General features: G+C 63.8%; 54 protein-coding genes and 1 pseudogene (1 of these 55 running past the window's edge). 22 read left to right on the top strand and 33 right to left on the bottom strand.

The window, feature by feature from the left end; all coding sequences use genetic code 11:
- From V1277_RS18720 to V1277_RS18705, 4 genes are all read right to left on the bottom strand, one after another.
- Nucleotides 1-975: the beginning of an NAD-glutamate dehydrogenase gene (locus tag V1277_RS18720; RefSeq protein WP_334417587.1), read on the bottom strand. 3855 nt of this gene lie to the left of the window's left edge; the window shows 975 of its 4830 coding nt (coding positions 1-975); the start codon lies at nucleotides 973-975; the stop codon falls past the left edge of the window.
- 500 nt (nucleotides 976-1475) lie between these two features.
- Nucleotides 1476-3164 (bottom strand): caspase family protein, encoded by a 1689-nt coding sequence (locus tag V1277_RS18715; protein ID WP_334417586.1) that lies wholly within the window; start codon nucleotides 3162-3164, stop codon nucleotides 1476-1478.
- A complete protein-coding gene (locus tag V1277_RS18710; protein ID WP_334417585.1) occupies nucleotides 3161-3682 on the bottom strand; it encodes a DUF3592 domain-containing protein in 522 nt (173 codons plus the stop codon). The genes V1277_RS18715 and V1277_RS18710 overlap by 4 nt, the downstream gene beginning before the upstream one ends.
- Before the next feature lie 161 nt (nucleotides 3683-3843).
- Nucleotides 3844-5811 carry a C40 family peptidase gene (locus tag V1277_RS18705; protein ID WP_334417584.1) on the bottom strand — a complete coding sequence of 656 codons (1968 nt, stop codon included), beginning with the start codon at nucleotides 5809-5811 and terminating at the stop codon, nucleotides 3844-3846.
- Between the two features lie 478 nt (nucleotides 5812-6289).
- Here V1277_RS18705 and V1277_RS18700 point away from each other — a divergent pair, with 478 nt between their 5' ends.
- The 7 genes from V1277_RS18700 (at nucleotide 6290) to V1277_RS18670 (ending at nucleotide 14307) form a co-directional block, all read left to right on the top strand.
- Entirely contained in the window at nucleotides 6290-7861 is a 1572-nt protein-coding gene (locus V1277_RS18700; RefSeq protein ID WP_334417583.1) for a winged helix-turn-helix domain-containing tetratricopeptide repeat protein, read from the top strand.
- 280 nt (nucleotides 7862-8141) lie between these two features.
- A complete protein-coding gene (locus tag V1277_RS18695) occupies nucleotides 8142-8891 on the top strand; it encodes an SDR family oxidoreductase (protein ID WP_334420405.1) in 750 nt (249 codons plus the stop codon).
- A 191-nt stretch (nucleotides 8892-9082) separates the two neighbouring features.
- Nucleotides 9083-10036 carry a helix-turn-helix transcriptional regulator gene (locus V1277_RS18690; protein ID WP_334417582.1) on the top strand — a complete coding sequence of 318 codons (954 nt, stop codon included), beginning with the start codon at nucleotides 9083-9085 and terminating at the stop codon, nucleotides 10034-10036.
- Between the two features lie 260 nt (nucleotides 10037-10296).
- A complete protein-coding gene (locus tag V1277_RS18685) occupies nucleotides 10297-11127 on the top strand; it encodes an alpha/beta fold hydrolase (protein ID WP_334417581.1) in 831 nt (276 codons plus the stop codon).
- 55 nt (nucleotides 11128-11182) lie between these two features.
- A complete protein-coding gene (locus V1277_RS18680) occupies nucleotides 11183-12388 on the top strand; it encodes an NAD(P)/FAD-dependent oxidoreductase (RefSeq protein ID WP_334417580.1) in 1206 nt (401 codons plus the stop codon).
- Nucleotides 12389-12497: 109 nt separating this feature from the next.
- Nucleotides 12498-13415 carry an MBL fold metallo-hydrolase gene (locus tag V1277_RS18675; protein WP_334417579.1) on the top strand — a complete coding sequence of 306 codons (918 nt, stop codon included), beginning with the start codon at nucleotides 12498-12500 and terminating at the stop codon, nucleotides 13413-13415.
- A 163-nt stretch (nucleotides 13416-13578) separates the two neighbouring features.
- Nucleotides 13579-14307 (top strand): SDR family NAD(P)-dependent oxidoreductase, encoded by a 729-nt coding sequence (locus V1277_RS18670; protein ID WP_334417578.1) that lies wholly within the window; start codon nucleotides 13579-13581, stop codon nucleotides 14305-14307.
- Between the two features lie 193 nt (nucleotides 14308-14500).
- On the opposite strand, the gene V1277_RS18665 is transcribed toward V1277_RS18670, so the two are convergent.
- On the bottom strand, nucleotides 14501-15217 hold the full coding sequence (locus V1277_RS18665) for a hypothetical protein (RefSeq protein WP_334417577.1): 717 nt from the start codon (nucleotides 15215-15217) through the stop codon (nucleotides 14501-14503).
- Nucleotides 15218-15360: 143 nt separating this feature from the next.
- On the opposite strand from V1277_RS18665, the gene V1277_RS18660 reads away from it, so the two are divergent.
- Nucleotides 15361-15948 carry a TetR/AcrR family transcriptional regulator gene (locus V1277_RS18660; protein ID WP_334417576.1) on the top strand — a complete coding sequence of 196 codons (588 nt, stop codon included), beginning with the start codon at nucleotides 15361-15363 and terminating at the stop codon, nucleotides 15946-15948.
- Between the two features lie 163 nt (nucleotides 15949-16111).
- On the opposite strand, the gene V1277_RS18655 is transcribed toward V1277_RS18660, so the two are convergent.
- The gene (locus tag V1277_RS18655) at nucleotides 16112-17902 is read right to left on the bottom strand and encodes a peptide ABC transporter substrate-binding protein (protein ID WP_334417575.1); all 1791 of its coding nucleotides are present in this window, start codon (nucleotides 17900-17902) and stop codon (nucleotides 16112-16114) included.
- A 247-nt stretch (nucleotides 17903-18149) separates the two neighbouring features.
- Between V1277_RS18655 and V1277_RS18650 the strand changes: the two genes are divergently transcribed.
- On the top strand, nucleotides 18150-19316 hold the full coding sequence (locus tag V1277_RS18650; RefSeq protein WP_334417574.1) for a Kelch repeat-containing protein: 1167 nt from the start codon (nucleotides 18150-18152) through the stop codon (nucleotides 19314-19316).
- Here the strand turns inward: V1277_RS18650 and V1277_RS18645 are convergent.
- From V1277_RS18645 to V1277_RS18635, 3 genes are all read right to left on the bottom strand, one after another.
- Nucleotides 19300-19653, bottom strand: coding sequence for a hypothetical protein (locus tag V1277_RS18645; protein WP_334417573.1), 354 nt, complete (start codon nucleotides 19651-19653; stop codon nucleotides 19300-19302). The genes V1277_RS18650 and V1277_RS18645 overlap by 17 nt on opposite strands.
- 90 nt (nucleotides 19654-19743) lie before the next feature.
- Nucleotides 19744-20694 carry an oxygenase MpaB family protein gene (locus V1277_RS18640; RefSeq protein WP_334417572.1) on the bottom strand — a complete coding sequence of 317 codons (951 nt, stop codon included), beginning with the start codon at nucleotides 20692-20694 and terminating at the stop codon, nucleotides 19744-19746.
- Between the two features lie 57 nt (nucleotides 20695-20751).
- Nucleotides 20752-21936, bottom strand: a complete 1185-nt coding sequence (locus tag V1277_RS18635) for an MFS transporter (protein WP_334417571.1) — start codon at nucleotides 21934-21936, stop codon at nucleotides 20752-20754.
- Between the two features lie 122 nt (nucleotides 21937-22058).
- On the opposite strand from V1277_RS18635, the gene V1277_RS18630 reads away from it, so the two are divergent.
- Together V1277_RS18630 and V1277_RS18625 are read left to right on the top strand one after the other, a co-directional pair.
- The gene (locus V1277_RS18630; RefSeq protein WP_334417570.1) at nucleotides 22059-22436 is read left to right on the top strand and encodes a hypothetical protein; all 378 of its coding nucleotides are present in this window, start codon (nucleotides 22059-22061) and stop codon (nucleotides 22434-22436) included.
- A complete protein-coding gene (locus V1277_RS18625) occupies nucleotides 22405-23094 on the top strand; it encodes a lytic transglycosylase domain-containing protein (RefSeq protein WP_334417569.1) in 690 nt (229 codons plus the stop codon). Before V1277_RS18630 ends, V1277_RS18625 begins: the two co-directional genes overlap by 32 nt.
- Nucleotides 23095-23164: 70 nt before the next feature.
- Here V1277_RS18625 and V1277_RS18620 read toward each other — a convergent pair whose 3' ends face one another.
- The 4 genes from V1277_RS18620 to V1277_RS18605 form a co-directional block, all read right to left on the bottom strand.
- A complete protein-coding gene (locus V1277_RS18620) occupies nucleotides 23165-23464 on the bottom strand; it encodes a hypothetical protein (protein WP_334417568.1) in 300 nt (99 codons plus the stop codon).
- 143 nt (nucleotides 23465-23607) lie between these two features.
- A complete protein-coding gene (locus V1277_RS18615; protein ID WP_334420404.1) occupies nucleotides 23608-24435 on the bottom strand; it encodes an extracellular solute-binding protein in 828 nt (275 codons plus the stop codon).
- A gap of 97 nt (nucleotides 24436-24532) precedes the next feature.
- Nucleotides 24533-25255, bottom strand: a complete 723-nt coding sequence (locus V1277_RS18610) for an ABC transporter ATP-binding protein (protein WP_442894586.1) — start codon at nucleotides 25253-25255, stop codon at nucleotides 24533-24535.
- Nucleotides 25256-25257: 2 nt separating this feature from the next.
- On the bottom strand, nucleotides 25258-25950 hold the full coding sequence (locus tag V1277_RS18605; protein WP_334417566.1) for an ABC transporter permease: 693 nt from the start codon (nucleotides 25948-25950) through the stop codon (nucleotides 25258-25260).
- A 92-nt stretch (nucleotides 25951-26042) separates the two neighbouring features.
- On the opposite strand from V1277_RS18605, the gene V1277_RS18600 reads away from it, so the two are divergent.
- Nucleotides 26043-26927, top strand: coding sequence for a helix-turn-helix transcriptional regulator (locus V1277_RS18600; RefSeq protein WP_334417565.1), 885 nt, complete (start codon nucleotides 26043-26045; stop codon nucleotides 26925-26927).
- A 118-nt stretch (nucleotides 26928-27045) separates the two neighbouring features.
- Nucleotides 27046-27507: a VOC family protein gene (locus tag V1277_RS18595; protein ID WP_334417564.1), complete on the top strand. Its 462-nt coding sequence runs from the start codon at nucleotides 27046-27048 to the stop codon at nucleotides 27505-27507.
- A gap of 143 nt (nucleotides 27508-27650) precedes the next feature.
- Here V1277_RS18595 and V1277_RS18590 read toward each other — a convergent pair whose 3' ends face one another.
- A complete protein-coding gene (locus V1277_RS18590) occupies nucleotides 27651-28919 on the bottom strand; it encodes a threonine ammonia-lyase (RefSeq protein WP_334417563.1) in 1269 nt (422 codons plus the stop codon).
- Nucleotides 28920-29078: 159 nt separating this feature from the next.
- On the opposite strand from V1277_RS18590, the pseudogene V1277_RS18585 reads away from it, so the two are divergent.
- A pseudogene (locus V1277_RS18585) lies at nucleotides 29079-29757 on the top strand (response regulator).
- The gene (locus V1277_RS18580; protein WP_334417562.1) at nucleotides 29754-31700 is read left to right on the top strand and encodes a sensor histidine kinase; all 1947 of its coding nucleotides are present in this window, start codon (nucleotides 29754-29756) and stop codon (nucleotides 31698-31700) included. Before V1277_RS18585 ends, V1277_RS18580 begins: the two are co-directional and overlap by 4 nt.
- A gap of 97 nt (nucleotides 31701-31797) precedes the next feature.
- On the opposite strand, the gene V1277_RS18575 is transcribed toward V1277_RS18580, so the two are convergent.
- Entirely contained in the window at nucleotides 31798-32103 is a 306-nt protein-coding gene (locus tag V1277_RS18575) for a hypothetical protein (RefSeq protein ID WP_065731710.1), read from the bottom strand.
- Between the two features lie 243 nt (nucleotides 32104-32346).
- Between V1277_RS18575 and V1277_RS18570 the strand changes: the two genes are divergently transcribed.
- Nucleotides 32347-32580 (top strand): cysteine rich repeat-containing protein, encoded by a 234-nt coding sequence (locus V1277_RS18570; RefSeq protein WP_334417561.1) that lies wholly within the window; start codon nucleotides 32347-32349, stop codon nucleotides 32578-32580.
- A 133-nt stretch (nucleotides 32581-32713) separates the two neighbouring features.
- Here the strand turns inward: V1277_RS18570 and V1277_RS18565 are convergent, their stop codons facing one another.
- The 3 genes from V1277_RS18565 to V1277_RS18555 all read right to left on the bottom strand — a co-directional run bounded on the left by V1277_RS18565 (nucleotide 32714) and on the right by V1277_RS18555 (nucleotide 34595).
- Nucleotides 32714-33412: a hypothetical protein gene (locus V1277_RS18565; RefSeq protein ID WP_334417560.1), complete on the bottom strand. Its 699-nt coding sequence runs from the start codon at nucleotides 33410-33412 to the stop codon at nucleotides 32714-32716.
- A 105-nt stretch (nucleotides 33413-33517) separates the two neighbouring features.
- On the bottom strand, nucleotides 33518-34219 hold the full coding sequence (locus V1277_RS18560) for a hypothetical protein (RefSeq protein ID WP_334417559.1): 702 nt from the start codon (nucleotides 34217-34219) through the stop codon (nucleotides 33518-33520).
- Between the two features lie 130 nt (nucleotides 34220-34349).
- Nucleotides 34350-34595, bottom strand: coding sequence for a hypothetical protein (locus V1277_RS18555; protein WP_213246544.1), 246 nt, complete (start codon nucleotides 34593-34595; stop codon nucleotides 34350-34352).
- A 147-nt stretch (nucleotides 34596-34742) separates the two neighbouring features.
- On the opposite strand from V1277_RS18555, the gene V1277_RS18550 reads away from it, so the two are divergent.
- Nucleotides 34743-35393 carry a hypothetical protein gene (locus tag V1277_RS18550; protein ID WP_334417558.1) on the top strand — a complete coding sequence of 217 codons (651 nt, stop codon included), beginning with the start codon at nucleotides 34743-34745 and terminating at the stop codon, nucleotides 35391-35393.
- Here V1277_RS18550 and V1277_RS18545 read toward each other — a convergent pair.
- Nucleotides 35390-36298: a DMT family transporter gene (locus tag V1277_RS18545; RefSeq protein WP_334417557.1), complete on the bottom strand. Its 909-nt coding sequence runs from the start codon at nucleotides 36296-36298 to the stop codon at nucleotides 35390-35392. The genes V1277_RS18550 and V1277_RS18545 overlap by 4 nt on opposite strands.
- A gap of 95 nt (nucleotides 36299-36393) precedes the next feature.
- Here V1277_RS18545 and pdxR point away from each other — a divergent pair, with 95 nt between their 5' ends.
- On the top strand, nucleotides 36394-37836 hold the full coding sequence (pdxR, locus tag V1277_RS18540) for a MocR-like pyridoxine biosynthesis transcription factor PdxR (protein ID WP_334417556.1): 1443 nt from the start codon (nucleotides 36394-36396) through the stop codon (nucleotides 37834-37836).
- A 27-nt stretch (nucleotides 37837-37863) separates the two neighbouring features.
- On the opposite strand, the gene V1277_RS18535 is transcribed toward pdxR, so the two are convergent.
- Both V1277_RS18535 and V1277_RS18530 read right to left on the bottom strand, forming a co-directional pair.
- Nucleotides 37864-40191 (bottom strand): mechanosensitive ion channel domain-containing protein, encoded by a 2328-nt coding sequence (locus V1277_RS18535; RefSeq protein ID WP_334417555.1) that lies wholly within the window; start codon nucleotides 40189-40191, stop codon nucleotides 37864-37866.
- A 224-nt stretch (nucleotides 40192-40415) separates the two neighbouring features.
- Nucleotides 40416-41396, bottom strand: coding sequence for an NAD(P)H-dependent flavin oxidoreductase (locus tag V1277_RS18530; RefSeq protein WP_334417554.1), 981 nt, complete (start codon nucleotides 41394-41396; stop codon nucleotides 40416-40418).
- Nucleotides 41397-41488: 92 nt separating this feature from the next.
- On the opposite strand from V1277_RS18530, the gene V1277_RS18525 reads away from it, so the two are divergent.
- Entirely contained in the window at nucleotides 41489-43051 is a 1563-nt protein-coding gene (locus V1277_RS18525; RefSeq protein ID WP_334417553.1) for an AMP-binding protein, read from the top strand.
- A gap of 31 nt (nucleotides 43052-43082) precedes the next feature.
- Here the strand turns inward: V1277_RS18525 and minE are convergent, their stop codons facing one another.
- Genes minE through minC form a run of 3 tightly spaced genes read right to left on the bottom strand, consistent with a single transcriptional unit; the run spans nucleotide 43083 to nucleotide 44906 of the window.
- A complete protein-coding gene (minE, locus tag V1277_RS18520; RefSeq protein WP_334417552.1) occupies nucleotides 43083-43376 on the bottom strand; it encodes a cell division topological specificity factor MinE in 294 nt (97 codons plus the stop codon).
- Nucleotides 43373-44188 carry a septum site-determining protein MinD gene (gene minD / locus V1277_RS18515; RefSeq protein ID WP_334370620.1) on the bottom strand — a complete coding sequence of 272 codons (816 nt, stop codon included), beginning with the start codon at nucleotides 44186-44188 and terminating at the stop codon, nucleotides 43373-43375. The genes minE and minD overlap by 4 nt, the downstream gene beginning before the upstream one ends.
- A 19-nt stretch (nucleotides 44189-44207) precedes the next feature.
- Nucleotides 44208-44906, bottom strand: coding sequence for a septum site-determining protein MinC (minC, locus tag V1277_RS18510; protein WP_334370621.1), 699 nt, complete (start codon nucleotides 44904-44906; stop codon nucleotides 44208-44210).
- A gap of 593 nt (nucleotides 44907-45499) precedes the next feature.
- Between minC and V1277_RS18505 the strand changes: the two genes are divergently transcribed.
- Both V1277_RS18505 and V1277_RS18500 read left to right on the top strand, forming a co-directional pair.
- Nucleotides 45500-46048: a hypothetical protein gene (locus V1277_RS18505; protein ID WP_334417551.1), complete on the top strand. Its 549-nt coding sequence runs from the start codon at nucleotides 45500-45502 to the stop codon at nucleotides 46046-46048.
- Nucleotides 46049-46114: 66 nt separating this feature from the next.
- Nucleotides 46115-47683: an ABC transporter substrate-binding protein gene (locus V1277_RS18500; RefSeq protein ID WP_334417550.1), complete on the top strand. Its 1569-nt coding sequence runs from the start codon at nucleotides 46115-46117 to the stop codon at nucleotides 47681-47683.
- A 56-nt stretch (nucleotides 47684-47739) separates the two neighbouring features.
- Here V1277_RS18500 and V1277_RS18495 read toward each other — a convergent pair whose 3' ends face one another.
- The 8 genes from V1277_RS18495 to V1277_RS18460 form a co-directional block, all read right to left on the bottom strand.
- Nucleotides 47740-48513 (bottom strand): thioesterase family protein, encoded by a 774-nt coding sequence (locus V1277_RS18495; RefSeq protein WP_334417549.1) that lies wholly within the window; start codon nucleotides 48511-48513, stop codon nucleotides 47740-47742.
- 121 nt (nucleotides 48514-48634) lie between these two features.
- The gene (locus V1277_RS18490; protein ID WP_334417548.1) at nucleotides 48635-49369 is read right to left on the bottom strand and encodes an SDR family NAD(P)-dependent oxidoreductase; all 735 of its coding nucleotides are present in this window, start codon (nucleotides 49367-49369) and stop codon (nucleotides 48635-48637) included.
- 48 nt (nucleotides 49370-49417) lie between these two features.
- Nucleotides 49418-50386, bottom strand: coding sequence for an NAD(P)H-dependent flavin oxidoreductase (locus V1277_RS18485; protein ID WP_334417547.1), 969 nt, complete (start codon nucleotides 50384-50386; stop codon nucleotides 49418-49420).
- A gap of 130 nt (nucleotides 50387-50516) precedes the next feature.
- Nucleotides 50517-51074 carry a hypothetical protein gene (locus tag V1277_RS18480; RefSeq protein WP_334417546.1) on the bottom strand — a complete coding sequence of 186 codons (558 nt, stop codon included), beginning with the start codon at nucleotides 51072-51074 and terminating at the stop codon, nucleotides 50517-50519.
- 57 nt (nucleotides 51075-51131) lie between these two features.
- Entirely contained in the window at nucleotides 51132-51452 is a 321-nt protein-coding gene (locus tag V1277_RS18475) for a hypothetical protein (protein ID WP_334417545.1), read from the bottom strand.
- Between the two features lie 114 nt (nucleotides 51453-51566).
- On the bottom strand, nucleotides 51567-52148 hold the full coding sequence (locus tag V1277_RS18470) for a YqaA family protein (RefSeq protein ID WP_334370629.1): 582 nt from the start codon (nucleotides 52146-52148) through the stop codon (nucleotides 51567-51569).
- Between the two features lie 66 nt (nucleotides 52149-52214).
- The gene (hisE, locus tag V1277_RS18465) at nucleotides 52215-52637 is read right to left on the bottom strand and encodes a phosphoribosyl-ATP diphosphatase (protein WP_334370631.1); all 423 of its coding nucleotides are present in this window, start codon (nucleotides 52635-52637) and stop codon (nucleotides 52215-52217) included.
- Nucleotides 52638-52771: 134 nt separating this feature from the next.
- Nucleotides 52772-53173, bottom strand: a complete 402-nt coding sequence (locus V1277_RS18460; RefSeq protein WP_334417544.1) for a hypothetical protein — start codon at nucleotides 53171-53173, stop codon at nucleotides 52772-52774.
- Between the two features lie 241 nt (nucleotides 53174-53414).
- Here V1277_RS18460 and V1277_RS18455 point away from each other — a divergent pair, with 241 nt between their 5' ends.
- Nucleotides 53415-54491, top strand: a complete 1077-nt coding sequence (locus V1277_RS18455) for an ABC transporter substrate-binding protein (protein WP_334370634.1) — start codon at nucleotides 53415-53417, stop codon at nucleotides 54489-54491.
- Nucleotides 54492-54665: 174 nt separating this feature from the next.
- On the opposite strand, the gene V1277_RS18450 is transcribed toward V1277_RS18455, so the two are convergent.
- On the bottom strand, nucleotides 54666-55763 hold the full coding sequence (locus V1277_RS18450; protein WP_334417542.1) for an ISAs1 family transposase: 1098 nt from the start codon (nucleotides 55761-55763) through the stop codon (nucleotides 54666-54668).
- Nucleotides 55764-55803 lie beyond the last annotated feature (40 nt).

Raw genomic sequence — 55803 nt, 5'->3', positions numbered from 1 at the left:
CAATTCGCCTTCGAGGCGGCCATCGGGCGTGTAGAGCTTGATGCCCACATAGTCCATCCGGATGCGGCGATGAACGCGGCTGGAGACATTGGCCTTGATCACGATGAGCAGTGTCGGCTCGCGCATGAACTCGCGAATTTCCGCCGTCATCACCACCATTTCGGTACCGCGGCGCAGGACCTTCACATCGGGATCTCGCAAGATGCCGAAGCCTTCGCCGGTCGAGACGTCGTCGGACGCATCAGCTTCTGGCGCGATGCGATATTCGCGCAGGCCCAGAAAGGTGAAATTGTCCGCGCACAGCCATTGCAGGAACTGGCTGGCTTCGGCGACCTCGTCGATCGGCAGCGGCGGCGGATTGGAAGAGAAGGTCCTGATCGCCTCCTCGATGCGGGCGCGCATGGGTTTCCAGTCGGTGACGCAGGCGCGCACGTCGTTCAACGTCCTGGTCAGGCCGTCGATCAGCTTCTGGCGGTCGGCTTCGGCGTCCAGCCGGGTGATGTGGAGATGTATCAGGCTTTCGCGCGCACCTCTTGCTCCATCCGGCAGTGCGTCGCCATGGAAGCGCATGAGCTGGCCTTCCTCGTCGCGCTCCACGGCGATGATCGGGTGAGCAACCAGGGCGACCTCGATGCCCTGCTCGGCGAGCTCCGCCAGCGTGGAATCGAACAGGAAGGGCATGTTGTCGTTGAGAACTTCGAGCACGGAGATCTCGCGGCCATCCGGCATCATCGGATTGACGACGCGGATATCGGCGCGACCCGTCGTGCGCCGCTGCACATGTTGCCAGGCCTGCTCGGCCAGGAAGGCCAGCGAGGTGGCGTCGTAGCCGGCGATATCCTCGCTATTGGTGTGGCCGAACAGCAGCTCGGCAAACATCCGGGGGGTCTTGCCCAGTTGCACGCTTCCCGCTGCATCGCGGATCAGGGTCGCCCGGGCCTTGTCGTCGCGCCACGCTTCCATGACCTCCTCCATTTCTCGCAACGTCCGACCGCAATCGCGATCATCAGCTTGATTCTGGAGTGCATCCCTTCGAGGGCGGTTGTCCGCGATCCCACGGCGGGAAATCTCCGGTCTCGTAACTTTGATATTACCACCCCCGAGCGGCCAAGGCGCGCGAAGTCGTGGCGCGCATGCCGAAATGCGCTCGACCGGGTGGCGAAAAATCTAAAGCAATTTCAATTACATATATGTCGCTAATTTAGTCTGCATGGCGCACCACGCTTCGCCCTTGTGGGCTATGCGGGGCGCAGCCGCTCAGAACTGCGAGGCCGAAGCGTGTCGGGCGAAGCTCGAGCCTGCGACAGCGAAGACGGACAGCCTTCTACTGCTTTCGCAGCTTCGAGAAGCCGATTCACCTCACTGGTAACCGGCCGCTTTTTGAGAGTGACTGCCGACGCGCGGCAGTCCGTATCGCCAAATTCCACGGGTAACGCAGCCCTGCCTTTTGCCGCCGTTCGGCGTGGCGTCTCGCCTCACCGCGAAACAGTCGCGGCTGTACGGAAATAAAATGGTTCGCTCGGAAGCGAGCCATACACAAATGGCTCCTGCTGCCGACCGGTTGCGGCCATTACGTCATCGCGCACGAAGCGGAAGAGCATGGAAATCTCCAACCCCGGCTGCTTCAGCCGCTTGAGCAGCGCTTTCATGAACGGGCTATTACCGTCGTCACCGTCATGCGCCACCTGGCCAGCTTTCGCCGCATAGGCGACCATGGTCCCGCCCTCGGGCTCCACCCGTGCCAGCCCCGTTCCGAGCGAACGCGTGCTGTTGGTAAAGCGCATCTGCGGCGCAAACGGATTGTTGCGGCACGCATCCAGCACGATGAGACGCAGTCCTCGGGCGCCTTCGATTGCCGCGCTCAGTTCGTCGATCGACACCGCTTCGAGGCGCACGTCGCGATCGGTCTTGAACTGCGCATCAACAGGCGCGAGCCAGTTGACGCCGCCCATCTCGAGCCCGTGGCCGGCAAAATAGATTACGGCCCAATCGGACGTCTCGGCTTCCTTCGCGAACATGCGCAGGGCGGCGAACATTTGCTCACGCGTCACGTCGCGCAGCAGCGTCACCTTGCGGAAGCCGAGCGCATCGAATTCCGCCGCCAACGCTTCCGCGTCGCGGCCGGCGTTCGTGAGCGGCATTACATTCTGATAGGCGCCATTGCCGATTACCAGCGCGATCCGATTGGTCCGCTCCCGTGCCGGCTGCGCCGGATCTTCAGGGCGCGGAGCCATGGCGCCATCCAGTTCGCGCAGAAGCTGCTCCGCCTCGCGGAACACATCGGCAGCATCGACACTGGAGAGCGGCAGGCGGCGTGCGGCGGCCAGCGCATCGCGAGCGGCCGCAAGATTGTTCGTCCGAGACGCCGCCACGCTCTTGAGGGCGAACGCTTCAGCATTGTTCGGATCGACCTTCAATAGCGCGTCCAATACTGTCAGGGCTTCCGAGTTGCGTTTCAGCGCCACCAGGCTCTTGCCGTGCAACAGGCCAATATCCGAAGCGGTCTTCGTCTGCGAATAGCCGGGCGCGCTCTTGCGCGCGCGAGCCTTCCCGACCTGGGCGAGTGCCTCTTCCGCACGGCCGATCTGCAGCAGGAAGTCAGCCTGCATGATGAAGTTGTAGGTCTCGCCGGGCTGTAGCTTGGCCGCCTGGTCCAGGTCGGCACGGCTCTCGGTAATGCGACCGCTTCGCACCAGCGCCGCGGCGCGATTGCGCAGGGTGCCGGCACGGTCGGCATCGGTACGTGCTACCGCGAGCGCCTTCGTCGCGTCTTTTACCGCGAGGTCGAACTGACCGAGTCCGCTGCGGATCACCGTCCGATTGAGCCAGGCGTCGAAATAGCCCGGATTGTCTTCAAGCGACCTGTCGCAATTCGCCAGTGCGTTCCGATAGTCGTGCCGAATGATGTAATTGTAGCAACGGTTATAGTAGGCGGTCGCACGTTCGCGCGCCGGTATGCCGCGGGTGTTGATGATCGCCATGCAGGCGGTGAGTCCCGCCTCGCCGTCGTTATTGCGGCAGGTGTTCCATAGATTTGCGTGGTTGTCGGAAGGTGCGGCCAGCGGTGCCCTGGCGACAGGCAGCAGTGTGGCAAGCACGAGCAAATACGCCAGGCCAAACCTCGGTCCGCAAGCGCGCCGATACCAGGATGGAAACGAGGTCATGAATGCGACCTCTTGAGCCCAGCGTCGTGTCTTGGTGGGCTGGCTACATCAATGACGTGCAATGGTGCGCCGAAAGCCCGCGACACTCTCTTGATCAGCACGATCATGGCCGTTGCGACGATCAGGAAGATCGACCCGATGAAAGCCAGGATGATCGGCATCAGCCAAAGGGAAAACACGCCCCGGATCGCAGCCGATTCGGGTATATCGGGATCGTAGAGAACCGAGACGGTTTGACCGGTGCGGTAAGCCGGCGGATTGGTGCGCAGCCCGGACTGAAACTCAATGGTACGACCGTCCATCGTCTGGAAGCGCACGACTGGCGCAAACAGGTAGCCCTTATCCTCGCTGTCGCGCAGGCGCACCACCTCGATCACCGACCCGGGCGTTTCAATAGCGCGTTCAATCCATGTTTTTGTTGACCAGACACTGAAGCCCGCTCCGAGCAATAGCAGCAGGCCAACCGGTATCAGGACGAACTTGGCAATACGGCTGAGAAAAACTGCAGGATCTTCCATGAAAAGACGCGCGCTGCGGCAAACATTGTTGTAGGCGAGGATGTGTCTTGGCGCGGACCGAAAGGTTCAACGCGCCACGGGTGTCATGACACCAGCGGCGAGCTCAGCTCCCGAGCAACACTAGACAGCAATCTGCGCACAGGACCAGGTATCATATCCGCTCACTTCTTCCCGAACGCGCCGAGCAGTCCGCCCAACAGCTTCGATGCAATTCCGCCGAGCGCGCCGAAGCCGCCGGTGGCGCCGATTACGCCGGTGATGATCGGAATCAACGTTGCCATCGTCGATCCTGAAACCGGTGCGGTTGTGGTTGGCGCCTGACCGGCAATCGCTCCCAGATTGAACGGCAAGTTGAGAATGCCCGCCGACTGCAGCAGGGTGACGATGCCGAGCACGCCGGCAGAAGCCTGCACGCTCGGCCGCGACATGGCCGGCGCCAGCGGCTCGACGGGCTTATCCGGCTTCTCGGTGCCTGGAAGCGGCTTGCCGGTCAGCCGCTCGTAGAGCAGCGGCATCAACACGGTGATGAGATCGACCGGCGCCGCCGCGGCGCCAGGCTGTTGCGGCGTTACCGGCTGCGAGACGACCGGCGCCGGGACAGTGTTGACCGGTTGCGCGAGCACCGGCGCATTCGCGATCGGCGTGACCGCCGGCATCGCAACGGGCTTGCCGGTCGCAAGCACGGTAAGAAGCTGCGTGATGTCGAGTTGCTTGCCGGTAAGCGCCGACTGCAGAATCAGCGGCAGCAGCAGTTCGAGGCCTTGGCCCGGCTTGGCTGGATCGGCGGCCATCGGTTTCTCCTTCGAGAGCAACATGAGAATGAGCGGGAGCAGTTGCTGCAGGTCGAGCGCGGCAGCGCCAGCGGCGGGACCCGTCTCCGCGACCGTAACGCCGGGCTTGACGGTTTCGACCCCGAGCGAGACGCCGAGCGCTGCCGCCGTCTCCGGCCCGACCGCGCCATCGACGACCATGCCCTCGGCTTCCTGGAAACGCAGCACGGCAGCTTGCGTGTTCAATCCGAACTCGCCGTCGATCAGACCGGGATCGAAGCCCTTGGCGGCCAGCGCCGCCTGGATGCGCGCAACCACGGCCATATCCATGTTCGGCGCACCGACCTCGTAGAGGACGCCAGGCGAGCTGACCTTGATCGGCGCGGCATTGTCATAGGAGATGCCAGGAATCAGGATGCCGGTGTGCCAGCCGCGGCCATGCACCGTGTCGGCCACCACGCCGTAACGCCGTCCCTTGGCCTCGATGGTGCCGCCGTTGCCGTCGCATACCGCGATGTGGCCCATCTTGCCCGGACCCGGCGGATAGCGGAGCACGATGCCGCCGACGGTCGCCGCCGCCTCCTCCACCGAAACGCGCTTGCCGAGCCGCTCGAGGTCAGCCTTCCAGGCGCCGGTATAGGCATCGGCCTTGGCCGGCTGTGCCGTGTGGTCGACGCAGCCGTAAAGCGTGCCGGCTTCCTGATAGACCAGCCATGAGACGAACTCGGCACAGTCCCACGGGCCATGCCAATGCGGATCGTCCTTCGGCACCTGGGTATTGACGTATTGCTCGCCGATATGCGCGCGGGCGCGTTGCACCAGGCCCGCACCCGAGGGCACACCGCTCGCGGGCGGCTGGGCAACGGCTACGGCAGGCAGACCGTCGAAGAAGGCGTCGGCGCTGCCGGCCTTGTACATGCGATGGGCCTGACGCCACTGCTCCTCGGTCAGGTTATTGCCTTTGCCCGACTCGCGGCCTGCGATGGCTTTCAGCAGGGCAATGGCCTGCAGGGGATCGTCGACCATCTCCTTTGTCAGGATGGCGTTCGCATCATAGCCGGGCACACCGAAGCCGTGGGCGCCGGTCCACTTCGTTCCGGCCTCGCCGATCCGCATGCCGACATAGCTGCGCGACAACAGGTCGAAGTTCGAGGCAGCGCCGTTCACCGGCGAGGGAAAGCGCGCGATCTTGTGGCCGCCACCGATGATGCCATAGCCGGTCTGGCCGAAGCGCGCGGCGCGCGCGCTGGGATATTGTGCGCCGGGATTGTTGTAGCGGAACGAAGCGACCTCGCTGCCTGCAACGTCGTCGCGGTTATCAGCGGTTGAAGGATCGGTAGACCTGCCGATTTGACCCATTGCGCGCTCCCCCGTTTGTGTGCCTGTTGCCAGTTTCCTCTTCGCCGATCGCTGCGTCCTCGGCCTCGGTTTGCTGCTCATTGGCCGGCCCAGATCTGCCCTTTCGGCATGATGATCCGATCGTCGCGGCCAGTGACAACCGGCCGGACGCGCTGTCCGTACTATCGATATTCGCTTGCGCAGCCGGAGCATGATGGCTCACGGCGAACCGTGAAGAGCCTACATCGTTTTGCAGCCTTCACGTGTGAGCTAGCTAACAGTTGTGATGCAGGTCACCTGCTTCGGAGGCACGATGTCTACAAGACGCCCCGTGTGCCGTGTGGCCCGATCGCAGGACCGAAAGCGAATCGCGCTGCCTCAAGAAATCTAAATATATTACCGATTATCAACGGCTCTCAATGCCTTGACTTGCCGGAGGTGGTGCTTTGGCGCTATGCCGCAGTGTTCGCCACCCGTGCATGCGACCAAAGGGCCCAAGGTGCAGTTCCTGTTTGCCGATTACGTACTCGACCTTAATCGGCGGGAGCTCACCCGCGGCTCGGCCGCAATTGCAATTGGCCCAAGGGTGTTCGACCTGCTGGTCTACCTGGTGCAAGCCCGCGACCGCGTCGTCACCAGGGATGAACTGCTGGACACCGTGTGGAGCGGGCGCATCGTCTCTGAATCAACGCTCACCAGCCATATCAACGCGGTGCGCAAAGCGATCGGCGATAGCGGCCAGGAACAGCGCCTGATCCGAACGATTGCCCGCAAGGGCCTCCGGTTCGTGGGCGAGGTTGAGGCAAGAGGCCCCGATAGCGCCATCATCCGAAACGCGGAGCAGGCTAACTCGAATGAGCGCCAGGAGCCGTCTCTTCCTGACAAGCCCTCGGTTGCCGTCCTGCCGTTTCAGAACCTGAGCGGTGATCCCGAGCAGGAGTACTTCGCCGATGGTGTTGTTGAGGACATCATCCTGGCCTTGTCGCGGATACGCTGGCTGTTCGTTATCGCTCGGAATTCGAGCTTCACATACAAGGGCAGGGCCGTGGATGTCCGACAGGTGGGGCGCGAATTGGGCGTGCGATATGTGCTTGAAGGCAGCGTGCGCAAGGTGGCGACAAGGGTGCGCATCACCGGGCAACTCATTGATGCGACCAATGGCGTGCATCTCTGGGCCGAGCGTTTCGAAGGCACCCTCGACGACATCTTTGAGCTGCAGGACACGGTCGCCGCAGGCGTCGTTAGTGCGATCGCGCCGCAGCTTGAGCTTGCCGAAATCGAGCGTGCGAGCCGAAAGCCGACCGAAAGCCTCCACGCCTATGACTATTACTTGCGTGGATTGACCAAGTTTCACCTTGCGAGCAGGGCCGGCCTCGATGAGGCATTGCCGCTATTCTACAAGGCGATCGAGCTCGATGCGGAGTTCGCCTCCGCGTATGGAATGGCGGCGTGGTGCTACTACTGGCGCAAGATGAATCGTTGGCTCAACGATCGAGAGGCAGACGGCAACGAGGCCGCGCGATTGTGCCGACACGCCGTGACGCTGGGAAGGAATGACGCAGTGGCTCTGACCAGAGGCGGGCACGCATGGCCTCATTTTGGTGGAGACCTCGACAGTTGCGTCACTTATGTCGACAGGGCGATGATGCTCAATCCCAATCTCTCAACGATCTGGTACCTCGGCGGGTACCAGCGAATTTCCCTCGGCAAACATGATAGTGCGATCGAATATTTCACGCGTGCCATGCGCCTCAGTCCGCTGGATCCGGAGACATTTCAAATGCAGACCGGAATCGCGATGGGGCATGTGTATTCCGGGCGATTTGACGCGGCCGTCGCCTGTTTGGAGATGGCATGGCGGGAGGTACCGAACGTGCTGCGGGTAGCGGCCTTTATGGCCGCAAGCCATGCGCTGGCAGGCCGGGAGGAAGAAGCGCGACAAGCCATGCACCACGTGCGTCGGCTCGATCCCACGCTGCGCATTGGCAAGCTCGATGACTGGCTGTTGGTCCAACCGAAGGATTTCGCGGTAGCCGTGGAAGGCCTGCGAAGAGCGGGATTGCCGGAGTAACAGCACCGCTTGCTCCTGCTTCTACCCCCCGAAAGATCAGAAGATCGAAAAGCCGCGGTCCAACCGGGATGCGTCCGAATCGTCTTTGAGTTCTCGCCTGCCGGCGTCAGACAATAATCTTCAAATGAAATTGGCGCTTCCGCGCGCCGCTTGGACAAATTTCCAAGGCAAATCCAATCGCAATCCAACATGGCTGCAAGGCTTTTCGGCCAGCTTGGGCGCAATCTCCCCTCGCTTTCACAAGCAAGGCCATTGGTGGCCCGAAAGTCGAGGGAAAGTCATGAAGATTGTCATTATTGGCGGTACCGGGCTCATCGGAACGAAGCTCGCGAGCAAGCTCCGCCAGAAAGGCCACGAGGTGATCGCGGCATCTCCCAGTACGGGTGTCAACACGATCACCGGCGAGGGTCTCGACAGGGCGCTTTCGGGCGCCGAGATTGTCGTCGATGTTGCAAATTCGCCCTCCTTCGAGGACCGTGCGGTTCTGAAATTCTTCGAAACGTCAGGCCGCAATCTTCTCGCCGCCGAGGCCGCCGCCTCGGTACGCCATCATGTAGCGCTTTCCGTTGTCGGGGTCGACCGCCCTTCGGAAAACGGTTACTTCCGCGCCAAGCTGGTGCAAGAAAGCCTGATCAAGGCCTCGAAGATTTCCTACACGATCCTGCGCGCGACCCAGTTCTTCGAGTTCGTCGGCGGGATCGTCGATTCTTCTGCTGATGGACAAATCGTCAGGCTGTCGCCTGCCCTGTTTCAGCCCGTGGCTTCGGACGACGTCGCTGCCGCCCTGGCCGACGTCACGCTCGGCGTTCCGGTCAACGGCATCGTTGAGCTGGCCGGACCGGAACCGTTCAGTCTCGATGACTTCGCCCGGCAATATCTGGCGGCGACAAAGGACCCGCGCAAGGTCGTCGCCGACATCCATGCTCGCTATTTCGGAGCAGAACTGGACGATCGGTCTCTCACGCCGGGCCAGAATCCCCGGCTCGGCGCCGTCCGTTTCGAGGACTGGCTGGCCGGGCTCCGCCAGTGACGGGCAGGACCATGGCCCGCAAATCGATACTCACGACGCCCGGCGCATCGCGAGCAAGACAGGGCCCGCGCGTCTGCTTGCCGTTTCGTCGTGGATAGCGACGAAAAGAACCTGACCATTCCGGATCATGACGACTAGCGGGAGCTTGCTCGTCATACCGTACCCGGCCCCCCTAACACGAGCACAAAACCATGAGTAAGCCGATCTTGCGCGATTCCTCGCACGAGGATCCGTCGGCGGCGTCTGAGGCGCGCCAACACCAGTCGCCCGATGCCGACCGGCGCCCTGCCGATGTGGAGATGGCGCGCGTGCTCAGGACCGCGCCCCTTCGCATGGCCTCCGACCCGTCCAGCGGCGCAATCGCCTATTGGAAACATGAGCCTGTGCACGACGTCGTCGAGCCCATGGCTGATCACGTCATCATGACTTACCCCGCCGGCTCGCAGCGCCTGGAGCGGCGCACCGGGAGATCAGCTGCGATTGCAACGGCGCGTCCCGGGGGTGTGACGATCATTCCGGCCGGTTCGACCTCCCGGTGGGACATTCACAAGCCCATGCATGTCGTTCAGCTCTACCTTCCGCACAGAACGCTCGAACGTGTTGCCGGCGAAGCCGACCTTGCCGCTCCCGGCGATCTCCTGGAAAGAACGGGGCACACCGACCTCATTACATCCCGATTGCTCATGAGTGCGGCGGATGCGCTTGAGGGCAGCGCGGCGTTGGATGCCCTGTTCAGGCAGCAACTGACGGATCTCTTGGCCAACCGTCTACTGGCCGCGCACGCCGGCTCGCCGATCGTGTCCCCGCCGGTCGTGGGCGGCCTCGCGCCGATGGCACTGCTCCGTGCCATCGAACGCCTGCGCTCGGATAGCGATGCGGACGTCTCGCTCGCGGCGCTGGCTGCGGACGCCGGCCTGTCGCGCTTCCACTTCTGCCGTGCCTTCAAGGAAAGCACCGGGCTTTCGCCGCATGCCTGGCTGCGCCAGCACCGACTTGAGCAGGCCATGAACATGCTGCGCGACACCGACGCGTCGGTCGTGTCGGTCGCCGTCGCGCTTGGTTATGCCTCCCAGACCGCCTTCGCTGCGGCGTTCAGGCGGCTGACCGGAGAAACCCCGAGCGATTGGCGACGACGCTTTCAGTAACAGCAATCGCTCTGCGATGACAGCAATCGCGCTGGCGCAGCCGCAGGACTGGTTCGCTAAGACATCACGGAGCATTCGCCAACACCAGGGAAGACAAGAAAATGGTCAGGAACAAATCCATCAGCCAGCTTGCAACTACTTCGCGCCGGAAAGTGCTTGCGAGCGCGCTCATTTACGCGACTTCGCTCACCGTCCGCTCCTCTTCGGCGACCGGCAAGGAAAAAGACTCTTCGACGTTCCCCGCTCAAAGGACTGATCCTATGACCTCCGTCACCACCAAGGATGGCGTACAGATCTTCTACAAGGACTGGGGACCGAAATCCGCCCAGCCCATCGTCTTTCACCACGGCTGGCCGCTAAGCTCCGACGACTGGGAGACGCAGATGCTCTTCTTCGTCGGCAAGGGCTATCGCGTCATCGCCCATGATCGCCGCGGTCACGGTCGCTCAAGCCAGGTGAGCGATGGCCACGACATGGATCACTACGCAGCCGACGTCGCCGCGGTCGTCGAGCATCTCGATCTGCGCAACGCCATTCATGTCGGCCATTCCACCGGCGGCGGCGAGGCCACGCGCTACGTCGCGCGGCATGGCAGCGGTCGCGTGGCCAAGCTGGTCCTGATCGGCGCCGTGCCGCCGCTGATGCTAAAGACGGAAGCCAATCCCGGCGGCTTGCCAATCGAAGTGTTCGACGGCCTGCGCCAGCAGCTCGCTGCGAACAGGACACAGTTCTATCTCGATTTCGCGAGCGGTCCTTTCTACGGCTACAACCGCCCGGGCGCCAAGCCGTCACCGGCGGTTGTCTGGAACTGGTGGCGCCAGGGCATGATGGGCGGCGCCAAGGCGCACTACGACGGCATCAAGGCATTCTCGGAGACGGATTTCAGCGAGGACCTGAAGAGCATCGTGGTGCCTACGCTCGTCATGCATGGTGGAGACGACCAGATCGTCCCCGTCGCCGACTCCGCGCTCCTGTCGGCGAAACTGCTGAAGAATAGCACGCTCAAAATCCACGAGAAGCTGCCGCACGGCATGTGCACGACCCATGCCGACCTCGTCAACGCCGAACTGCTTACGTTCATCGCGACCTAGCGTCTTCGCTTTTCGTCTTTGCATCAGAGTAACTCAAACCACAGGAGTAGATCACATGCGACTAGTCATCATTGGCGCCGGCTTCGCCGGCATGTACGCCGCCCTTTCCTCCGCCCGGCTGCGCGACATTCAGGGCGTTTCGCCTGACGATCTCGAAATCGCACTGATCGCACCGGAGCCGATGCTGGTGGTCCGCCCGCGGCTCTATGAGCCGAAGCCGGAAACCCTGACCGCGCCGCTGCTTGACGTCCTCAAGGCGATCGACGTCGACTACATCCAGGGCAGCGCCGAGACGATCAACACCGATGCTCGAACGGTGCAGATCACGACTCCAAAGGGCTCGCGAAAGACTCTGTCCTACGACCGTCTCGTGGTGGCCACCGGCAGCCGCCTGTTCCGCCCCAACATTCCGGGCCTTGCCGAGCACGGCTTCAGTGTTGACTCGCTCGATGACGCAATCGCGCTCGACAAGCATCTACACAGCCTGGCCGACCGGCCGGCCATCAACGGGCGCGATACGGTCGTCGTCGCCGGCGGCGGCTTCACCGGCATCGAGGCAGCAACCGAGCTGCCCGCGCGCTTGCGCGAAATCCTTGGCAAGGACGCCAAGACGCGCGTGATCATCGTCGACCGCAACAGTGCGATCGCTCCCGACATGGGCGAAGGCCCTCGCCCAGTGATCGAGGAAGCGTTGCGCAAGCTCGGCGTAGAGACCCGGCTCGGGGCTGGCGTCGCCTCGCTCGAAAAATCCGGCGTCACCCTGTCGACCGGCGAACACATCGAAACCGAGACAGTGGTCTGGGCGGCCGGCATTCGCGCCGCGCCGTTGACGGCGCAGATTCCCACCGAGCGCGACAATTTCGGCCGGCTGCTGGTGGATCGCGATCTGCGCGTGCCGGGTGTCGCCGGCGTCTTCGCCACCGGCGATGCTGCGCGGGCCGCATGCGACGACGAAGGCAACTACGCGCTGATGTCGTGCCAGCACGCCACGCGGATGGGCGCCTTTGCCGGCAACAATGCCGTCGCCGAACTCCTGGGCATTCCGACCAGGCCGTATCACCAGAAGGCCTACGTCACCTGCCTCGACCTCGGCGAAGCCGGCGCTCTGTTCACGCGCGGCTGGGAGCGCAAGGTCGAGATGGTCGGCGACGTCGCCAAGAAGACCAAGCAGGAGATCAATACTGTCTGGATCTACCCGCCCCGCGCCGAGCGCGCCGCGGCGCTCGCGTCGGCCGATCCGGAGCGGGTGACCAACCTCTAGACGCCCCAAGCGATGGCGGCCGCGCTCCCCTGGCTGCGCGGCCTGCTCAACCAAGACCAGCCAGAACCAAGACCAACCAGGCATCCTTACCATGAAACAGGAGACGAACATGAACCTGCATAACACCTCATACCCCGTTACATCGGGACCCGAAGAGCTCGTTCCGTCGCGCTACGCGCTGAAGGTCGGCGACATTGACGTGCTGGTGGTCAGCGATGGCGTGCTGCCGCTCCCAACCCAAATGTTGGGACACAACGCCGACCCGGCCGACCGCGCGGCCTGGCTGAAAGACATGTTCCTGCCGCAGGACGCGTTCGACTGGGCGCTGAACGTGGTCGTGGTGCGTAGCGGCGGCAAGACCATCCTCATTGACGCTGGACTAGGGTCCGATCCGGACTTGAACTTGCCGCGGGCCGGCCAGTTGATCAAGCGACTGGAGGCCGCCGGCATCGATCTTGGGTCCGTGACCGACCTGGTGCTGACCCACATGCACATGGACCACATTGGCGGGCTGCTCGTCGAGGGGGTGAAGGAGCGACTGCGTAAAGACCTGCGGATCCACGTGGCGGCCGCCGAGGTCAAGTTCTGGGAGTCGCCCGATTTCTCCCACACCTCCATGCCGCAGGGTTTCCCGGATGCGCTTCGGTCGGCCGCCAAGCGGTTCGTGAGCGAGTACGGGAGCAACCTGCGGACGTTCGATGAGGAGCACGAGATTGCGCCGGGCGTGGTCGCCCGTCGCACCGGCGGTCACACCCCCGGGCACAGCGTGGTCCGCGTGGCGTCCGGCGGCGATGGGCTGACGTTCGCCGGCGACGCAGTGTTTACTGTCGGGTTCGAGCAGCCCGACTGGCACAACGGTTTCGAACACGACCCCGAAGAGGCGGCGCGCGTTCGGGTCCGTCTTTTGCGGGACCTGGCTAAGAGCGGCGAGATGCTGGTGGCCACTCACCTGCCGTTCCCGTCCATCGGCCGGGTGGCGGCCGACGGCGACGCCTTCCGTTTCGTACCGGTCTTCTGGGACTACTGACCGCTCGTTGGCTTAAGGCCGAACCAGGGCGCGTATGAATTGGCGCCCTGGTTCAATACCTCGCAACCACTGAGCCGCTGAAACCGAAGCGGTCGTTATGCCCGCTTTGACCAACTTCGAACCTTTACAGATGAGTCGAACGAACATGCAGAACGAAAAAGTCATGATCATAACGGGCGGCAGCTCCGGCATCGGTCGGGCGGCCGCGCTCCGTTTCGCCAACCAGGGCGACAAGGTGCTCATCACCGGCCGCCGCGCCGGCCCCGTCGAGCAAACGGTGGCGGAGCATAAGAATATCGCGGGCATCGTTGCGAATACCGCCTCTGCTGAAGACGCCAAGCGGACCATCGCCACGGCGGTCGACAACTGGGGCCGAGTGGATGCGCTCGTCAACAACGCCGGCGCGGGCGCCATCCTTCCGTTATCGGATGCGACAGCCGATCGGATCATAGACATCTTTTCCGTCAATGTGCTCGGTCCGAGCCTGCTGGCCCGCGCCGCCCTTCCTCACCTGAAGGCGACGCAGGGCACCATCATCAACATCTCCTCGACCTTCGGTCACCGGCCGGCGGCGGGACTATCCCACTACGCCGCCAGCAAGGCGGCGCTGGAACACCTGACCCGCTGCTGGGCGCTAGAACTCGCGCCGCTCGGAATAAGGGTGAATGCGGTCGCGGCCGGGCCCACGGAATCCGGCGCCTTGACCGGGATGATGGGGCTATCTGCGGAACAGGCAGAAGCCGTCAAGGAAGACGAGCGCGCACGGATTCCGCTCGGTCGGCGCGGCGTGCCCGACGACATCGCGGAATGGATTGTCCAGCTTGCGGGCCCCGCCTCGCAATGGCTGACGGGCCAGGTTCTCGCCGTCGATGGCGGCTTGGGACTGGCTTAGTTTCCGCGCTGCCAATTGCGGTCCCGACCTAATTTACTGCTCTTTCCGATTAAGTGCACTGGACCGTATTTCCCAAATGACGCGTAGCAGAACGTCGTATGCAAACGCCCACCGGAATACACGGCCGTCCGGTTGCACAGGAGGCGTGCTGATCGCTTCGCTGGCTTCGGTCATTGAGGTCCCTCGCGTACGCTCAACTAGCCATCGCCATCGCCCCGAGCACACGAGGGGCAGACCTGAGCTTGGTCATGATCACAACGTGGACCAGGAGATCGACAGGAACCAGCATCGCGGGCACGAAGATCCAGGGCAACGTCCCCATGACGAGCGTGCCCGGCCCTTCCGTGAACACGCGGAATGGTGTGCCGGGGACTGACAGCATCGCAAGAGTGAGAGCGGTAAGCAGATCGAGCAGTCCGAACGCGTTCCAGGCGCCGAGCCATAGCTTCGGCATTTTGACCCCAAGTACCAGCAACGGCACGAGCAAGAGCGCTATGGCGCCCGTAATGATGTCGCCAATAGCGGCGACCGGCGCGAACGGCGCCGATAGCCGCCCGTCGAAATAGAGAAGCAAGAAGAACACGCCGGCGACACGGCCGGCATGCACCGCCACCAGGGCTGGCATTGGAACCGACAGCAATGCGTCGCGCGCCTGCGGGATCAGCACCCAGGCTCCAAACAGGATCGCAAGAAAAAGGGTGAATGGCACGAGGTTGACCGGAAACGGGCCAAGAGCCCCGGGCGAGAGGACTCCCAGCCCATAGACTGCGACGACGGCTGCGAGCCACACCGCCGTCGCAGCAAAAAGGGCAATCTTGGTTGCTCCGCGAAGGAACGCAGGGCCAATCAACAGACCCGCCTGAGCCGCGCAATACGCGGTGGCAAAAATCGCCGCGACGATATCGAGCATGATGACCTCCCGGAGCATTTGCTGCTGCGTCACAACCGAACCCGGCGTATGATAGTGAACATCATGTTCGAAACAACAGACAGCCCGTGACCCGCCGTTCGTTACCGAACGATCGACGGCACGAGTTCGGAAAAGGGTGAGAAATGGGAGAGATCGACCGGCGCGTCGCGCGCACGCGGCGAACGCTTCACGAGGCACTGATCCGGCTGATCATGCGCAAGGGCTTTGATGCCCTAACCGTGCAGGAGATCATCGACGAGGCCGATATTGGCCGCGCAACTTTCTACGCCCACTACCGCAGTAAGGACGCTCTCCTCCGCGGCGGCTTCGAGCGGCTTCGCAGCGAGTTGAAAGCCGCACGACAAGGCGTGCGGCATGGCGGCGAGCGGGATCCGCCACTGACATTCAGCCTCGCGATGTTCGAGCATGCTTGCGCCTACCGGGATGTTTATCGTGCCCTGTTGGGAGGAAAGGGCAGCATCATCGCCGTCAACGAAATCCGCCGCGTCCTTTCCGAACTGGTGAAGGAGGAATTGACGACGATCGGCGACGATGGTGCGGTGCCGCGCGAACTGATGCTGCAATTCGTTGTAGGCACGTTTCTGACAACACTGACATGGTGCCTCGAGAAGCGGCCGAAACTGGCGCCTTCCGAGGCGAACGCCATTTTCCGTCATCTGGTGATGCAGGGCATTGGGCGGGCCATCGTCTCGGACGGCCGCCAACGGTAGAATCCATGCCTTGCGGTTGCGACCTCCCGCACTGTCACAGAAATTATCGTGTCTCATTCCAGGGGTGCAGTCCAGCACTGACCATAATTCCTGCCTTTGCTGGCATCACCTGCGATTTAGGAGCACTGTAATTGTCTACACCGGCACATCCGATGTTCCGCTCTCACGCCTCCCGATACCAGCTCGCGAGCTGCCACAGATCGTTGTCCCAGCCGGAGATATGCGCGGTCAGCTTGCCACTGAGCGCGGCGACCCGGGTGCGGGAGACGATGGGTTGGATGTGATTGTCTGACACCACGAGGTCGTTGAGCTTGATGAACAGCGCCGCGCGCTTCACCGCGTCGAGCTCCCGCTCGGCCTGCTTGTAGATCTCGTCGTATTCCTTGCTTTGCCAGCGCGAGACATTGCGCCCCTGCCACTTGTTTTCCTTGTTCGCCACCTGCCACGACACATACTGGTTCATGAAGAACTGCGGATCGGCCTGCGGCATGGTGGTGTTGTACATCTGCGCGTCGCAATAGAAATGCGTGTAGGTGTCGGGATTGGCGGCGTCGGAGGAGAAGAACACCGATCCCACCACCGACTTCAGTTCGACGTCGATGCCCGCTTTCTGGCACGCCTGCTTGACGATGGCCTGGGTCTTCTGCCTGGGCGCATTGATCGAGGTCTGGAACACGAACTTCAGCCGCTTGCCGTCCTTGGCGCGAATGCCGTCGCCGCCCTTTTTCCAGCCGGCGGCCTCGAGGATCTGGTTGGCCTTCTCGATGTTGAACTCGAATTTGGTGTTCTTCGACCGGAAGCGTTCCGGGTTGTTGAGGAAGTTCGCGGTAGCCCGCGCCGTGCGGCCATAGATGTGTTTCTCGATCGACGCGCGATCGATCAGGAGATTGATGGCCTGGCGCACGGCCGGGTCGCTGAACAGCGGATGTTTGGTCTTGATGCTGGCGCGCTCGCCGTCGACCTCGACCGCGGGATCAGTCGAGTTGAGCTGTATGAATTCGACATTGCCTGACGGGGTGATGTTCACCCTGCCCTTTCCGGCGGCTTCCAGCCTCAGCAGGATATCCTCTTCGACCAGCATGTTCCAGGCATAGTCGTATTCGCCGGACTGCAGCACCGCGCGCGCCGCCGACACCGCGTCGCCGCCGCCCTTGACCTCCACCTCATCGAAATGCGGCCGGTTGACGACGTGGTAGTTGGGATTGATCTTGCCGCGGAGCATGTCGCCCGGCTTGAAATCCGCGAACAGATAGGGGCCGGTGCCGACCGGCTTCAGATTGTTCGGCGCCTCGCGCGACTTGGCGCCGACGTAATCCTTGAACAGATGCTTCGGGATGATCATGCCGTAATTGCCAACAAAGGCATCGGCCCAGAACGGCGTCGGCTTGGCAAAGGTGAGGCGGACGGTGAACTCGTCGATCTTCTCGACCGTGATGTCCTTGTAGTTGGCAATCGAGACCGCCGCGGTCTCCGGTGTTTTGGCATATTCCCAGGTGAAGACGACATCGTCGGCCGTGAACGGCATGCCGTCATGCCATTTGACGCCGCGTTTCAGCTTCCAGACCACCGAGCGGCCGTCCTCGGACAATCCATGATTCTCCTTGCTAGGAACCTCGGCAGCGAGGATCGGGACCAGATTGCCGTCGCCGTCCCATCCCGCCAGCGGCTCGTAAAAGATCCGGCAGCCTTCCTGGTCCTTGGTGCCGACGGCGAAATGGGGATTGAGCAGGGTGATGGCCTGCCAATACATCAGTTTCAGCACGCCGCCGCCGCCGGCCTTGGTCGGCTTGTAGGGAAGCGCGGTCGCAGCCATCGCGACACCCGACTGGCTCAGCATCATCCCGGCAATCGGCGCCGTAAGACCTGCGGCGATCATTCGCTGGACAAAGGTCCGCCGCGACAGCCGGCCGGTCTTGACGTCTGCAATCAGGTCTCGAAGTTCCCGTTCTTTCATGGGGCCGGCTCCTCACTGGTACGAAATGCCTCGTCACTTTCAATCAAGGAAATGGATCAGGTCAGCGCGGGCCTGTCAAAGCAGGATCCGGGGCCACCCCGTCACGCCAAGTCCCGTCAGCCAAGTCCCGTCAAGCATCACCTGCAATTGAGTGCATCGGCGCGACAGTTCCCGGCTTTGTTGTCTTGACCGGGCTAGGCTTTGTTACAACCTTTGATGATCCAGCCACTTTAGCTGAGGAGCTCTCATGTCGTCGACATCCGATCTGCCGCGTCTGAACAGGAGAGCTTTCGTTGCCGCGGCTGCCGGCGCGACAGTCGGTTGCGTGCCGGCACTCGCCCAGCATGCGGGCCATGGCACGCCCTCAGGCGCAGCGCTGCCTGAAGCAGCCCCCTCCTCCGATCCGTTCACCCGGCTTCAGGGCGGCACGCCGCATCACCTCACCACCGAGCAGATCGCCCAGCGAAAGGTGGACAGTCCGGCGCCGCAGGGCCCGCAGGGGCGCTGGACGCCGAAGGCGGCGTTGCCGCTGCCGCGAAGCGAAATGGCCTGGGCCACCGCCTGGGCGGGGCGCATGCATATTGTCGGCGGCTATGGCGAAGGCCGTGTCGATCGCGCCTATCACCATGTTTACGATCCGAAGGACGATCGATGGTTCAACGCCGCGCCATTGCCGCGCGGCGCCAACCATGTTGCCGTCGTGGCGGATGCGGGGCGCGTCTACGCGCTCGGTGGATTCATCGAGCAGAATCGCAATCCGGATCCGAATGCGTTTTTCTACGACGTGGCTGCCGACAAGTGGACGACGATCGCGCCTTTGCCGCGCTCGCGTGGCGCTGCCGCGGCAGTCGCACTCGATGGTAAGATCCATCTTATCGGCGGCGCCGGCGCGCCCACCAACGAGCGCGCCAGCGTCGGCTGGCATGAGGTCTATGATCCGCAAACCGACAAGTGGGAAACCCGGAAAGCGCTCCCCGCCGCGCGCGACCATGTCGGCGCCGTCGCCTATAACGGCATGATCCATATCATCGGCGGTCGCTTCAACACCTTCGAATACAACACCGATCTTCATCACGTTTACCTGCCCGTATCAGACACCTGGAAGGAGCGCGCGCCGCTGCCTACGGCGCGTTCGGGCCATGGCCTCGTCGTCTACCGCGACCGCTTGTTCGCGATGGGCGGCGAATACGGCGTGCAGGACAGAGGCCAGATCTCGCAAGGCGTCGTATTCGGTCAGATGGAGAGTTACGATCCGCAAACGAACACTTGGCAATCTCATGCGCCGATGCTGACACCGCGGCACGCGGTCGGCGCCACGACGATCGGCGATACCATCTACGTTGCGGGCGGAGGCGCGGTAACGGGCGGCGCGGTCCAGTCGTCCGTGCACGAGGCGTTTACGCTGGCGGCTTGATTGCGATCTCGTCGCCGACCACGCGAAGGTCGATCCTGCCGATCAGATCGGAACGAAGCGCCTCGGCCTCGCTGATGGCGGCCATGGTCTGCCGCAAGGTGCTGACGTTCGAGCCGAGCGACACGATGCCGCCCAGCACCGCGGCAATCGAGCCGAGCGCTGCGACCTGATTGGACCCGAGCAGGCCAAGCATCGTGACGAGCATCAATCCGGCTCCAGCGGCGATTACCGACTTCGAAACCAGGGTGATCTTGCGGCACCGCTCGGCGACCTCGGTCAGCTCCTCGAGCCGCGCTTCGATCCGCGAAATCTCGTCACTCGGGTCGTCCTCGTCCATCGGTCTCAAAATCCAGTTCTGCAAGGTTTCGTTTTCCGGAATCGGTGGGCAGATCTCTTACCGCAAATGATGCGCCGATGCCCATCGGCCTCACTTCTCCTGCCTGTCATCCAGCCGCGGTCGTCCGGTCCACGCCCGATTGAGCCACCGGGTGGCCAGCTCGAGCCGCGGCTTTCCCTGCAGCCGCGCCTGCGCTTCGTGATAGGGGCCGACGTAGCGGAGGCGGGTCGGCAGGTGCGGATATAAGCGGCGTATCCACTTGAGCGCGCGATCCGCGGCCTTCTGATCGCGTTCGTCGAGATCGAAGCCGAAGCCTGTGCGCAGCCGCTCGGGCAACATCTGTGCGCTCAGAGCCACGTACCAGCGCGGCGGCCGCAACCACGGACGTGCACCGGTCAAGATGTGGTGGGCCGCGTCACGCGCCGCGGTGCTGACGGACAAGGTATCCGATCGAGCCATCGCGGCGTTGTAGTCGGCGAAGGATGACCAATCCGCCGGCAGGTCCGCAGGTCTCAGCCCGAACAATGCGCCGAACAGCCGGCTTTCGGCCCAATATTGCTCGCGCTCTTCGGGCGAGAGCGGAGGCAAGACGAGGTCGTGCGCGATGGCGGCAGTTTCGACGAGGGTGGCGTGAACCCAGCGCAGCGCGGCGATGTCGTTGGCATTGTAGGATGACCCTTCGTCGAAGCGGCCGGCCGTTTCGGGCAACACGCCGGAGATCATCGCGTGCCGCCGATGCAGACGCCGGGCCGCGGCAGTCGCGCCGTCGAGCGAACCGAACACCATTGTAAACATCAGCTCAAAGGTTCGATGAAAGCGGCCGACCGGATCGGTAAAGGTGCGCGAGTGCTCGGCAATAGCGGTCGCGACCCAGGGATGCGCAAGTTGAAGCAGCAAGGCGCGCCCGGCTCCCAGAAAGATCACGGCTTCCCTGTCGATCCGCCACGTCATCGACGCCGGGCCAAAAATGCCCTCAGCCGGCCCGGCAGCGCCGGCCCTGACGGCATCGAGAGTAGCGTCTAGATCGCTTTCCGAGACCAATTGGCAAACCTTCGAGAGAGATCGACCTGTTTTTCGCGACGCAGATTCTACCGCAACTCAGCGTGCGCGGGCAGAAATATCCCGAGCATCGGTAAAGCCAAACCAGGCGAGCGGCAACGCGAGGCCGCAAAGCACAGCCATCGCAACGAACGCCCCTCCGCCATACCTGGCATAGAAAAGCCCTGAAAGCAGCGTCAGTGCGGCCGTCACCACGCCTGAACCAAACGCATAGATTGCCTGAGCCGTTGCGGCCATTCTGGCGGGGACAAGAGCTGCCATCAACCGCATGCAAGAAAGATGCAGCAGTGCGAACGTCAACCCGTGCAGCGGCTGCACCATCGCGAGCGCCACGACGGAAGTCGTCGTCCCCGCAACCGACCAGCGGATGATTCCACCTGCTGCCGCCAACGCCGCCGCACCACGCGCGCCGAACCGGTTGAGCAAGGCCGGGCCGATCAGAAAGAACACGATGACTTCTGCGGCGACGGCCTCCGACCACAGGACGCTTATGACGGAGGTGTCTATTCCGGCATTGCTCCATCGGATCACCGCAAAGGCGTCATGCATGGCGTGGCTGCCATAGATCAGAGCCGAGACGAGGATCAGGATTCGGAATCGCGCGATCCCGAGGAGGCCACGAACCTCGCTCGCTAGCTGCGATGCGCCGGCATGCGGCGCCGATGGAGCTGAAACCCTGGGCACCAGCGCGGTTGCCCCAGCGGCAGCGACAAGCAGGGCCGCGTTCAGCCAGACCACACGCGTCAGGTCAGTAGACGTGATGAGTTGCCCGATGAGCAGCGTACCGCAGACGAAAGCCGCCGATGCCGAACCGCGGATCCAGCCATATTCGAACAGCCGCCCCGCGATCTGCGGCCTGGCCGCGTTGACCGACAACGCGTCGGCCATCGACGTCGTAGGAGCCAGTGCCACCGCTTGATCCAGCGCCAGAAGCAGCAACAGCCAGAAGCCATCGGCCGACAGCAACGCCACAGCCGTTGCTGCTGCCAGGGCGGCGCAGAATGCGAGCACGAGGCGCAACGATTGCAGGAAGTCTGCAAACATCCCGACGAGTGGACCGGCGACAAGACGCGCCAGCAACGCAACCGCCAGTATCAAGCCGATCTGCTCGAACGTGAGCGCTCTGGTTTCAAAAAACTTCGGCCAGAACGGCGATGCCACGCCGAACGCCGCGTACAACGCGGCGTAAAGAGCGATGTAGGCGACCGGCCCAGGAACGCGCATTTCTGAAAGTTCCCCTCGGTAGAATTACGGCCACAAAGAACACTGCTCTGCCGTAGTTCATCCGCGAAATCTCCACATCCAACTTCTATCCGACCGGCCTTCTCACAAATGGATGGAAGTTGATGCGATATCTTTTCGCCGCCGTGATTGCTGTGTTCGTAGTCGCGGTGGATTTTGAAAGTTCCAACATCAGGTCAGTATCGGGACTATCTTTCGTTGTCGCCGAAGCGCAATCGGAACCCGCCTCGACATCGAATTCTCACACAGGAACTGTGACCGCGTCGGTCGAGCATTCACAAGAACCGGGCGCAACAAACGTCGTCACGGCGCCGTACGAGTCGGCAACGACAGCAGATGCCGCGGCTCATGCGGTCGCCTCGATAAAGGAGGAGGCCGCGCCAGCGAACCCGATCTGCGAGGCGGTCAGGACTGCCGCCGAGGAACACGATATTCCGATCGGGTTTCTTCGTGCGCCTGCTCTGGCAGGAAAGCAGGTTTAAAGCGGCGGAGGTCAGTTCGGCAGGCGCGCAGGGCATTGCGCAATTCATGCCGCGAACGGCGGTCGAAATGGGCTTGAAAGACCCGTTCGATCCGCTGCAGGCGATTCCTGCGTCGGCAAGATTTCTTCGCAAGCTTCATGATCAGTTCGGAAATCTCGGGCTTGCGGCGGCAGCGTACAACGCGGGCGGCGGCAGGATCGCGAAGTGGCTATCGCGGCGCGGCGCCTTGCCGAAGGAAACGCGCGCTTACGTCAAGATCATTACCGGCAACAAGGCGGAGGCCTGGACGGACGCAAACAATACTGTCCACATGCCGACGGACCTTCCGGATAAGGCGCCATGTGAAGGAGTCGGTGGCCTGTCGAAGGAAGACCAGATCGCCGAAATTCCGGTCGATCTGGCGCCTTCCATCAGCGGAATGGTGCTAAAGGCTGATGTTGCCGAAGAGAGCCACGCGGCTCTCAAAAAGCGGCGAGTTGTTGCAAGCCGAACCGCAAGGGCCGTACGTACGGCGTTCCGGAATGCAAAAACCCGGGTAACCCGGCTGGCAGCAAAGGCTGCGACACGGAAGCCCGGCAAGCAATCCGCCACCCGCGTTGCGTCGGCCGCCGGCAGCGGCAACCGGACAAAGTCATCGAAGGCATCGCGGGAATTGTAGGCTCGGATCGACCCGCCAGTTGGCACGCAAAAAGCCCGCATTGCTGCGGGCTTTTTTCTCGCCGGCTGTCTTACCAGCGGCCGGTGCCGAAGCTGAAGGTTACGCCGGGACCGCCGCCGTAATAGCGGGGACCGTAGTGCCCGTACCGGCGCGGCGCGTAGTAGCCGTAGCTATCGTAGTACGGGCGATAGTGCCGGTGGTAGCCCCAGTGCCGATGACGCCAGTGGCGGCGATGGGCGCTGAAGTCAGTAGAGGACTGCACGGTGTCCGTCGCAGGTTTCGCCTTCACCGCATTGTCGGCGGCGTTGGCGGCGGAACCGCCGATCAGCGCAGCAGCACCAACGGCAAATACGATGGCTAGTTTTTTCATCATCGAACTCCAGTGATTGTGTCGACTCTACCGAGTCTAATCACCGCACCACGCGCACGTTCCTGTCTGCGACATTACGTCTGCGACAGCTCCTTGAACAAACATTCATGAATATGAACGGCAGTTCCTGCGACAGCCGCGCATCACGCGCCGGAATCGCTGGCGTTGGGATAGAACAACTGCTCGCCGTCGATCTTGTAGCCGGCGATTGCCTTCTGTCCCTCAGGTGATACCAGCCAGTCGATGAATTGCTGGCCGAGATCCTTCTTGACGCTCGGATGCTTTTCCGGATTCACCAGCATGACGCCGTACTGGTTGAACAGGCGCTTGTCGCCTTCGACGGCGATTCCGAGGTCGCCGCGATTCTTGAACGACAACCAGGTGCCGCGATCGGCGAGCACATAGGCGTTCGAGGCCGAGGCGGTGTTGAGCGCAGCGCCCATGCCCTGCCCGATCTCCTTGTACCAGGGGCCCTTGTCCTTGGCGATGTCGATGCCGGCGACCTTCCAGAGATTGAGCTCGGCCTGATGCGTGCCGGACTTGTCGCCGCGCGAGATGAAATCGGCAGCCTTGGCCTTGATCGCGGAGAGCGCAGCAACGATGTCCTTCGAGCCCTTGATGCCGGCGGGATCGCTCTTCGGGCCGATGAGGATGAAGTCGTTGTACATCACGGGATGGCGCCTGACGCCAAAACCTTCGGACACGAATTTCTCTTCCGCAGGTTTGGCGTGGACGAACACGACGTCGGCATCGCCGCGGCGGCCGGTATCGAGCGCTTGTCCCGTGCCCTGCGCCACCACCTTCACGTCGATGCCGGTCCTGGCCTTGAACATTGGCAGGATATGGCCGAACAGGCCGGAATCCTGCGTCGAGGTGGTCGAGGCCACCACGATCGATTTATCCTGCGCGATGGCGTGGCTTGCGAATGCGAGGGCGGCGGTCGCCGCAACCAGCAAGCGGCGCGTGAGCATCTTCATTTGTTTCCTCCTTCTTTAGTTTGCGCATGATCTTTTCGGAAAACCGGTGACCACTTTGCACTCACGTGGCCCTCCGGGTCCGGATCATGCGCTAAATCAATAGTTCGCCGGCAAGGAACGCCCTCGCCTCCGCGGTTTGCGGCGCGTCGAAGAACGATGCGGCTGCACCGGTTTCGACAATACGGCCGCGGTGAAGCATGACGACTTCGCCGGCGAGCCTGCGCGCTTCGCCGAGATCATGGGTCGCCATCACGACCTTGATGTTGCGCTCGCTCACGGTGCGGATGATGTCTTCCACCGCCTTGGTGGCGATGGGGTCGAGGCTCGCGGTCGGCTCGTCCAAAAACAGCACCGCCGGATCGCGCGCGAGCGCGCGCGCCAGCGCCAGCCGCTGCTGCTCGCCACCGGAGAACCTTCGCGCCGCGCGGTCGGCAAGCGCGTGCAAGCCGACCAGTTCGAGCAACTCGGCGATGCGGCGCGCATGTTCCGCGCGCGGGATGCCGGCGGCGCGGAGCGCAAAACGGAGATTGGCGGCGGCGCTGCGCCGGAGCATCGCCGGGCGCTGAAACACGATCGCGCGCTTGAGCGGCGGGACATGTTCGAGCCCGCTCCAGGTGATGCGCCCGCGCGAGGGCGCGAGCAGCCCCATCGCGAGACGCAGCAGCGTGGATTTCCCCGAGCCGTTGGGGCCGATCAGCACCGTGGGCGGGCCCGGCGCCAGCGTGAGCGCGATGTCGTCGAGGATCGTGACCCCGCCAGCCGTAACCGTCACGCCATGGAATTGGATCGGCAGTTCGCTCGAGGGCGCGCGCATGGTCATCCCGCCAATCGCTCGCCGGCGCGGCGCACGCTCCAGGCCAGCGCGTTGACGGCGATCACGATCGAAATCAGCACGAGGCCGAGGCCGACCGCGAGCGGCAGGTCGCCCTTGGAAGTCTCCAGCGCAATCGCCGTCGTCATGGTGCGGGTGAAGCCTTCGATGTTGCCGCCGACGATGATGATGGCGCCGACCTCCGCGGCTGCGCGGCCGAAGCCGGCGAGCAGCGCGGTGACCAGGCTGAAGCGCGCGTCCCAGATCAGCGCCATGACGCGGCCGAGGGGCCCGAGGTTCATCGCGGTGAGTTCGTCGCGGTATTCGAGCCAGAGATCCTCGATGGTCTGGCGCGTCAACGCAGCGATGATCGGCGTGACCAGCACGGTCTGCGCGACGATCATGGCGCTCGGGGTGAACAACAGGCCGAACGCGCCGAGCGGCCCGGAGCGCGACAGCGCGAGATACACCGCGAGGCCGACGACGACCGGCGGCAGGCCCATCAGCGCGTTGAGCAGGACGATGACGCCCTGGCGGCCGGGAAATCTCGTCAGCGCGATCCAGGCGCCCAAGGGAATGCCGATCAGCGCGGCCAGCGCCACCGCAGACAGGCTGACATGGAGCGACAGCCGCACGATCGCGAACAGCGCGGGATCGCCGCTGAGGACAAGTTGAAGGGCGGACGGATCGTCTGGCATTTGTAATTCCAACTAGCGGTGGACATCTTGCGCAGATAGCGACGATATGGTCAATTTCTGTAATATTTGCACTCTAATGCATATTGGTGCCGATGCCGGAGCTCCTCACGACCGACGAAGCGGCCGATTATCTCCGCCTCTCCGAGCGCAAGCTCTATGAGCTGGTGGCGAACCGTGAAGTGCCCTGCAGCAAGGTGACCGGCCGCTGGCTGTTTCCGCGCACGGCGCTGGATCGCTGGGTGTCCGCCGGACTCATTGCGCCTGCTGGCCTGGCACAGGTCGCGCCGCCGATCGTCGGCGGCAGCCACGATCCGCTGCTGGAGTGGGGCTTGCGTGAGAGCAATTCCGGCCTCGCCAGCCTCGCCGAAGGCAGCGAGGAAGGCCTGCGCCGGCTGACGCGTGGCGAGGTGATGGTCGCGGCTATCCATCTGCACCGCCTCGATGGCGATGACGAGAGAGCCAATGTCGAGGCGGTCGCCGATGCGCCGGGCTTGCATGATGCAGTCGTGCTCGGCTTTGCACGGCGCGAGCAGGGCATTCTGGTCGCGTCAGGCAATCCGCTTGATCTAAGCGACATGGCCTCGATCGCAACATCACGCGCACGCATGGCGCAACGCCCACCCGGCGCCGGCGCGCAATTGCTGCTGCTCGCACTGCTCGCCCGCGCACGCCTCGCGCTCGACGATCTGAAACTGGCAAAGCCCGCCTTCCCGACCGGACCCGATATCGCGCAAGCCATCCGCGCCGGCCGCATCGATTGCGGCATCGCCACCCGAAGCGTGGCGAAATCGGCCGGGCTCGATTTCCTTCCGCTCGTCTGGGAACGCTTCGACTTGGTGATGCGACAGCGCGACTATTTCATGAAGGGACCGCAGGCGCTGTTCGAGTTCATGCGCGGGTCGAGCTTCCGCGATCGCGCGGGCGAGCTCGGCGGCTATGATGTCAGCGAGGCAGGCGCGGTACGGCTGGTGAATTAGGCTGCGCACGAGTTGAGCGCGATGCTTCGCACGGAACCACTGAATGTGCTGCCCATGGCACCCGTTGCGAGTTACTTTGATCTGCCGCGGCTGGACGTAGCAAGTCAGAAAGCTCGTGATGCCTGTCACCGGACCGCTTAGCCACGTCGACATCTCCGCAGGTTACCCTGCGCGGTCGATTGCGTTCTATGACGCATTACTCACGGCCCTGGGGTTTCGTCGCACTGAGGGATTCTCGCCGGAGTTCGCCGGCGCGAACCCGACGCGCGCCAGTTGGCAACTTGAAACTGTCGGAGGAGTCACCTTCGGAATCGAGGTTCGGCCTGCCCGCCTGGAGGACCGCGATCTACACTACGACCGATACAAGCCAGGCCCGCATCATATTGCCTTCCACGCCGAAAGCGCCGAGAAGGTGGATCAGGTTCACGCGGCCATGCTCACGGCTGGTGCAGAGGTTCTCGACGCTCCGGCGGACTACTCAGGCCAGCCCGGATACGGCCAAGGATACTATGCGGCCTTCTACGCCGATCCGGATGGAATGAAGCTCGAAGTCGTATACGAACCTCACTCTAATCCATAGGCGACTTCGGAATTCCGATCCCTTCAGGACGCGCTGACCGGCGTGAAAAACGTCTGCTGATCGGGAAAGAGTGACCGCGGCGGTTTCGGACGCTCTTCGCAAGGATCGAGACGTTGGCCATGCTTCGCTCGAAACCGCCACGCTCACCTCCGCCCCGGCAACCAAGCGACATATCCCGCTTCGCCGAGCCGTTTCATCACCTCATCCAGATGCGCGCGGTCGCGGGTTTCGATGACGACTTCGAGCAAGGTGCCCTTGGCGGGCAGGTCGGAGAAGGTGCGCTGGTGCGAGACTTCGATGATGTTGGCGCCGGCTTCGGCGAGCAGCGCCGAGACGGCGGCGAGCTGGCCGGGCCGGTCGACGATGTCGATGGCAATCTGCGTCAGTCGGCCCTCGCGCGCGAGTTCGCGGGTCAGCACGGAGGCGATCAGCCGGGTATCGATGTTGCCGCCGGTTAGCACAAGGCCGACATTGCGGCCGGCAAAGCGCTCCGGCGCCGCCAGCACCGCGGCGAGGCCCGCAGCGCCAGCGCCCTCGACCACGGTCTTTTCGATCGCGATCAGCATCGCCACCGCCCGCTCGATCTGGTCTTCGGTGACGAGCACGATGTCGTCGACGAGATGGCGGATAATTTCGGTGGTGATCCGGCCCGGCACCTTCACCGCAATACCCTCAGCGAGCGTATCGCCGCGCATCGGCAGACGATCGCCCTTGATGGCGTTGTACATCGAGGGATAGAGCTGCGCCTGCACGCCTATGATCTGCAGATCCGGCTTCAGCGATTTGGCCGCAACCGCCATGCCGGAAATCAGCCCGCCACCGCCGATCGGCACCACCAGCGTATCGAGTTGCGGCGCCGCCCGGAGCATTTCGAGCGCGATGGTGCCCTGCCCCGCGATGATCAAGGGATCGTCGTACGGATGGATCATGATCATGCCGTGCGCCTCGCCATGCGTGCGGGCGAATTCGCCGGCCTCTTCCAGCGTCTTGCCGGAGATGATCGTGTTCGCGCCATGACGCCTCGTGTTCTCGATCTTCACCATCGGGGTGCCGACCGGCATCACGATGGCTGCGGGAATGTCGAGCCTATTTGCGTGATAGGCCACGCCCTGCGCGTGGTTGCCGGCCGACATCGCGATCACGCCGCGCCGCCGCTCCTCCGGTGACAGCGCCAGCAGCCGGTTGAGCGCGCCGCGCTCCTTGAAGGTCGAGGTGAACTGCAGGTTCTCGAATTTGAGCCAGAGATTGCAGCCGCAGATCTCGCTCAGCGTCCGGCTCTGGTCGCATTCGGTAACGAGGACCGACCCGGCAATGGACGCCCCCGCAGCCGTGATGTCCTCGGGCGTGACGGCAAGGCGGCCGGGCTCGGAACCGACTTTTGTCGGCGGTACATTTTTAGGAGGATTCGGCATTTCGGTGGCCTCGTTGAGAGGCAATCGTATAGGCCTTTTCCGCTCCTTTCGCCTCCCTCGAATCTCGTAAATTCCCGCCCCATGAACATGGGTGTCGCAAAAAACTGCCACGGGGTTACACTTGCACGGGCTGCAGGGACAGGCAGCCGGAGTTTTCAGATGAATTCATTGAGCGATGGGCCCAAGGCGGAAGCCATCACGGTCGTGCTGGTCGAGGACGACGCGCCGACGCTTTGGCGGCTGCAGGACGCGCTGGCCAAGGCCGGGTACCAGGTCAGGGCCGCCGGCACGCTCGCGGAAGCCCGCGCCTGTCTCGCGCAAGGCGCCCCAAAGGTGCTGCTGACCGATCTTCAGTTGCCGGACGGCCATGGCGTCGACCTGATCCGCGAGACCCGCCGGCGCTTTCCCGATACCGAGATCATGGTGATCTCAATCCTCGGCGACGAGGAAAGCGTGATTTCAGCGATCACGGTCGGCGCGACGGGGCTATCTGCTCAAGGACGCATTCCCGACCGACATCGCCGCCACCGTGCGCGACCTCGTCGCCGGCCATTCGCCGATCTCGGCCTCGATCGCGCGTTTCATCGTGCGGCGAACCCAGAGCACGCCAGAGCCGCCGCCCGGCCCAGTACTCAACACCGCCAAACTGACGCCGCGCGAAATCGACATTCTCTGGGGCATCGCCAAGGGCTTTAGCTACGCCGAGATCGCCAGCCATCTTGGCCTGTCGCGCCAAACCGTGCCCGGGCATATCAAGAGCATCTATCGTAAGCTCGAGGTTCATACCCGGGGCGAGGCGGTGTTCGAGGCGGTCCAGCAGGGCTTGATCAAGTTGTGAACGATCACGGCGACGACGTGCAACCGGAGCTGCCCGGCCGCGTGCGGCGTCGGCTGCGATCGTCCCGTCTCATCCAGTATCTGCTGCTGCAGGCGGTGATCGCCGTCGCCGGCGTCGCGGTGCTTCTGCAATCGCTGCCCGGACCTCCCGCGCAGTATCAGGTGACGGCCTTTCAACTCACCGAAGCCGGCGCCGAGCGGGCGGTGACGCTGCCGTACTTCTCACCGTTGCGGAATGCGATGAACGATCCGCCCCGCTTCAGGGGACACTTCGTCCACCCGGCCGGCGAGGCCTCGCGGGCCTGGTCGGTGTTCCTGCCGCGCTTCACCAACGGCGTCGAGGTTACCGTCAACGATGTCGTGATCCTCGATAGCCGGCGCGATCCCGCCGCCAACCGCCCCGACCGCAACACGCCGGCGATTGCGGTGATCCCCGCATCGGTGCTGCGCGATGGCGACAACGCCATCTCGATCCGGCTGTTCATCTGGGGTCCGATCACCGGCTTTCTCGATCGCGTCTGGGTCGGCCCGGATGAAGAGTTGCGCCCGACCTACAATCTGAGAACGCTGGTGTTCGTGACGTTGCCGGTGGTGTTCTCATCCTGGCAGGCGATTCTGGCGGTGATCCTCGGCATCATGTGGGTGATGCGTCGCCACGAACCGGCCTACGGCGTCCTGGCGGCGGCGATGGCCGTGGGTGTCGGCCAGGCGTTCCTGCAAACGCCGATGGGCGAGACGCCGTTTTCCAGGTTCAATGTCATCCTGATTTCCTCCGCGCCGATCGAAAGCGCACTGGTGCTGGTCTTTGCGCTGCTGCTCTCGGGCTGGAAGTGGCAGCGCTACGCCTGGATCATCTTCATTCCGGGCATCGCCTTGGCGCTGGCCGGCCTGTTCGGAAATCAGGCGCTGGTGCGCGCCCTCTTCCTGATTCTCGCCGTACCGATGGTCGGCATCTCCCTTCTCATTATGGCCGTCGTTACCGCGCGATCGGCGCTGCAACGGCAGAACGTCGCGAGCTTCCTGCTCGGCTGCGCGGTCACGATCATGCTGACCTGCTGGATCGTCGACCTGCTCTCGGTGTTTCAGATGATGCCCAACCGCATCTTCACCGCGCGGCTGTCCTATTCGGCGATGCTCGTCGCGATCGGCGCCGGACTCACCTGGCGGTTCGCCCGGGCGCTCAACCAGGTCGACGGCTTTGCCGGCCGCCTCGTCACCCAGGTGCGCGAGGCGGAGGAGAAGCTGAAGGCCAGCTTCGCCCGCGAGGAGGAGCGCGCCCGCGCCGCGGCGCTGGCGCGGGAGCGCACGCGCCTGATGCGCGACCTGCATGACGGGCTCGGCGGTCAGCTCGTCAGCATCGTGGCCTTGAGCGAGCGCGGCAATGGCAGCGCGGGCATCGGCGATGCGGCGCGTGCGGCGCTGAAGGATTTGCGCCTCGTCATCGACTCCATGGACGACATCGGCGGTGATCTGATGCTGGCGCTCGGTTCATGGCGCGAACGCGCCATGGCGCAGCTTCGTCCGCATGACATCGCGCTGGACTGGCGCGCGGTCACGGCGCAGGGCCTGCCGGTTCATCCCGAACTGCGGCCGTGGCACGTCATCCAGATCGTGCGGCTGTTGGATGAAGCGGTGACCAATGCGGTCAAACACGCCGAGGCACGGCGCATTACGGTGAGGATCGAGACGCTGGTGGGCGCCGACGGCCTCGAGCGCGGCTGTATCACCGTCGAGGATGACGGCAGGGGGTTTGAGATCACGCCTGACGGCGGAGCCGCCGGAGCAGCGAAAACGGCGCGCGGCCTACGCAACATGCGAAGCCGTGCCGCGCGCTGCGGCGCGGAGCTGGAACTGAGCTCCTGCGCCCAAGGGACTCACAAAGGTACGCGCGTGAGGCTGACCTTGCCCCACCGCTTTCCCGACAGCGACGGCGCTGCCGGTTAGCATGCACACTTTTTTAGTTTACGCGTTTTCTTTGCGCGAACCGGTGCCCACCCCCGGATCAAGTCCGAGGGCATGCTTCGCTTGAAAACGCTTTGCCTCAGCGGCGACCAACGCGGTTGACCGGGCCACCGCGGTTCATCGGCGTGCCGGGACGAACGCCGACGCCCCGAGCTCCGACGCCGACAGCGCCGACGCCGACACGGGCAACGCCAACGGCCGGCGTCACGACCGCAGCCGCCGCGACCGGCGTCGGACGCGCGACGCAGCCCTTCGGCACGCCAACCGTCTTGCAATAAACCACTGCAGCCTGGGCAGAGCTTACGCCGCCGACTGCAAAGGAAGCCACGGCCGAAAACGCCGCGAGCGTCAGACCTGCGCTCAGCCAACCTGTCTTCTTCAACATGTGTCATCTCTCCCGAATTGGGCGTGCAGCTCTTTGCGATGTGCCGATCGGTCACCGCAGCCGACGCGAGATGTACATGGTCCATCGAGATGCCCGGCAACATCCCATGAAAATGGTGTGGGTGCGCGCGGGGTGATTTGCGGCCCGCTTCCGACGCCATGAACATGGCATGGACCGCGGGCGCAACCTCGACGAGTTTTCGCGCGCTTTCAATCTCCCATTCTCGTCAAAAGGTGATCCACGATGAAATCAATCCATGTCGCGGCCGCAGTCCTGATCCTGTCGCTCGGCGCCGGCTCGCTGGCGCAGGCGCAATCCGGCCCCACTCCCCAGGAGCAGATGGCCTGCCGTTCGGATGCCGGAAAATTCTGCGCCGAACATATCGGCAAGCCGCCGCAGATGAATGCCTGCCTGAAAGCGAACAAGACGAAGCTGTCGGATGGCTGCCGCAAGGTGGTGGAATCGCGCGGCGGCTAAGACGTGCGGCGGCTAGCTGAGTCCATGTGCCGCGACAACTTGGGTCCGTCACGCGGGTCCCGGCTCTGCGGTGCAGCGTTTCACGCTGCACCGCGTCGGGGACACGGATACCCCGCTCGAAGCAAACGATCGATCAATCCTGATCGAACAGCCTGATCCGGGGCATTTCGATTCGTGCCGGCTCGCCAGCGAACGCTTCTTCGCGGATGATGATGCGCCGCGGCTCGGTTGCTTCCCGGACCTGCGTCTCGACCGCCTCGAGGTCCTGCTCGCGTGGCTGCTGGAAGCGGCGCTTGTCGGCCCAGCGCTGGCGCCGCTCGGCGCGCCGCTGTTCGGCGGCAGCCCGTTTGAGATCGGCATCACGCGCCCTCGCAAACGCCTCCTGGGGCGCAGCAGTCTTCTCCGGCGCAGCAGTCTTTTCGCTGGCCTGTTCGGCGGGCTTCGAGGGCTTCGGCGGTGGCGGTACAGGTTGAGCGGCCGCTGCGTAATTGGCCGTCTTCTCTTCAACATTGTTGGCGGGCGGCGCCGCCGCCGCCGTTTGCGGCTGTGGTTGCGTTTGGGGCTGTGGCTGCGTCTGTTGGGGCTGCGTTTGCGGCTGCTCCTGGGTGGGCGCGGTATTGGCCGCAGCCGCCGTCGCCGCGACATAGGGCACCGGCTCCGATGGCTCCGTCGAGACGGGTATCGGCTCCGCCGACATCCGGCGTTCCAGTTTCGAGATCACCTGCGTCGGCGGGCTTACGATGTTGGCAGCCAGGTATCCGCCGCCGAGACCGGCGGCGACCGCGACGACCACGGTTCCTGCCCCCGCAAAAAAGGCGGTTGATGCGCGCATCGGCAAACTCCCTCATCCACGCGGGCAACGCGTGGGGTAGAGTGATGTTCCGGTGCGGATGTGTGTGTAAGACGGGCGGAACCAGCGGCCGATGCAGATCGGCGCTCAGATCATTGCCGCGACTTTTTCCAGCCCGATGATGCGGGCAAGCGAGCGCACTTCGCTCTTCTGGTCCTCACGCAACTGGAACAGCAGCGGCATCGCCGCCGATTTCAATTGCTGGACTTCCGCGGATTCGGGATCGATCGGCACGCCCGTCGCGTTCGGGTTGGCCTGCCGACCTGCATGAATCTTGCGGGCGACGGCGCGCAGCGCAGTCTCCACCGGCGGCCAGTAGTACTCCTGCGACGCCGTCAGTTTCAGGCGGTCCTTGATGCCGGCGATCTGGCCATCGCTCAATAGCGTGTAGCTCTTCTGCGGTTGGGGCTTGGCTGCGGCCTTGGGCTTGACGGGCGCAGGCGCCGGCGCCGTGCTCGGCGCGGCGGTGGACGTCGTGGGCGCGACGGTGGGAGCCGCGATTTCCTTCGGCATGGCCATATCGACTGATGAAGTCGAGGCATAGGCCCGGCGCAGCGATTCGTTCAGCGCGGGATCCCTGGGCTGGGGATCAATCGCGGCGGTGGCGTAGCTTAGGACCGCCAGGCGATCCTTTTTGCTTTCCTTGTTCGAGACCGGAGCCTGGACGGAGGAAGCCGACGCCAGTTCGAACCGGGCGGCAGGCACGCTGTCGCGGCCGACAATAGCGATGACGGCAGCGCCGGCCACGAGAAAACAGATCAGCGCGACAATCGTCATAGTCTTGGTCAAAAAGGTCTCCATTCCCGCCGACGTTTGGCCCTTTTGCCGAAAACTGGATGATAATTGAGGCTATACGATGCCAATCGCCGCGCTGACGCGATCGAAAAGATGGGGAAAAAGTCCCAAAATAGCCCCAGAATCAGGCCGCTGCGGCCAGTTCATAGGCCTCCTGGATATCGGCAACGATATCGGAGGCTTCCCACAGGGCGTTGGGGGCAACCTGCTGCAGGGTGACGGTCCAGTTGCACTTGCGGTTGCGCGGCATGCTGACGACGTCGAATTCGATACCGCGGCACAGCGGATGCCGGTCGAGCGCAAACATCACCCGGCGCCGGATCTCCTCGAGGGTCGCCGGGGTTTTGGCAAAATACCGATCAAAATCCATTCCATACCCCTTTCGATTTGCCGCCGGTCCGACCGTGGCGGCGGACCATCGTCGAGGCTATTGTTGGGGCCGATATGGTTAACGGCGCGTTAAGCCTTCGGTGGCAAGCGCCGGGACAGAGCAAACGGCGGAGCGGAACAGCCCGGCATGGCTGAAGCGACATCCCAGACGGCGTCAGTCGCCACCGGGCCATCGGTTCGCGCCGCGCTGGTGGCGGCGATCGCGATTTCCGCCTTCACGCTGTCGATTGCGACGTTCGAACTGTCGATGGCGGACTGGCCGTCCGGCTTCGTCCTGCTTGTCGTCGTGCCGCTGGTCGCACTGGTGTTCTTCGGCTGCATCGTGTGGTCGGCTTCGCTTCTCCCCAAGATCCGAACCAGTGGCGCGAAGTTCGCCCTCCCGTTCCTGATCTGCGCGTTGACGCTTGCCATTCTCGCCTACGCCCCGCTGCACCAGGTCGCTCTCCAGCAGAATTTCCGCTGGCACCGGGCCGACCGCGAACGGATCGTGGCGCAGGTCGAAGCCGGCGAACTGAAACCCAACGTCTCCTACAACAAGAACCTGGTCGCGCTCGGCGACCGCGAGCCCAATGTTTCCGTCGGCAACGACATCGTCGTCGACGAGACGGATCAAGGCAGCTATGTGCTGTTTTTGACCTCACGCGGCCTGAAGCACTATTTCACGGGCTTCCTGCACGTGCCGCCGGGCGGCGATCCCAAAAGCTTCTTCGAGTTCGCCGACAAGCCGCCGAGCCGGCTGGAGCGCTACGACGAGCGCTGGTATTTTGTGGCGAATTAGGTCGCATTCGCCCGGAGTGACCCGCCGGCAATGGTGCCAAGCGCGATGCCGCCGATGATCAGCGCCATCGCCAGAAACAGCGACGTATCGAGCGGCTCGTTCAGCATCACGGTGGCGCTCACGATGCCGAGTAACGGCGTCGCCAGCAGGCACAGCGATGTAGTGACGGCCGGCAGGCTCCGGTTCACCATGGTCATCGCCCAGTTGGCGAATGCCGTGCAGACGATGCCGCTATAGAGCATCAGGCCGGCAAGGCGCTCTGTCCACGCGATCTGCGGCCGGCCTTCCGCGAGCCACGCGATGAGCGACAGCAGCGCCGCCGCCAGCAGCACCTGCCAGAACACGAGTTGAAAGGGTGTCGAGATCCATTTGTGGGCGCGGACATAGACGATGTTGGCGGCCCAGCAGAACGCGGCAATCAGGATCAGGCCGCTGCCGAACAGCGCGTTGCGGTCACCCCAGTTCAGCGTCTGCGGATTGAAGATGACCGCGAGGCCCGCCAGGCCGCAGCCGATACCGATCGCGCGCCGGCACGTGATATGCTCCGAGAGAAACATGGCTGCTCCGATCGCGACCCATAGCGGCGTCGTATAGCCGAGCACGATCGCCCTGCCCGCCGGCACGAATTGGAGCCCGGCCGCCACCAGCGCGGAAAACGCCACCAGGTGCAGAATCGAGGTGCAGAACACGACCGGCAGATCGCCGCGCTTCGGCACGATGAACGTCCCCTGCGCCCACAACATCGGCGCCAGCGTCGCGGCGGCGATCATGCAGCGCAGCGCCGTCGCCCATAACGGAGACACGTCGTGCACGATCATCTTCGTCACCGGCCAGTTGGTCCCCCAGGCGAACACGACACCGGCAAGCAGCGCCGCCGCGCTACGGGTTGAAAGTCCACTGGCCATCTCGAACACGTCCCGTCATGAGCCGATCGGCGTTGCCTAGCCTTTCAACTGGCTCTAATGAAAGAACCAGTTTTTACGATTTGTTGGGACCAGTTGTGGACGACCTGCTGCCCGGAATGCTGCATCTGGCGCGCGACAGCGGCGCGACCCTGACGCGCCAGCTCACCGACCAGTTGCGGCACCTCATCACGGAAGGACGCCTCGCGCCCGGCCAGCGCCTGCCCTCGAGCCGGCAACTGGCGCAATCGCTCGCCCTTTCACGCAACACCGTCTCGTTTGCAGTCGAGCAATTGGCCGCGGAAGGCTATCTCTCGCTCTCCGCCGGACGCCGTCCGGTGGTCGCCGAGGGCCTATCGCTCGATCGCCGCAAGATGTCGCCGCGAAGCAGTCGGGCCGGAAGCGAGCGGATAGGCCTGTCGTCCTGGGCGCGCGGCCTGCAGCGGGCGGGCTGGCCGCCTGTTCATGAGGAACGGCCGCGACCGTTTCAGCCCGGGCTGGCGGACGAGCGCGAGTTTCCGCACGATGTGTGGAGCCGCTGCCTGCGGCGCGCGGCGCGAAACGCACCGCTGCGCCGCGACCGGCCCATCAACCATCGACCGCTGCAGGAAGCGCTGCTCGGGCACCTCGTGGTTCATCGCGGCATCAAAGCCAAGGCCGACCAGATATTGATCGTGCCGACGGCGCAATCCGGCCTGACGCTGGTCGCAGATGCGCTGCTCGAGCGCGGCGATCACGCCTGGATCGAAAGCCCGGGCTATGGCGGCGCCAACGTCGCATTGCATGCCGCCGGCGCCATCGTTTCCGCCATACCGCTCGACGCGAACGGCATGGCCATTTCATCCCGCAAAGAGGCACCGCGGCTGATCTTCGTCACGCCGTCGCATCAATATCCGACCGGGCGGCTGATGCCGATCGGCCGCCGTCTCGAACTGCTGCGTTTCGCCGAAGCCACCGGCGCTTGCATCATCGAGGACGACTACGACGGCGAATTTCACTACGAGGCCCGCCCGGTGGCCGCATTGCAGGGGCTCGCAACGTCGCCGCGCGTGTTCTATCTCGGCACCTTTTCGAAAGCGACGTATGCGGACATTCGTTTCGGGTACCTCGTCGTCCCGGAAGCGCTGATTGATCACTTCGAACTGGCGCAGCGCCACATGGGAATGCTGACGTCGATCACCATGCAGGACGCGCTGGCCGAGTTCATCGCATCCGGCGCCTATCTCGGCCACATCAGAAGGATGACGCGCCTCTACAAGGGCCGGCGCGACCGCATGCTGCAGGCGCTTGCCGCTGAAGCCGGCGACCGTCTCGCGATCGAAGCCCCGGCCGGCGGCATGCAATTGCTGGCAAGGTGCAGCGGGCCGGCAAACGACCGGCAATTGTCGGCGCGCCTGCTCGACGCCGGCGTCGCCAGCCGGCCGTTATCGAGCATGCTGTATCACAAGGCCAATGAGCAGGGCCTGTTTCTCGGCTTTGCGGCATGGAATGAAAAGGAGATCGATCAGGCAGCGCGCATCCTCGGTCGAATCCTGCGTTGACACACGCTGAGGACATTGCGTGAAGAACTAGCCTGCCGCCCGCCTGGGCTTCGCGGCGGCATCGGCGGGCGCCGGAACCTGCATCAGAATGGTTTGGCTAGCGGGCGCGATTTCCACGCCGCACTCCTGGAATCGCCGCTTCATGCGGCGGTTGAATTCGCGCTGCACCGGCCAGCGGCCGGCATCGCTGCAGCGGATCTGGCCGACGATCGAAGCCATCGATCCGTCCACCTTGTCGACGCCCCACAGTTCGAGATCGCCGCGGATCAGGTGCTGGAATTCGGGCTCGCGCCGCATCTCGGCGACGACGTCCTTCAGGATCTGGCCGGCGCGGTCGGTGTCTTCCTTGTAAGCCACGTTGACGCTGACTGCGGCGTTGCCGGCGCCGCGGCTTGAATTGGTGATCGTCGTCACCGCACTGAACGGCACGATGTGCACGGAGCCGTCGCCGGCGCGCAGGCGAAGGGTGCGGATCGAAACATTTTCCACGACCCCTGACAGGCCCGACAGCGTGACGTTGTCCCCGACCTGGACGGTGTTCTCGATCAGGAGAAACAGCCCGGTAATGAGGTCCTGCACCAGTTTCTGCGAACCGAAGCCGATGGCGATACCGACGATACCGGCGCCGGCAAGCAGCGGCGCGACATTGACGCCGATCTCGCTGAGCGCCGTGAGGCCAACGACGACGACGATGAGGCACAACAGTGCCGTTCGCAGCATCGGCTGAAACGTGCGCAGCCGCGCCGCGCGCGCGTAGTGACCCTCGCGCGACAGTGCGGTAACCTTGCGGTCCAGCAACGCGTTGCTGATTTCCCAGATCGCCGCAGCAGCCAGTGCTGCAATGCCGACGGTGACCACCGCCGACACGAGCCGACTGCCGATCTGGCCGCCGTAGAACCAGACGATGGCGTCGATGCCCCAGACTTCCAGCAGCGCGACAAAGCCGATGAAGGCGATCGCGGCCGAGATGACGTTGCGCAACAGCGGCAGATAGCGGTTGGCGCGGTTCTCCAGGCCCGGGAAGCGGCGCAAGAGCTCCGGGCTGATGCGGAAGCCACGATCGATCAAGCTCAGCACCAGCATGGTGGAAAGACGCACGATCAGCGCAACCGCGACGGTGCCGACGAAATACTGCAGCAGCAGCGCGTAGCCGTTGCGGATGTTGAGCGCCCACACCGCCCACAATGCGAGGTCGAGCGCGATCGCAAGATAGTGCCACAGGCCGGCGACGCGGTTGCGCACCCTGGCGGCTGTGCCGTCGCTGCCGGCCGGCGCGCGAATAGCATCCGCAACCTGGCGGCGGCACTGCAGGATAATGACGACGATGAAGAGATGGACAACCAGCATCACCAGGCGCAGCAATGCCATGTAGCCGCCGCGATGCAAGCCCAGCAGCAACGCCACATTGGCGAAGGCAATTCCCGAGACGCCGACGGTGACGATGCGCCGCGCCCATATCTCGATATAGGCTGCGGTCTCGGCACGAACGCGAAACAGGCCGAAAGGTCCGGCCAGCGCCCGTACCACACAGATCAGCCCGCGCGTCAGCGCATAGGCGTTGACGACCGCGAGGATCACGAGCCGGGTGGTTGCGAGATCGCCGATCCCGGTTCCCAGCAACATCGTGGCGGTACCGATAAAGACAAGCACCGGGAGCAATTCGAGCGCGAGCCGTCCCAGCACGAAGGGCAACCTGACCAGGGACTGCCAGGTGCGCGCCAGACTGAGGCGCCGCCGATGCAGCTCGGGCGCGGCCGTGACGTCAGCCACGGAGGATGGCGGATCGGCCACCGCCAACGTCGGCACCGCGGCGCGCGCCGTTTGCGGCAGGCGCGCTTCCAGAAGCGCCACCGGGCGCTTGATCAGGCGGAAAACCAGCCACTCGGCAGCGAGGGCGCAAAGAAACACCAGCGCCAGTTTCCACGCGATGTCGAACAACTGGTGATAGGCGGACGGATCGTTGGCGGTCCGCACGAACCAGTAATAGAACGCCCGAAAGTCCGTCAGTGTCCGCGCCACATCGGCGACCTCGCGCGAGATCTCGCCGACCCGCTCCGATACCGTCAGCAGGAGCTGTGCGCCGAGGCTGTCCGCCGTGAGCGGCATCGCGGATTTCGGCTCGCCGGCCGTGGCTTGCGGCGGCGGCGAGGCACTGGCGATCGCGCGTAGCGTCTCAATGACTTGCGCGCGCTTCTTGTCATCGGAAAGCGTATCGAGCGCCCGCTTCGCCTGATCGGGCGTCAGGACGTCAGCTTTATCGGTAGGGGCGGCAGGCGCAGCGCCGGGCTGCGCGACAACCGGGAAAGTAAACAGCGCGCAGATGAGCAGGATCGCGGGGAAGAGCTTGTGCGACACGAAGGCCTCGCTGAATAAAATGCGCCCGGCGACGAAACCTGGAATCGGTCTCGCCTTCGCGCGTGCGTCATGTCGGATTGCCTGTTTTCGCCGTCATCCTGTGTCGGAAGTTTGCCAGCGCGGCGGCTTTCTCTTGGCATTTGCCGTTGGGCGCGCCTGGCATTGCTGCATCACAGAAATGCAGTGGCTGGATCGCCGGGAACCTTTTGCGCTCTAGATGTGGTCTAGCTAAATCGCAGGCGCGCGGCAGCGTCCCGATATTCCGCCGCTGTGCGCGCAACCATCTCGTCGACCGAAAGCATCTCCGTTACGCCCGAAACGGAATGTCCCGCGCTCCAGATATCCTTCCAGCGTTTCGGGCGGCTCTCGCGCGCGCCGATGTCGATATCCTTGGCGATATCGATCGCGCCCCGCTCGGGAAGATCGTCCGGATCAAGGCCGGCGGCCTCGATCGAGAGGCGCAGCATGTTGGTCTGCAGGCCCGTGAATGCCTTGGTCAGCAGGATGTCGTCGGCGCTGCTGGCGACCAGCATCTCCTTGTAGCGCGCATCCGCCATGCTCTCCCACGTGGCGATGAATTTGGTACCCATATAGGCGAGATCGCAGCCGAGCGCCTCGGCCGCGCGCAGGGCGTGACCATCCGCGATACCGCCCGCCAGCACCAGGGGTCCATCGAAGAAGGCGCGCACCGCGCGCACGAACACGAAGGGATTGAGCCAGCCGGTCTGGCCGCCCGCGCCTGCCGTTAGCAGCACCAGCCCATCGGCACCGGCGGCGACCGCGCGTTCGGCATGGCGGATGGATGCGACGTCGGCAAACACCAGCGCGCCGGCTTCGCGCAACGGCTTCAATACCGGCGCCGGCGAGCCGACGGAGGTGATGACTATTTCCGGCCGGTGACGCAGCAGCACCTGCAGGTCCTGCTCCAGCCGCGCATTGGAGCGATGCACGATCAGATTGGCGCATACAGGCGCTGCGGGCTTGCCGCTTGCATCCGAGTGCTCCTTCAGCCGGTCATCGATGTCCGTCAGCCATTGATCGAGTTGTTCGGGGCTGCGGCAATTCACCGTGGGAAATGAGCCAATCACGCCGTTGCGGCAGGCGGCCACCACCAGCTCGACGCCGGAGACGAGAAACATCGGCGCCGCAATCAGCGGCAGGCTGAGGCGGTCGCGAAAGCGCGCAAGAGCATCGGTTGGTTGCATCATCCTAGCTTGAGCAGTGTGCCTGTTGTGTTAGCGTTACCCAACATTGGCACGAGCGAAGGCCAATTACAAAACAGGCAGGAGGAAGAAGGATGGGCAACCCGCTCTACGCGTTTCCGGCGGCATGCGAGCAGACGTTGCTGGCGCTGGCGCGCTACCCGGAGCGCACGGCGTTCGCCTGGCCGGGCGGATCGCTCACCTATCGCGGCGCGACCGACATGATCGGGCGCATGCAGGCCGTGTTCACGAAGCTGGGTTTTCAGCCCGGCACCCGCGTCGCGTTTCTCACCGCCAACCGGGCCGACACCTGGTGCGCCGGCGTCGCCGCGCAGCTCTCGCGATTGGCGATCACCTGGCTGCATCCACTGGGTTCGCTGGACGACCAACTGTTTCAGCTCGAGGATTCCGAAGCGCAGATGCTGGTGGTCGACGCGGTTACCTTCCGCGACCGCGGCGGCGAACTCGCGGCCAAAGCGACCGGCGTAAAGACGGTGTTCACGCTTGGCCCTGCCGGCTACGGCGCCGACCTATTGCAGGCGATTGAAGCCGCCGGCAGCGCCACGGCGCGCAGCTTTGCCGGACCCGACGACATCGCCACGCTCAATTACACCGGCGGCACCACCGGCAAATCCAAAAGCGCGTTGCGGCACCACCGGGAATATGGCGGCTGGGCCAGTGCGATCCTCGCCGATTTCGAAATTCCGGATACGCCGCGCTATCTTACCGTCGCGCCGATCAGCCATGTCGCGGGGACAAAAGTGCTGCCGACGCTGATGCGCGGCGGCACCGTGCACATGCTGAAAGGCTTTGATCCCGAAGCCGTGTTCAAGACCATCGAGCGCGAGAAGATCAATTTCACGCTGTTCGTGCCGACGATGATCTACGTCATGCTGGATCATCCCTCCCTCGACAAGACCGACCTCTCCTCGCTCGAACTCTTGCTGTACGGCGCGTCTGCGATGTCGCCGAGCCGGTTGGTCGAGGGCATCGAGCGGATCGGACCGGTGTTCTCGCAGCTGTACGGCCAGACCGAATGTTATCCGGTATCCGTGCTGCGCAAGGCCGACCACGATCCCAGGACGCCGGAGCTGTTCCTGTCCTGCGGATTCCCGATCGCCGCTTGCCAGGTGAAGATCCTCGACAACGACGACCAGGAAGTCGCAACCGGCGAGGCCGGCGAGATCTGCGTGCGCGGCACGCATGTGATGGCCGAGTATTGGAAACGGCCCGACGCGACCGCGGAGACGCTGAAGAACGGTTGGCTGCACACCGGCGACATCGCGCGATCGGACGAACGCGGCTACATGTTCATCCTCGACCGCAAGAAGGACATGATCGTCTCCGGCGGCTTCAACATCTTTCCGCGCGAGGTCGAGGATGTCTTGTCGCAGCACGCCGACGTCGCGATGGTCGCCGTGGTCGGCGTGCCCGACGACAAATGGGGCGAGGCCGTCACCGCCGTGATCGTCGCCCGCGAAGGGGCGCGACCGAATCCGGACGAGCTGATCAACCTCGTGAAGGCCAAGAAGGGCTCGGCGCACGCGCCCAAGCACATCAAGTTCGTTAGCGAGTTGCCGATGACCGGCGTCGGCAAGGTCGACAAGAAGGTGCTGAAGGCAGGCTTCTGGACCGGCCGCGAGCGGATGGTGGGGTAGCGATCAACTAGCTCGGTCGGCACCGCGCCTTTCAGCCGGCCATGCGCCTTTCGGTAGGAGCCTTCTTGTCGAAATTATTGGGCACTTCGATATCGACTTCGAGTGTCGACACCGTCTTGCCGCGCTCCAGCTTGACCATCACCTTGTCGGGATCGAGCACCACGTGCCTGGACACCACCGCGAGGATTTCCTCCCGCAGCGTGGCCAGCAAGTCGGACTGACCGAGCAGCCCGCGCTCGTGCGACAGCAGAATCTGCAGCCGCTCCCGCGCAACGGGGGCGGACGCGTTGCGGCCGCCGAACAGCCGCAGCAGCCTCATGCTCATGCAGCCCTCCGTCCCAGCAAGCGGTTCATGAAGCTCTTGCGCTCGGCCGGCACGACCATGGCGACCTCTTCGCCCATCAGGCGGCGCGCGGCATCGATATAGGCGCGGGCCGGCGCGCTGTCGGCGTTGTTCAGCGTCACCGGCGTACCGACGTTGGATGCCTTCAGGACATCCTGGCTCTCGGGAATGATGCCGAGCAGAGGCGTCGCGAGGATTTCGAGGATGTCGTCGATCGAGAGCATCTCGCCGCGCGCCGCGCGCGCCGGATCGTATCGGGTGATCAGCACGTGTTTCTCCACATGCTCGCCCCGCTCCGCCTTCACGGTTTTCGAATCGAGCATGCCGATGATGCGGTCGGAATCGCGCACCGAGGAGACCTCGGGATTGGTGACGATGATGGCTTCGTCCGCATAGCGCATGGCGAGCGTGGCGCCGCGCTCGATGCCTGCGGGACTGTCGCACAGGATCCAGTCGAACCGGCTCTTGAGCTCGCCAATGACGCGGCCGACGCCCTCGTCGGTCAGCGCATCCTTGTCGCGCGTCTGTGAGGCCGGCAGCAGCCAGAGATTTTCCAGCCGCTTGTCGCGGATCAGGGCCTGCGGCAGCTTGGCGACGCCCTGCACCACGTTGATGAGGTCGAACACCACGCGGCGTTCGGCGCCCATCACCAGATCGAGGTTGCGCAGGCCGACATCGAAATCGACCACCACGACGCTTTGCCCACCTTGCGCAAGCGCCGCACCGAGCGCGGCCGTCGAGGTAGTTTTTCCAACGCCTCCCTTGCCCGAGGTAACGACCAGGACCTTGGCCATACTTGATCTCCTTAGCCGGTTAATTCAGCGGGGTAATTTTCATGGTGTCGCCCTCCAGCCAGGCTTGCGCCGGGCGGTTGCGGAGCGCGACGTCGATTTCTTCTGCGGTCTGGTAGTAGCCATCGATCGCCAGCAGCTCGGCCTCGATTCTCTGGCAATAGATCCGTGCGGCCGAATTGCCGTTGACGCCGGCCATCGCGCGGCCGCGCAGCGTGCCGTAGATGTGGATCGATCCGCCGGCGACGATCTCCGCGCCCGACCCGACCGAGCCCAAAACCGTGACATCGCCTTCCATGAAGACGATGGACTGGCCCGAACGTACCGGGTTCTCCAGCAGCAGCGAGGTCGGCTTCTTCGGCTCGGGCTCCGACTTCTGCGTCGGCTCGCTTCGCGTGATCACGCAGGAACGGCCGCCGGTCAGCAAGGGCGGCATGTTCGCCGCGAGACGATCTTCCTCCACACCCTCGATGCCGAGGACGCGGATGTTGCGCTCGTTGAGACTGCCGACGAGATGGGCGATGGCGGAGCTTGAGAGGTCGACGGCCGAGAGATCGAGCACGATCGGCTTGCCGACGAAGTATCCGGGCGAGCGCGCCAGCGTGGCGTCGATCTCGGCGAGCCATTCCACGATCGGCACGACAGGGCTGAATACGAACGCGACATAGGACCGGCCGCGCAGCCGGACCAGTTGACGCGTGGGATCCGCTCGGACGTCCATGATGTTCGACTCGCCTTCTTAGTGAATGGTTAACAGTCGACGAACTTGGTTAACGAGTAATTAATGTGAAAACCCGCGCTACGCGCAGAAAACAGCGCAACGGGTGGCGAATCCGGCGCATTTGTGGCCGATTCATGCTGCTTATCGTGCGGAACGTGCGCCAAACCCTTTGAAAACAGGGGTCACGTGAGTTGTAGTTAACGCGAGCTCAACTTACTTTTGTCACGTTTCCGACCTAAATTAGTCCTCGCGCGGCTCCAACAAACTTATCTGTGCTGGCAGATCCTCGCGGTCTGGCGGCTCAATCCGTCAGGCAGACGGAACATTTTCCGGCAGGGGACGAGGCTGTGGAAGCCGTAGGCGTTGTGTGGTCGCGAGATTCGATCTCGCAGGCAGGTGTCGTCGGACGCAGGGACGGCGCCGAACACCTTGATTCAAATCTTCCAAGCAAGCTCGACAGCGGACAGAAAGCGGACGTCGATGATCCCGCGCGCCTCTTCCGCGACCTGGAACTCCTGATCGGTACGTCACCTGCCGTTCCGCCGCCGAGCAATCCGCCGGTCAATCCGCCAAGCGACATGAGGAGTAAGCGTATGAGTAGTGTGAGTGAGCAGGACCACATCAATCCCCGCGATCCCCTGTACTACGCGCCGCGCTCGCTACGTGAGCGGTCGGCTTCCATGCGCGACGCCAGCCCCGCAACGACACCGTTTTCTCCGGCGTCGTTCGACTCCCAGCTCGAGAGCGCCGTATCCGATGCGCTGCGCCATTCCCTCGATCCCGAGATCATGCGCGAACCTCAACTGGAATCGAAGAAGGCGTTGTGGAGCGTCGCAGCGCGCTTTGGTGCCGCCATCGGCGTCTCGGCTCTCGTGGCGCTGTTCTTCGTCATCGTCGTGCCGGGGTCGCGGCAAAGCGACGGTGAGCCGTCGGCGTCCTCCGGAATCGTGCAGTCGATCAAGGCTGCCCTGTTCCAATCCGGAGAGGCCTCGCCAAAGCCTGCAATCAACGAATTCCAGGCCGTTCTCGCCTCCACGCCACCGAGCGCCCCGCCTGCGTCCGAACAGTCACAGTTGCTCAAGCAATTCATGCAGTGGCGCGAGAAGCCGGATCCGGCGACGCCACAACGCGCCAACCCATGATCCAGATGGAGGAATGACAATGCCTGAGAACCGACTTTCCGCCATCTTGTTCTCAAGGAGTTTGCCATGACCTCGCACCGGATCGCCTTGCTGGTCGGGGCCGTGCTCTTCGGAATCGCCGGCAGCGCCCAGGCTGCCGGCGACATTGCGATCGTGCGCGACCTTGCAGGCCGCGTCGGCCCCGTGATCGGCTCGGCCCAGGCCTGCCGCGACATTGCGCGTCCCCGCATCCAGACCATCGTCGACAAGTTTTCACAGGTGATCCGGGAAGCCTCGTCGAACGAGGCGGAGCGTTCTGATCTCACCCAGACGTTCGATCGCAGCGTGGCCGACGGCCGCGCCGCCATTAGCTCGGGCAAAATCGATTGCATCCGGGCCGATCGTCAGCTTGCCGATCTCGAACGCTCGATCGCGGGCCCCAGTCTTTCCAGCGTCATCGGCCCGTCCCCTGCCGCCGCGGCAACGGCCGCGAACGCGGCGACCGCGCCGACGGCCCCGGTCCCGACCGGGCCGCTGCCACGCGGCATCGGCGAAAAGGAAATCCGCTTCGGCATCGCCGCGCCCTTCTCCGGCTCGGCCCGTGAGCTGGGACGCCAGATGAAGCTCGGAATCGAGACCGCCTTCAACCGGATCAACGATGCCGGCGGCGTCGACGGGCGGATGCTCAAACTGCACGCCGCCGACGACGGCTACGAACCTTCGCGCACCGCGGACGCGATGAAGCAGCTCTATGAAAAAGACCAGGTGTTCGGCATCGTTGGCAATGTCGGCACGCCGACCGCGGCGGTGGCGATCCCCTATGCGCTCGAACGCCGGATGCTGTTCTTCGGGGCCTTCACCGGCGCCAACATCCTGCGCAACGATCCGCCGGATCGCTACGTGTTCAACTACCGCGCCAGCTACGCCGAGGAAACCGACGCGGTCGTCCGCTACCTCGTCAAGATACGCCGGCTGCAGCCTCGGCAGATCGCGGTGTTTGCGCAGCAGGATTCGTACGGCGACGCCGGATTTGCAGGGGTCGCCAAGGCGTTTCGCTCCATGGGCGTGAACGACGGCGCCATCGTCCGGCTCAACTATGCGCGCAACACCGTCGACGTCGACGATGCGATCAACCAGTTGAAGCTCGCGAAGCCGCCGATCAAGGCCGTCGTCATGGTCGCCACCTACCGGGCCGCGGCGCGGTTCATCGAGAAGACGCGCGACCTCTATCCCGGCATGGTCTACTCCAACGTCTCATTCGTCGGCTCGACCGCGCTCGCCGAAGAACTGAAACTCCTGGGGCCGCGTTACACGAGCGGCGTGATCGTGACGCAGGTGGTGCCGGCCGTGTCGGGCTATTCGTCGGCCGTGCTCGAATACAAGAACGCGCTCGCCAAATATTTCCCGGGCGAGGCGCCCGACTATGTGTCGCTCGAAGGCTATGTCGCCGCCAACGTGCTGATCCAGGGCATCAAGCGGGCCGGGCCGCAGCTCGATACCGAGAAGCTGATCGACACGCTGGAGACCATGCGCAATCTCGACCTCGGTCTCGGGACCTCGCTCGGCTTCGGCCGTTCCGAGCACCAGGCCTCGCACAAGATCTGGGGCACCGCGCTCGATGAAAGCGGGCGTTACCAGCCGATCGATCTCGAATGATCGGGAAGCCGCGATCCCTGTGATCGCGGCTTCACCATGCCCCTCTGACGGCGCGCTCAGCGCTTCTCGATGACAAGGCTCTGGATGGCGCGGCCGAAATAGCCGTACTCGTCGGCGAGCCGCGCCATTGCGAGCCCTGCGCCGTCGGGACCGATCCAGGACTCGGCATCGAGCAGGATCCAGTCGCCGACCGGCTCACGCGCAAAATTCACGGTCAGGTCGGCATTGAGAAAGGTCCACGCGCGGAAATCCAGCACGGCCGAGGTACCGTTGCAGAAATCCGCCGCCGCCATCGCCCGCATCGCCTGCGAAACGGCTGCGCCTTCCACGATCGGCCGGTCGACGCGATACCAGATCGCGCCGGGACCGGGCTCGCCGAAGCGGCCGCGCGCGGCGCGCAGCGACATACCTGATACGAACGGGCTGGAGGAAAAATCCGCGGGCTCGACGCGCGATCGATCCGGCCCCGGTAGCTCGACCGGCAGGATCGCGGCCTCTAGCGGCAATTCCTGGGACTGCACCTTGATCTTCAGCACGGTCGCGGCGACCACGACGACGCCTTTAGCCAGTAGCCTGATCGCGCAGAGCTGGATCTTGCGCCCCTCGCGCAAGACTTCGCTCTCGATGGTCAGCGGCGCCACCGGCACGGGACGCATAAGGTCCACGGTCACGCGCGCAACCCGCATCGCGACCGGCGTCGGAATCCGCTCCGCCGCCCACACCGCCAGCGCCGCCGGCGGCGAGCCATGCTGCATGCTCGGGTCCCATGGGCCTGCCGCAAAGGGGCTGGTGACGACGTCGTTGCCGTCAACGCGAAAAATGCCGTCCATTGAATAAGAAGTCCTGTCGATCAAGGGACGAGCTTCTTGCCTGCTTCCGCGGAACGAGTCGAGCCCGCGGCGGACAGAGTACCGTGCGCCATTCGCCGGAGACGGCGAGCAAGCCGGCGCGTCAAATGAACGCCATGCCGCCATTGAGGACGATGGTCTGCCCGGTCATGTAGCTGTTGCCGAGCACCATCGCGACGGCTTGCGCGACTTCCTCGGCCTGGCCCATGCGGCCGAGCGGGATGTTGCGCGCGAGGTCAGTCCGGCCGCCCATCATGTCGGTCTCGATCAGCGACGGCGCCACCGCGTTGACGGTGATGCCTTCCTTGACGAGGCGCGCCGCGTAGCCGCGCGTCAGTCCTTCCATGCCGGCCTTGGAGGCGTTGTAGTGCACGCCGATGGCGCCGGCGCCGCGCGCAGCGCCCGACGAGATGTTGACGATGCGGCCCCATTTGCGTGCCCGCATCGCCGGCAGCACCGCCTGCGTGCACAGGAACGCTGATTTCAGGTTTACCGCGATGGTGCGGTCGAAATCGTCCTCGGTGAGATCGTCGACGCCGCGCACGATAGCTAAGCCGGCATTGTTGACGAGAATGTCGATCGGACCGAGCGCGGAGGCGACCTGCTCGACCATGTTGGCGACGGCCGCCGCCTGCGACACGTCGGCTGCAGCCGCGATGGCGCGGCCGCCATTGGCCTTGATCCGGGCGACGACGGCATCGGCATCACCAGCGCGCTCGCGATAATTGACCGCGACCGCGGCGCCGGCTTCGGCAAGCGTCAAGGCAATCGCCGCGCCGATACCGCGGGACGCGCCCGTCACCAGTGCGACCCGCGCGCTCAAGTTCTGTCCGGCCATCACCGATCCTCCGTCGCCTTCACGGCGGCGCGCGACCCGCAAGGCACCTCACAATGCGGGGTCGACCGCCTCGTCGTATTCCTTCTTGAATCGCGCGATCAGCTCGGCGGCCGGCACCACCTTGCCGATGCCGCCAATACCTTGGCCGCTGCCCCAGATCTCCTTCCATGCCTTCGGCTTGGCGCGCTCGCCGGAGGCGTCGGTGCCAAAACTCATCTTCGAGGGATCGGAGGTCGGCAGGTCGTCGGGATTGAGACCGGCCTTGACGATCGATGGCTTGAGGTAATTGCCGTGCACGCCGGTGAACAGGTTCGAATAGACGATGTCTTCCGCCGACGACGACGTGATCATCTCCTTGTAGCCCTCGACCGCGTTGGCTTCCTCGGTCGCGATGAAGGCGGAGCCGACATAGGCGAAGTCGGCGCCGAGAATGCGCGCCGCACGGATGGCGCGGCCGTTGGCGATCGCGCCCGACAGCGCAATCGGTCCGTCGAACCAGGCGCGCGTTTCCTCGACGAAGGCGAGCGGCGAGATCGTGCCGGCATGGCCGCCGGCGCCGGCCGCCACCAGGATCAGGCCGTCGGCCCCCTTCTCGATCGCCTTGTGCGCGAATTTCTGGTTGATAACGTCGTGGAAGACGATGCCGCCCCAATTGTGCGCCGCCTGGTTGAGATCCTCGCGCGCGCCGAGCGAGGTGATCAGCATCGGCACCTTGTACTTCTCGCAGGCCGCGAGATCGTGATCGAGCCGGTTGTTGGACTTGTGAACGATCTGGTTCACCGCAAACGGCGCCGACGGCCGCTCCGGATGCGCCTTGTCGTAGGCTGCGAGTTCTTCCGTGATCCGCGCCAGCCACTCGTCGAGCAGCGAAGCCGGCCGCGCGTTCAGCGCCGGAAACGAGCCGACCACGCCGGCCTTGCACTGGGCGATCACGAGATCGGGCACGGAGATGATGAACAGCGGCGACCCGATCACGGGTATCGACAGGCGGCCCTTGAACAGCGCGGGCATGGACATTCGAAGCGATCCTCTGGTTATTCAGGCAAACGATTTGGCTCTAGAGATGCCAGACGTCATACCAACCAACAAGGCAATCTTTCCAGTGTCAAGTATTGCGTTTTGGCGCTGCCAGATGACGGAACAACCACTACTGACAGAGCGCCCTCGTCACGTAATTTTCCGTCTTGCAATCGCCAGACTGCCGCTTGTAGCCGGGCAGGAACACTTTCGGCGAGCATTTCTCGGCCGCGTCGGTGTCGAGGCTCTTGCCTTCCTTGTAGCCCTTGCTCTGGCACAACCGGTCGGCGCCGGCCTTGCAGTCCGGCGCGCCGTTGGCCGCGACGAGACACGCCGCCCGCCCGCTCACCATGGTCGAGGGCTTGGCCAAGTTCGACAGGCTATCACCGGCGCCTTTGGCGCCCGCGTTGAGATCGTCGATGGTCTCGCTTGGGCTCTTCAGCGGCGGCAGCAGCGATTTGGATTTCTCGAACAGCTTTCCGATTTCGTTGATCAGGCCGGGATTTTCCAGCGGCGCTTGCTGTGGTTCACTCTGCTGCCGCTCGGGATGAGCCGGCACCGGCTGCTGGGTCGGCGACTGCAGGCCGAGCGAGGGCTGCGGCGCGCCCTGGGGCCATGCGACTCCGGTCGTTGCCCCAAATACCCAGAGGCCAGCAAGGCCTGTCGTGAGGTGCGTCCTGAAAGACATTACGAAGGCTTAGTCGCTCCCAACCACAGCAATCCAAAATTCAGACCATCCGATCGATCAGAAACGCGGATACTCAATCTTCCACCCTGTCGCGGCAGACAGACGGTCAAAGTTTTCGTCCAGACCTGCCGTCATTCCATACGAAGTCGCCTCGATCCAGCGAACGGGTTGCTCTGCCACGAAGTAGAATTCGACTGTGCCGCCGCCTGCTCGCTGGAAGTACCCATACCGCCGCGGGTAAGAAACATCACTGCCGAATACGAACAGCCAGGCTCGCAGCCAGATCGACATCTGGCCACGCGCCGCAGCCATACCAGGAGGTTCTTCCGCCTCGTATTGAAACTGGACGCCCGGAAACGCCTCAGATAGGCGAACCATTATCTCTTCTTCAGAGCCCAGAGGCCCCTTATCGGGGCGTCGGATGATCCCGCGCAGAGACATGTCGGTCTAAGCGTAACCTCGTGGATCGGCTTCGCCAAGGCGCGTTCTCGGCTAGACCAGCTTGAACGCGGCGTAAAAGCCGAACACCAGGACGACGGCACCGATGGCTACCCAGGTGCCAAGGCGCTTTTCCAGCTCGGCCCGGATCACGTCGCCATAGCGGTTGAGCAGGACGGCGACCACGAAGAACCGTCCGCCGCGTGCCACGATCGAGCACAGGATGAACAGCCAGATGTTGTAGCCGGCAAACCCCGAGGTGATGGTAACGAGCTTGTAGGGGATCGGCGTCAGCCCCTTCAGCAGGATGATTACCGCGCCCCATTCGGCATAGGAGGCGCGGAAGGTTTCGACCTTGTCACTGAGACCGTAGACCGTGATCAGCCAGTGCCCCACCGAGTCGTAGAGCAACGCACCGATGGCGTATCCGACCACGCCGCCGGCAACGGATGCGATGGTGCAGACGGTCGCGAACCACCACGCCTTCTTCGGCTGCGCCAGCGACATCGGCAACAGCATGATGTCGGGCGGGATCGGGAAGAACGAGCTTTCCGCGAAAGAGACCGCCGCCATGATCCAGAGCGCATAGGGCTTGTCGGCGGCGTTGATACACCAATCGTAGGTCCGTTTGAGCATGGGCGCATGAACCATCTGGGAGCGGATTTGTCCATGCCGGAAAACGACGGAATTTGAGAGGATTTACTACCGCTTGCGTAGGGAACGGCCTTCCAGCGCGACAATTCGCCGCCGGACTGCGGGGCCTGCCGCCGCCTTGGGCAGCGGCTTGGTTGGCGCCGTTTTCGGCGACTTGACGGGCTTCGGCAGCTTCTCGGCGATGCCGAGCAGGTCCTCGCGCCGCTCCATCTCGCGCCAGACGTCCTCCGGCTTTACGCCGGCCGCTGCCCACAGCACGGTCAGGTTATAGAGCAAGTCGGCGCTCTCGCGGACCACCGCGTCGGTCTTGCCGTTGACGGCATCGATCACGACTTCGATCGCCTCCTCGGCGAGCTTCTTGGCCATCTTGGAGGGGCCGCGCTGAAACAGCCGGGCCGTGCGCGACGTTGCCGGGTCGAGATCCCGGGCCGCGATAACAGCCTGATAAAGCCGTTCGAGCGAATCACTCATTCTCCGAACCTAATGCAAAGCCATGGCCGGCGTGTTAACAGCCGCCTCTGCAACCATAAAAAATCCACCGGCCGGGGCGGTCGGTGGATTCATATTGAACGCTTGGTGACTTGAACGTTTGGTGACCGCCGCGGTTACCAGCGCGGCCGATAGTATGGACCGCAGCCGATGCAGTTGCGAGGGTAATAATACGGGGTCGGGTCCCCGTAATAAACCGGGCCGCCGCCATAATAGCCGTGGTGGTGATCGTAGTAGTAGTCACGGCGGTTCTGGGTGGCCGCAATCGCAAGCCCCGTACCGACGATGCCGGCAAAAGCCGCCGCTGCCGCCGCGCCGCCACCACCGCGATAGTGCCGGCGGCGGGCGCTGATATCGGTCGCGTCGCTGGTCCCGGTCGAGGCCGTCACGCCCTTGCTCGACGGCGCGGAGCCCGCGAATGCCGTGGTCGGCGCGACTGCCGTCAGGGCAACGGCCACAACCGTCGCCACCGCGCTGGCGCGGCCGATCGATGAAAACACACCCTTTTGCGCAAACATCTCGACATCCTCCGTGGGAGCTGGCCTGACAGGCCTTCGATAGCTAACCACCGAACGGATACTAGGTTCCCGAATCCGAACGGCGGCTGAACGATCCCTGGCAAAATCGTGGCAGTCATCGACCATTCAGGTTAGATGCTGCACAATGGCTCGCCCAAGGGCCAAGTCTGCCGTTGGCGATGTCACGAAACCGACATCACCGGCGCGGCAACTTGTCCCACCTCTTGCTGATGTCATCTCGATGCGTGCGATCAGGACCAACGCCATCCGCTCTCGTTTGAGCGTTCTCTTGGCTTTCCTTGCCGGGCTCTGCGCCATTGCGGGCTTCACGGCGAATAGCGCCCTCGCCGCCGACGAACCTCGGCCTCCGCTCGCAATCCAGTTTTCGCTGGATCGTCCGATCGATGCCGCGGCGGCTCCGTTCGTGATGGCGGCCGCCGGCGGCCTGTTCAGCGCTGAGGCGCTTGCGGTCACGATCAACATCGCCAGCGGATCGCCGGACGCGATTGCGCGCGTCGCGGCAGGCTCCAGCGATTTTGCCGTCGTCGACATCAACGCATTGATGCGGTTTCGCGACAAGGACAAGCAGGGCGGTCCCAGGATCAAGGCCGTGTTCGTGGTGTTCAACAAGGCGCCCTATGCCATCATCGCCCGCAAGAGCCGCGGCATCCGCGCGTTGACCGACATTGAGGGCAAGACTCTCGGCGTCGCCGAAGGCGACCTGTCGGCCCGACTGTGGCCGGCGGTAGCGCACCAGAACAGCATCAAGATCAAGAGCGTGAAGCAGAGCAGCATCAGCGCCGCGGTGCGCGAGCCGATGCTGTCGGCGGGCCAGATCGATGCCGTGACCGGATTCTCCTATCTGTCGGCGATCAATCTGAAGGACCGTGGCGTGCCTGCCGACGATCTGGCGGTGCTGAAATTCGCCGACTATGGCTGTGAAGCCTACGGGTTCGCTATTATCGCCAATCCGGCGCTGGCAGCCGCCAAGCCCGAGGCAGTGAAAGGATTCGTGAGAGCCGTCATCGGCGGGTTGCATCTCACGGTCAAGGACCCCGAACGCGCCGCGACCGAGGTCGCAAATCGCATGGACGGCGGCTCGAAGGACCTCGAACTCGAGCGGCTGCAAAGCATCCTGCGCGACTACGTCCTGACCAGCGAAGTGAAACGCAACGGCATCGGCGCCATCGATCCGGCACGCTTCGAACGCTCGATCGATCAGGTCGCGGACGACTTCAAGTTTCAGAAGCGGCCGCAGGCATCAGACATTTTCGACGACCAGTTCCTGCCCCCGCTCAACAACCGGCTGATTAATTGAGTGGGGCTTCTTCTTCCGCCAGTGCCCGCGGCTTACCCCTCTCCCCAGCCCTCCCCCGCAAGGGGGGAGGGAGCCTGATCAGCGTGCCCACCTCACTTCGCGTTGCTGTGCTGAGGTTGCAAACACGTAAGGGAAGCACCGGCGGATGGGTTCCCTCCCCCCTTGCGGGCAGGGCTATCGCATGTGGCCGAGGAGTTCGAAGAGGAAGGCATCGTTCCATCCGGCGCGCTTGAGCTTACCGCGCAAGGAGACCGATGTATCTGGATGGGCCCTGGCGACGTTGAGGGCCGTGCGCCTGAGTACGGCCAGATTGACCGGTCCGTTGTCCTTGCGATTGCGGGCAAGGTCCTCGTCGAGGGTAACGTCGAGCGGCCAGTGAAGGCCGTTTTCGATGGACCAATGGGCGCGGACGATGCGCAAAACCTCTTTTCGGCTGTAGAGACGGCTCATCAGGAAGTAGCGCTCGACCGTGTCGTCCTGGCCACGCTTGCTGGTGATGCGAGCGACAGCTTTGAGGCCGGGGAAGTTGTGTTTCTTGGCCATGCCGGGAACCGGCGCAACCAGCGCGACGCGCTTCTCGTTGCGCCCGTGCTGCGCATCGGTAGTGGTGAGCGATGTCTTGCCCGCGCGTTTGACGGCGCGGATTGCGGCTTTGGCATCCTCCAACAGAGCAGGCTGGTTTGCCTTCACCGCCAGCACATAGTCGCCGCCCCGCTCCACGATCTGCTTGGCCATCGCACGGTGGCAATGCAGGGCGTCGGCCGTGACCACGCAGCCCTTGAGCTGCAGAAGTTCAAGCAACTGCAAGGCGCCGTCGGCTTCGTTGTTGTTCGGTGCCAGCACGTTGGCGAGCGCCATGCGCGTCTGCTCCGCCCAGGCCGTTACCATGACCGGCGGCATGTGGCTCTTGCCGCGCTCATAGCCGCGCCGCAGGGCTTTGCCGTCGAGCGCAATCACCCCGCGCGGCCGCTTGATCTTCGCACCTTGAGCAAAGGCCTTCATGAACTTCTGAAACGCGGCTTCAAATGCCTTCGGATCGAGCATCCGGAACACCCGACTGAAGGTGTCGTGGCTCGGCAGGCCGTGCTCGAGCACCAGCACATCCCGCCAAAGATAGGCCTTCATCCGGGCAAACAGCGCCATGTCGGTGCAACTCGTTGCCCCACACAACGTCGCCATCAGCGCGATGAACAAGATCTCCGTCAGGTCATGCAGCGCGTTGTCGGCCCGCGGGTCCGGGAGATCGTCAAAGCACTCGGCAAATCGATTCATTGGCCGCTCCATCCGAATCTGGAGCAACCTTCAGAATCAT

This window comes from Bradyrhizobium sp. AZCC 1588 (genome assembly GCF_036924735.1).
GTDB lineage: Bacteria > Pseudomonadota > Alphaproteobacteria > Rhizobiales > Xanthobacteraceae > Bradyrhizobium.
This window is presented reverse-complemented; position numbering and strand designations above follow the sequence as displayed.

What these genes read in the sequence shown, in the direction of transcription:
- V1277_RS18530 (WP_334417554.1), bottom strand. Translation starts at nt 41,396, where the DNA reads ATGCAACCAACCGATGCTCTTGCGCGCTTTCGCGACCGCCTCAGCCTG.
- V1277_RS18695 (WP_334420405.1), top strand. Translation starts at nt 8,142, where the DNA reads ATGAAGATTGTCATTATTGGCGGTACCGGGCTCATCGGAACGAAGCTC.
- V1277_RS18615 (WP_334420404.1), bottom strand. Translation starts at nt 24,435, where the DNA reads ATGCTCACGCGCCGCTTGCTGGTTGCGGCGACCGCCGCCCTCGCATTC.
- V1277_RS18675 (WP_334417579.1), top strand. Translation starts at nt 12,498, where the DNA reads ATGAACCTGCATAACACCTCATACCCCGTTACATCGGGACCCGAAGAG.
- V1277_RS18690 (WP_334417582.1), top strand. Translation starts at nt 9,083, where the DNA reads ATGAGTAAGCCGATCTTGCGCGATTCCTCGCACGAGGATCCGTCGGCG.
- V1277_RS18555 (WP_213246544.1), bottom strand. Translation starts at nt 34,595, where the DNA reads ATGGATTTTGATCGGTATTTTGCCAAAACCCCGGCGACCCTCGAGGAG.
- V1277_RS18500 (WP_334417550.1), top strand. Translation starts at nt 46,115, where the DNA reads ATGACCTCGCACCGGATCGCCTTGCTGGTCGGGGCCGTGCTCTTCGGA.
- V1277_RS18650 (WP_334417574.1), top strand. Translation starts at nt 18,150, where the DNA reads ATGTCGTCGACATCCGATCTGCCGCGTCTGAACAGGAGAGCTTTCGTT.
- V1277_RS18605 (WP_334417566.1), bottom strand. Translation starts at nt 25,950, where the DNA reads ATGCCAGACGATCCGTCCGCCCTTCAACTTGTCCTCAGCGGCGATCCC.
- V1277_RS18545 (WP_334417557.1), bottom strand. Translation starts at nt 36,298, where the DNA reads ATGGCCAGTGGACTTTCAACCCGTAGCGCGGCGGCGCTGCTTGCCGGT.
- V1277_RS18610 (WP_442894586.1), bottom strand. Translation starts at nt 25,255, where the DNA reads ATGCGCGCGCCCTCGAGCGAACTGCCGATCCAATTCCATGGCGTGACG.
- minD (WP_334370620.1), bottom strand. Translation starts at nt 44,188, where the DNA reads ATGGCCAAGGTCCTGGTCGTTACCTCGGGCAAGGGAGGCGTTGGAAAA.
- V1277_RS18455 (WP_334370634.1), top strand. Translation starts at nt 53,415, where the DNA reads ATGCGTGCGATCAGGACCAACGCCATCCGCTCTCGTTTGAGCGTTCTC.
- V1277_RS18575 (WP_065731710.1), bottom strand. Translation starts at nt 32,103, where the DNA reads ATGTTGAAGAAGACAGGTTGGCTGAGCGCAGGTCTGACGCTCGCGGCG.
- V1277_RS18475 (WP_334417545.1), bottom strand. Translation starts at nt 51,452, where the DNA reads ATGGTTCGCCTATCTGAGGCGTTTCCGGGCGTCCAGTTTCAATACGAG.
- V1277_RS18665 (WP_334417577.1), bottom strand. Translation starts at nt 15,217, where the DNA reads ATGCTCGATATCGTCGCGGCGATTTTTGCCACCGCGTATTGCGCGGCT.
- V1277_RS18620 (WP_334417568.1), bottom strand. Translation starts at nt 23,464, where the DNA reads ATGAAAAAACTAGCCATCGTATTTGCCGTTGGTGCTGCTGCGCTGATC.
- V1277_RS18450 (WP_334417542.1), bottom strand. Translation starts at nt 55,763, where the DNA reads ATGAATCGATTTGCCGAGTGCTTTGACGATCTCCCGGACCCGCGGGCC.
- V1277_RS18505 (WP_334417551.1), top strand. Translation starts at nt 45,500, where the DNA reads ATGAGTAGTGTGAGTGAGCAGGACCACATCAATCCCCGCGATCCCCTG.
- V1277_RS18485 (WP_334417547.1), bottom strand. Translation starts at nt 50,386, where the DNA reads ATGTCCATGCCCGCGCTGTTCAAGGGCCGCCTGTCGATACCCGTGATC.
- V1277_RS18460 (WP_334417544.1), bottom strand. Translation starts at nt 53,173, where the DNA reads ATGTTTGCGCAAAAGGGTGTGTTTTCATCGATCGGCCGCGCCAGCGCG.
- V1277_RS18685 (WP_334417581.1), top strand. Translation starts at nt 10,297, where the DNA reads ATGACCTCCGTCACCACCAAGGATGGCGTACAGATCTTCTACAAGGAC.
- V1277_RS18635 (WP_334417571.1), bottom strand. Translation starts at nt 21,936, where the DNA reads ATGCGCGTTCCTGGGCCGGTCGCCTACATCGCTCTTTACGCCGCGTTG.
- V1277_RS18565 (WP_334417560.1), bottom strand. Translation starts at nt 33,412, where the DNA reads ATGCGCGCATCAACCGCCTTTTTTGCGGGGGCAGGAACCGTGGTCGTC.
- V1277_RS18655 (WP_334417575.1), bottom strand. Translation starts at nt 17,902, where the DNA reads ATGAAAGAACGGGAACTTCGAGACCTGATTGCAGACGTCAAGACCGGC.
- minC (WP_334370621.1), bottom strand. Translation starts at nt 44,906, where the DNA reads ATGGACGTCCGAGCGGATCCCACGCGTCAACTGGTCCGGCTGCGCGGC.
- V1277_RS18705 (WP_334417584.1), bottom strand. Translation starts at nt 5,811, where the DNA reads ATGGGTCAAATCGGCAGGTCTACCGATCCTTCAACCGCTGATAACCGC.
- V1277_RS18715 (WP_334417586.1), bottom strand. Translation starts at nt 3,164, where the DNA reads ATGACCTCGTTTCCATCCTGGTATCGGCGCGCTTGCGGACCGAGGTTT.
- V1277_RS18680 (WP_334417580.1), top strand. Translation starts at nt 11,183, where the DNA reads ATGCGACTAGTCATCATTGGCGCCGGCTTCGCCGGCATGTACGCCGCC.
- V1277_RS18710 (WP_334417585.1), bottom strand. Translation starts at nt 3,682, where the DNA reads ATGGAAGATCCTGCAGTTTTTCTCAGCCGTATTGCCAAGTTCGTCCTG.
- V1277_RS18600 (WP_334417565.1), top strand. Translation starts at nt 26,043, where the DNA reads ATGCCGGAGCTCCTCACGACCGACGAAGCGGCCGATTATCTCCGCCTC.
- V1277_RS18495 (WP_334417549.1), bottom strand. Translation starts at nt 48,513, where the DNA reads ATGGACGGCATTTTTCGCGTTGACGGCAACGACGTCGTCACCAGCCCC.
- V1277_RS18670 (WP_334417578.1), top strand. Translation starts at nt 13,579, where the DNA reads ATGATCATAACGGGCGGCAGCTCCGGCATCGGTCGGGCGGCCGCGCTC.
- V1277_RS18480 (WP_334417546.1), bottom strand. Translation starts at nt 51,074, where the DNA reads ATGTCTTTCAGGACGCACCTCACGACAGGCCTTGCTGGCCTCTGGGTA.
- V1277_RS18525 (WP_334417553.1), top strand. Translation starts at nt 41,489, where the DNA reads ATGGGCAACCCGCTCTACGCGTTTCCGGCGGCATGCGAGCAGACGTTG.
- V1277_RS18660 (WP_334417576.1), top strand. Translation starts at nt 15,361, where the DNA reads ATGGGAGAGATCGACCGGCGCGTCGCGCGCACGCGGCGAACGCTTCAC.
- V1277_RS18630 (WP_334417570.1), top strand. Translation starts at nt 22,059, where the DNA reads ATGCGATATCTTTTCGCCGCCGTGATTGCTGTGTTCGTAGTCGCGGTG.
- V1277_RS18595 (WP_334417564.1), top strand. Translation starts at nt 27,046, where the DNA reads ATGCCTGTCACCGGACCGCTTAGCCACGTCGACATCTCCGCAGGTTAC.
- V1277_RS18490 (WP_334417548.1), bottom strand. Translation starts at nt 49,369, where the DNA reads ATGGCCGGACAGAACTTGAGCGCGCGGGTCGCACTGGTGACGGGCGCG.
- hisE (WP_334370631.1), bottom strand. Translation starts at nt 52,637, where the DNA reads ATGAGTGATTCGCTCGAACGGCTTTATCAGGCTGTTATCGCGGCCCGG.
- V1277_RS18470 (WP_334370629.1), bottom strand. Translation starts at nt 52,148, where the DNA reads ATGCTCAAACGGACCTACGATTGGTGTATCAACGCCGCCGACAAGCCC.
- minE (WP_334417552.1), bottom strand. Translation starts at nt 43,376, where the DNA reads ATGAGCATGAGGCTGCTGCGGCTGTTCGGCGGCCGCAACGCGTCCGCC.
- V1277_RS18590 (WP_334417563.1), bottom strand. Translation starts at nt 28,919, where the DNA reads ATGCCGAATCCTCCTAAAAATGTACCGCCGACAAAAGTCGGTTCCGAG.
- V1277_RS18570 (WP_334417561.1), top strand. Translation starts at nt 32,347, where the DNA reads ATGAAATCAATCCATGTCGCGGCCGCAGTCCTGATCCTGTCGCTCGGC.
- V1277_RS18645 (WP_334417573.1), bottom strand. Translation starts at nt 19,653, where the DNA reads ATGGACGAGGACGACCCGAGTGACGAGATTTCGCGGATCGAAGCGCGG.
- V1277_RS18550 (WP_334417558.1), top strand. Translation starts at nt 34,743, where the DNA reads ATGGCTGAAGCGACATCCCAGACGGCGTCAGTCGCCACCGGGCCATCG.